Origin of the sequence: Achromobacter pestifer (assembly GCF_902859625.1) — a bacterium.
Taxonomy (GTDB): domain Bacteria; phylum Pseudomonadota; class Gammaproteobacteria; order Burkholderiales; family Burkholderiaceae_B; genus Achromobacter; species Achromobacter pestifer.
Window position 1 is genome coordinate 1 of sequence record NZ_CADIJX010000009.1, and the last position, 56,531, is coordinate 56,531.

Here is a 56,531-nt window from a genome sequence, read left to right on the forward strand (position 1 = left end):
ATCAGGCGATTGAGCGGATTGGTGGCTAACGATGGGTTGCGCGCGATGGGCGTTTTCGCCCTGTTCTTGAATATCTCGCGCTTCACCCATCCTACGGGTGCAACGCCGCCCTAGCAGACCCGCGATTTCGTAGGATAGGTGCAACGCCGCCCGATCAGATCCGCGCAGTCGTGGGATGGGTGAAACGCCACGCGATCAGATCCACGATTTCGTAGGATGGGTGAAGCGCGAGAATGTGCTTGCGAATGAACAAGCGCCGGCCGCGCGCAACCCATCACTCAGCCTTCGCCACGAACGCCATCATCGCCCGCTCCACATCTTCCACGTTTGGCAACCCGGCCTCATTGCCCAAATGCTGAATCTTGTGGGCAGACGCTGCCCGCGCGAACGTGAAATGCTCCACCCACGGCAGCTCTGGCCGGTTCAGATAGGACCACACGTAGGCGCCGTGGAACACGTCGCCCGCCCCTGACGTATCCACGATGCGATCGCCCGGCACGTCAAGCGAGGGCAAGGTGTCGACCCGCCCCGTCTCGTCATACCAGAGCATGCCGCGTTCGCCCATCGTGACGGCGCCGATGCGGCAGCCGCGCGCGCGAAGCAAGTCCAACAAGCCTTCCGGCGTCAGGCCGAGCTGTTCGCACATGCGCTCGGCGCACACCGCCACGTCGATGTACCGCAGCAACTCATCGGTGTTCTCGCGCACGCCGCCTCCGTCCAGCGACGTCAGCACGCCCGCCTGGCGGCAGGCTCGCGCATAGTGCAGCGCGGCGTCGGGCTGGTGGCCGTCCAGGTGCAGGGCACGATAGCCGCTGATGTCCAGGCGGGGAAAATCGTTCAGGTAGTCCACGTCGCGCGCCCGCACGATGGCGCGCTTGCCGTGGTTGGGCATGATGAAGGACAGCGACGACCGGCGCACATGACGCGCATGCAGCGTCACGCCATGCGCAGCCGCCATGTCCGTGTACATGTGCCCCAGCCAGTCGGGCGCCAAGGAGCAGATCAGGTCGGGCGGCGTGCCCAGACGTCCGCACGCGAACGCCGCCGTGACGGCATTGCCGCCGAAGGACACCGCGTAGTCCCGTGCCACGCTCTTCTCGTCGCCGGTGGGCCATTCGTCGGCCAGCACGGTGACGTCGATATAGGTGTGTCCGATGAAGAGCGCATCGCTCATGGTGAAGCCTGTGAAGAAAAGAAGGGAACCGCGAGGATAGGCGATCTGCCCGGGCTACGCGGCCGCGGGTTCCCCGGCTTGCGCCAGTACCAGCCGCGCACGCGCGATGACGGGCGCATCGACCATCTTGCCTTCCAGCATGAACGTGCCCGCCGCGGTCTCGCGATGCGCGGCGACGACGCGACGCGCCCATTCGAGTTCTTCCCGCGCCGGCACGAAGGCCGCGTGGATCACCGCCACCTGCGTGGGGTGGATGCACAACATGCCGCCAAACCCCATCTGCTGGGCGCGGCCCGCCGCATGCGATAGCCCCGCCTGGTCGCTCACCCCCGGAAACACGCCGTCCAACGCGGGGGCCAGCCCCGCCGAACGGGTATGCAGCAACACCTGCACCCGCGCGTGATCCAGCACCGTCTCCGCCCCCGGGGTATCCGGGGTCAGCCCCATGTCCAGGCCGTAGTCCAGGCTGCCGAAGGCCAGACGCGCCACCCCAGGGGTGGCCGCGACCTCTGCCGCGTTCAACAGGCCTCGGGCGGTTTCAATGATGGGGATGACGGGCAGGCCGGTCTGCGCCACATGCCGCACCTGCGCCAGGCTCTCTGCCTTGGGCAGCAGGATGCCGGCAACGCCGGGCTGGCCCCGGCAGGCTTTCAAATCGTCGTCATGCCAGGACGTGGACGCATCGTTGATGCGCACCCACAGGCGTGCCTGACGATGCGTCCCCAGGAAGTCGCACAAGGCCTCGCGGGCGCTCGCCTTGGCCAGATGCTCGACCGCGTCTTCCAGGTCAACGATGACCGCGTCCGCGCCGGCAACCAGCGCTTTGGGAATGCGCTCGGCGCGCGAGGCCGGCACAAACAGGGCGCTACGAACGACGGGATGCGTCACACGACCTCCGAGGCATGGAATTGCGCCACCTGATCCGGCGCGTATCCCAATGATGCTAGCACCGCATCCGTGTTTTGGCCCACCGAGGGCACCGCGGCCATGCGCGGCGCGAAGGCATTGCTGCTGGCCGGCGGCAGCAGCGCCGGCAGCACGCCGGCCGGGCTGTCCACCTGGCTCCAGCGAGCCCGTGCCTGCAACTGGGGGTGCGCCCAGACGCCGGCCATGTCATTGACGCGCGCGTTCGCGATCTGCGCGTCTTCCAGCCGCTGCGTGACCTGCGCCACGGACAGATCGGCAAAGGCGGCAACTATCAAGTCGCGCAAGGCGTCGCGATTGGCGGTGCGCTGCGAATTCGACAGGAAACGCGGATCTTCGGCCAAATCGGCCTGGCGCAGCACCTGGGCGCAGAACACGCGCCATTCGCGCTCGTTTTGCAGGCCCAGCATGATGGTGGAACCGTCACCCACCGGGAACGGCCCGTAGGGATAGATCGAGGCATGGGCAGCCCCGGCACGCACGGGCGGCGCCGCGCCCTCGAATGCGTAATACATGGGAAAGCCCATCCACTCGACCATGCTTTCCAGCATGGACACGTCCAGGCGACTGCCCAGTCCGGTCTTCTGGCGCAGCAGCAAGGCATTCAAGATGGCGGAATAGGCGTACATGCCCGCCGAGATATCGGCGATCGAGCACCCGGCCTTGACCGGATCGTCCTTGGTGCCGGTGACCGACAGAAAGCCGCTTTCGCTTTGGATCAACAGGTCATAGGCCTTCTTGTCCTGATAAGGGCCGCCTTCGCCATAACCCGAGATGTCGCACACGATCAGGCGCGGAAATTTCTCATGCAGGGCGTCAAACGACAGCCCCAGCCGCGCTGCGGCACCAGGCGCCAGGTTCTGCACCAGCACGTCGGCCGACGCCAGCAGACGCTCCATGACGTCGCTGGCTTCGTCCCGTTTCAGGTCCAGGGTCAGGCTTTCCTTGGACCGGTTGGTCCAGACGAAATGCGAGGACAGGCCGCGCACGCGCTCGTCGTAGCCCCGGGCGAAGTCGCCACTGCCCGGCCGTTCGATCTTGATGACGCGCGCGCCCATGTCCGCCAGTTGGCGCGTGCAAAAAGGCGCGGCGATCGCGTGCTCAAGACTGACGACGGTAATGCCGTCCAAGGGGCGGGTTGCCTGCGTGCTCATTCGGTAAACCTCAGTTCAGCTTGGTGGGCCAGCGTGCCGTCCTGCTCGGCCCATAGCTGGGCCATGCCCGGCTCGGTCAAGCGGCCGGCCACCTGGAAGGGCGTAGGCGAAATCAGCGGACGCAAGCCGCGATACGACAAATGCGTCAAGCGCGCCTTGGGATGGGCGCGGGTAAAGGCGGCCACCATTTCGGTGGCGATCAACGGGCCATGGACCACCAGGCCGGGATAGCCCTCGGTGCCCGTCACGTAGGGATGGTCGTAGTGAATGCGGTGGCCGTTGAAGGTCACCGCCGAATAACGGAACAACAGCACGGAAGACGGATCAACCGTGTCGCGCCATTGCGCCTCGGGCGCGGGTTCGCTGCCCACGAGCTTGGGCGGCGACGGCTGGCGATAGACGATGTCCTGCTCTTCCTGGATGACGATCTCGCCCGCCTGATGGTATTCGTGACGCACGGTCACGAACAGCAGCGCGCCGGTGCGGCCGGTCTTTTCCTTGACCTCGGCGACCGTGGACACGCGCTCGGCCGGCACACCCACCTTCAACGGCTGACGGAATTCCACCCGGCCGCCCGCCCACATGCGGTTGCGGTCCTGGGCGGGCGGCAGGAAACCGCCACGCGAGGGATGGCCATCTGTCCCCAATCCGTCCATGCCCACCGTGCTGATGAAAAACGCCCATTGCCACAGGGGCGGCAAGGCCTCGCCCTGCCCCGGCGCGGGACTGCCCAGGGTTGCCGCGATGCGCGCGGCATGGCCGGGGTCCATCGCGTCTGCCTTGCGTTCACCGCTGCCGATCCAGGCTGCAGGATCTGTAGAAGTCATGCCGATATCCTTTGGTGGGGGGTTCTCAGCCTCCAGCATGCCCGCAAGCCGTCCCCGTTGTGAATTCGTTTTTCCTCAAGGCGGGGTTTGTGGCGCCTGAATCGACGGCCCATGCCCAGCCCCGGCGCCGCGCGCCGTAATATATGCCCCATGCACTTCGACCTTGCCGACCTACGCCTGTTCATCCACATCGCGGAATCCCCCAGCCTGACCCAGGCGGCCAAACGGGCGCATCTGTCCCTGGCTGCGGTCAGCGTGCGGATCAAAGCGCTGGAGAACCAGCTGAATACCCGCTTGCTGTACCGCGATAGCCGTGGCGTGGAAATCACCCCCGCAGGCCAGAAGCTGCTACAGCACGCCCGCGTCATCATGCGGCAGGTGGACCACCTGAAGCATGACTTCCAGGAGCAATCGGATGGCGACGCCGGCCATATCCGGATCTTCGCCAACACCACGGCCGTCACCGAATTCATGCCGGACATCCTGGCGCAGTTCCTGTCGGTCCACCCGGGCGTCACGGTGGACCTGCAAGAGCGGCTGACGCGCGACATCGTGCGCGGCGTGCTGGATGGAACCACCGACCTGGGCATCGTGGCCGGTCCCGTGGACGCCCCCGAATTGCAGACCATCCACTTCAGCACCGACCGGCTGGTGTTGGTGGTGCCCAACGGCCATCCCCTGCAAGACCAGGAAAAGGTCAAGCTGGTGGACGCCGTGCGCTATCCGTTCATCACCATGCACGAAGGCTCCACGCTGGTCGCCTTCCTGCGCGACCAACTGGAACGGGTCAGCCAACGCTTGCCGCAGCGCATCCAGCTCTACAGCTTCGATTCGATCTGCCGCATGGTGCAGGCCGGCGTCGGCATCGCGGTCATCCCCGATTCCGCCGCCCGCCGATACGGCGCCGACACCAAGCTGCGCGTGGTGGAACTGGATGAGCCGTGGGTTGTGCGAGAACGCAAGCTGCTGGTACGCGACGTTGATGCCTTGCCCGGCTGCGCGCGTGAACTCATCGAACAGATCCAGGTGCCCCGGGCGCCTTGATGCACGGGCCGCGAAGGCCAACCGGCACCGTCACGTGCCCGTGAACGCAGGCGGCCGCTTTTCAGCGAACGCGCGCATGCCTTCCAGGTAATCGTCGGTGTAGCCGAGTTCACGCTGGAGTTGGCATTCCAGGTCGAACTGTTGCGCCAGCGTGTTGCCGCTGGATGCATGCAGCGCCGCCTTGGTGGCCGCGTAGGCCCGGGTGGGGCCGGCTGCCAGCGTGGCCGTGACCTCGGACAAGGTATCCGCCAGCGCCGCATCCGGTACCGCGCGCCAGATCAAGCCCCAGGCTTCCGCCTGCCGGGCGCTGACCGATTCACCAAACAGCGTGGCCCCCATCGCGCGGGCCGAGCCCACCAGGCGCGGCAGAAACCACGTGCCGCCCGCATCGGGCAACAGGCCGATCTTGCTGAAGGCCTGAATGAAGCGCGCCGACTCCACGGCAAACACCACGTCACACGCCAACACCAGACTGGCGCCCGCGCCCGCCGCGACGCCGTTCATCACGCACACCACCGGCACCGGCAAGGCGCGCAAGCGGTTGATCAAGGGTCGATAGCATTTCTCAAGGATCTGGCTCAGGTCGCGACGCGAGCCATCTTCGGCGGGCTTGCGTTCGCCCAGGTCCTGGCCGGCACAAAAACCTCGGCCGGCGCCGGTGATGACCAGGCCGCGCAGGCCCGCGTCGGACTCCATGGTGTCCAGCGCGCGCGCCAACTCGGCATGCATGACTTCGGTGAAGCTGTTCAGGCGGTCGGGGCGGTTGAGCGTGATGACGCCCACGCCCTGCTCCAGGGTGAATTGGATCTGGGTATAGCCGCCGCCGTCAGACGGATGAAGCGATGCCGCGCTCATGCCAGCTCCTCCAGCACGGCCAATTGTTCGGCCGTATCGCCCAGCAATTGGTCCACGACGGTCAAACGCTTGAAGTAGTCGCCCACGTCCAGCTCGTCCGTCATGCCCATGCCGCCGTGCAGTTGCACCGCCATTTGCGCCACCTGGCGTCCCGCCCGCGCGGCTTCCAGCTTGGCCGACGCGATCATGCGGCGACGCTGCGCGGCATCCGGCTCGGTCAGCGCGGCCACCGCCACATAGGCCATCGACAAGGCCAATTCCTTGGCGACCAGCATCTCGGCCAGCCGATGCTGCAAGGCTTGGAACGAGGCCAGCGGCTGGCCAAACTGCTTGCGGGTCTTCAGGTAATCAACCGTGATTTCCAGCAGACGTTCCATCGCGCCCGCCGCATGCGCGCACAGCGCTGCCGTGCCCCATTGCAAGGCCTGCGCCAGCGCCTCGTCGGCCGCGGCTCCTTCAGCCAGCAAAGCGTCAGCCGGCAAGCCCACGGCGTCCAGGTCCAGCCGCGCGCAGCGTGCCCCGTCCAGCGTGGGTGTATCGGTGACCCGCACCCCGGCCACGTCTGCCGGCACGGCCAGCAGCAAGGTCTGGCCATCAGCGCCCTGTGCGCTGACCAGCCACGCCGAGGCAGCGGCGCCGTGCCACACCAGATGCTTGGCGCCATCCAGCCGCCAGCCTTCGGCCGTCTTCGCGGCGCGGCAGTCCTGCGGGTTCGTGTCGTAGCGATGGCCCGGTTCCTGGTAGGCCACGCTGACGATGGCCTCGCCCGACGCAATGGCGGGCAGCCAGCGGCCGCGCACGGCATCGCCACAAGCGTCCAGCAGCGCGGCGCCCATCACCGCGCTGGGGATGACCGGTTCAGACACCAGGCCGCGTCCCAGTTCCACATGCACCGGCAGCAGGCTGGCGGGGACTTCGCCGAAACCGCCAAAGTCCTGCGAAATGGTCAAGCCCAGCACGCCAAGTTCGGCCAGCGCGCCCCATGCCTTGGGGTCCAGCTTGCCAGCCGCCTGCCGGGCGCGGCGCTGGGGATACGTCCATGCCTGGTCAACCAGGCGGCGCAGGCTGTCGGCCAGCATGCGCTGTTCTTCGGTATAGATGAAATCCATGCGAGTCTTCCTGTCGGATTGCGCGTGACCGGGCCTACAGGCCCAGCACCAGGCGGGCGATGATGCCCTTCTGCACTTCGGTCGTGCCGCCATAGATCGAGGTCTTGCGCATATCGGCATAGCCCGCGCCCGAGGCGGCTGCCATCTCGGGGCCGGGGCCATGGAAATCGCCGCCCGCCTGCAACCAATCGGGGTCGTAAGGCCACGCATCCGGCCCGGCGACTTCCATCTGAAGCATGGCCAGATCCTGCTGGATCTCGGACCCGCGGATCTTCAGCACCGAGGCCTCGGGGCCTGGCGTGCCGTCGTTGCTGGAGGCCACGCGCAACAGCAGCATTTCCAGCGCCATGATGTCCACCTCGATCCGCGAAATGCGGTCGCGGATGCGGCTGTCGGCAAGCAGCGGCTTGCCGTGCGACTGCGCCTGAGCGGCCATCTGCTTCAAGATGCCCAGTTCACGGTGGCAATGGCCCAGCCCGGCAATGCCGGTGCGTTCGTGGCCCAGCAGATATTTGGCGTAAGTCCAGCCCTGATTCTCTTCGCCCACCAGATTGCCGACCGGCACCCGCACGTTCTCCAGCCAGACCTCGTTCACGTCGTGGCCGCCGTCCAGCGTGCGGATGGGGCGCACCGTCACGCCCGGGCTTCGCATGTCCAGCAGCAACATCGAGATGCCGCGCTGCGCGCGCGCGTCGGGGTCGGTGCGCACCAGGCAGAACATCCAGTCGGCGTACTGGGCCAGCGTCGTCCAGGTCTTCTGACCATTGACGACGTAGTCGTCGCCGTCCCGCACCGCCCGGGTCTTGAGCGAGGCCAGATCGGAACCGGAACCCGGCTCGGAATAGCCCTGGCACCACCAATCCTCCACGCGCAACATGCGCGGCAACAGGCGCGCTTGCTGTTCGGCGCTGCCGTACTTCATCAACACGGGGCCGATCATCGACAGGCCAAAAGGCAGCAGACGCGGCGCACCGGCCTTGAAGCATTCGACTTCAAAGATCAGGCGTTGCAACGCATTCCAACCCGTGCCGCCGTGTTCCACGGGCCAATTGGGAGCGCCCCAGCCGTGATCGGCCAGGATGTTGTGCCAGCGCACGTAGTCCTCGCGTTCCAGCCGTTGATGCCGCACCACCTTGTCGCGGATATCGGCCGGCAGGTTGGCGACGGCGAACGTGCGCACCTCTTCGCGAAATTGGCGCTCTTGCGGCGTCCAGGTCAGGTTCATGGTCTACCTCCTTTGCCCGGTATCTAGCCATGACCCGGGCCGACCGGCAATCTGCCTCTTCCGAAGACCGGCTTCGCGCAGGGTGTAGGGCGCCATCCCACTACAGGTCCGCAAAAGGCCTGCTTCAGCAATGAAGAATGGTCGAAGCCGGCGCCAGTACCGAAACTAGCAGCCGTCATCCACTGGAATCCCATCGCACCATGACTGTTCCCGATCACAAGGAAAGCGTGTCGCAGGGCGTCGAGGCGCAATACCGCCAGGCGCTCGACCAGGGCCGTTTTCTTATCCAGCATTGCGCCGGCTGCGACCGCGCGGTGTTCTATCCCCGAATGATCTGTCCGCATTGCGGCGCGGACAAGCTGGCCTGGGCCACGCCCGACGGGCGCGGCACCGTCTATTCCACCACCGTGGTGCGGCGCAAGCCCGAGGCGGGCGGCGACTACAACGTGGCGCTGATCGACCTGCATGAAGGCGTCCGTTTGATGAGCCGCGTGGAAGGCGTCGCGCCGGCCGATGTGCAGATCGGCATGCCGGTGCGCGCCCAGGTGGCGCAGCAGGACGGCCACGGGCTCGTGGTCTTCGTACCCAACAAGGAGGCGCCATGACGCTGAACGATTTGCGCGGCGCCGTCGCCGTGGCGGGCGTGGGCCACGCGGGCCTGGGGCAGGCCACGGGCTTTACCGAAATGGAGATTCTGGTGCAGGCGGCGCAACGCGCCGTGGCGGACGCCGGCCTGACGATGCGCGACATCGACGGCATCTGCACCGCCAGCGTCGCAGCGCCCATGTGGGCCATGCCGGTGATCGAACACCTGGGCATCCGCCCGACGTTCATCGACAGCACGATGCTGGGCGGCTCCAGCTTCGTGGCGCACTTGATGCCCGCCTTGCATGCGTTGGCCTCGGGCCAGTGCAACGCGGTGCTGGTCTGCTACGGCAGCACGCAGCGCACGTCCACCCTGAACCGGGCGGAAGTCGGCCGGGTCCGCAAGCAATTCGACCCCCAGCCCTATGAAACCCCCTACGATCCGCTAAGCCCGCTGTCGTCCTATGCGCTGGCGGCCGCGCGCCACATGCATCAGTACGGCACGCGCCGCGAACACCTGGCGCAAGTGGCGTTGGCAGCCAATCAGTGGGCGCAGTTGAACCCCGAAGCGCAACTGCGCGACCCCACCACGCTGGACCAGATCCTGTCAGCCCGCATGGTGTCCGATCCGTTGAGCGTGCGCGACTGCTGCCTGGTGACGGACGGGGCAGGCGCCTATGTCCTGGTGCGTGCCGACCGCGCACGCGACCTGCCACGTCCGCCCGTCTACGTGCTGGGCAACGCCACCGCGGTCTGGAACCGGCAGATCTCGTCCATGGAAGACCTGACCGTGACGGCCGCCGCCGAATCCGGCAAGCGCGCCTTCGACATGGCGGGCGTGACGCAGAAAGACATCGATGTGGTCGAGCTCTACGACGCCTTCACCATCAACACCCTGCTCTTCCTGGAAGACCTGGGCTTCTGCGGCAAGGGCGAAAGCAAGGACTTCATCGCAAACGGCGCCATCGCGCCGGGCGGCACCCTGCCCGTCAACACCAACGGCGGCGGACTCTGCTGCGTGCATCCCGGCATGTACGGCGTCTTCATCATGATCGAAGCCGTCCGGCAACTGCGCGGTGAATGCGGCGCACGCCAGATCGCCGACGCGCAACTGGCGTTGGTGCACGGCAACGGCGGCACGCTGTCCAGCCAATCCACCGCCATCCTGGGCACCCAGGCCACCCTTTGATCCGCACGGCAACATCGATGTCCCACGCAGAACCCGTCACCCGCATCCACCACGTCCTGGCGCAGCAAGCGCGCCAGCAGCCCGACGCCATCTGTCTGTACGAAGAAGGCGGCGGCACGCTGACCTATGCGCAGCTGTGGCAGCGCGTGCAGGCGGTGGCCGGCTGGCTGCACGACCAGGGCGTGCGCCCGGGCCACCGGGTGTTGATGGTGGGAGAGAACTGCGCGGCGATGATCGCGGCGTTGTTCGGCTGCGGCGTGGCGGGGGCCTGGCCGGTCGGCGTGAACGCCCGGCTGTCCGCCCGCGAAATCGACAACATCCGTCAGCATGCGCAACCTGAGTTGCTGCTCTACACCACGGGCATCTCGTCCGCCGCCGCGTCCCATGCGGGTGCCGCCGACGCGGTGGACGCGGACCCGGCCGTCTGGGGGTCGGGAGTGCAGGTGGCGCGCGCGGCCAGCCCCACGCAAGCCGAAACCGGCGAACAGGCTGCGGAAGTCGCCACCGTGATCTATACATCGGGCACCACCGGAGCGCCCAAGGGCGTGATGGTGCCGCATCGCGGGCTACTGCATTTTGCCCGGGTGTCCGCGGCATCGCGCCGCCTGACGCCGCACGACATCGGCTATGCGGCCTTGCCCATGTCGCATATCTTCGGCATCGCCACCGTGCTGATGGCCTCCGTGCACGCGGGCGCAAGCCTGGTGCTGCGCAGCCGCTTCGACGCTGACGACGCCTTCAAGGCGCTGGCCCACCCGGGCGTCAGCATCTTGCAGGGCGTGCCCACCATGTTCAGCCGCATGATGGCCGCGGCGCCACCGCGCGCGGATCTGCGGGCCCCTGCCCTGCGCTATCTGTACACCGGCGGCGCAGCGCTGGATCCGACGCTCAAGCGCGACGCCGAACGTTACTTCGGCGTGCCGATGCATCATGGCTACGGCATCACGGAATACGCAGGGTCGATGTTCATCACCCGGATCGACGCGCCACGCGAAGACTGCTCGGCGGGCTACGCGGTGGACGGTGTCGACCTGCGCATCGGCAACCCCGATGGCGGCACACCGGTGCCCGGCGAGCGCGGCGACATCCTGATCCGTGGCCCCGGCGTCATGCTGGGCTACTACCGCAGCCCTGAACAAACCGCGCAGGCGCTTTTGCCCGGCGGCTGGCTCAACACGGGCGACATCGGTTTCGTGGACCACAGCGGCGCGCTGTTCATCGCCGGCCGCTCCAAGGACCTGATTATCCGATCCGGCTTCAACGTCTATCCCATCGAAGTCGAATCGGTCATCAACGCCTTCCCGGGCGTGCGGCTATCGGCAGTGGTGGGCCGCAGTACCGCCGACCAGAACGAAGAAGTCATCGCCTTTGTCGAGCCCCTGCCCGGCGCCACGATCGACACCAACCTGCTGATGCTGCATTTGCGCGCCCAGCTGGCGCCCTACAAGCGGCCGGCGCAGATCATTCCCATCGAAGCCATTCCCACGACCGTCAGCGGAAAAATCCTGAAGCAACCGCTGAAAGAAAGGCTGGCGTAGGCGCGGACTCGCTGTTCCGCTCCACGACCGGCCACTTATACACAAGGAGACAACAGCGTGAACATCAAAACCCTGTTCGCCGCGGCCACCGCCGTGGCGGCGCTAGCCACGGCAACATCCGCCCATGCGGACGGCTACCCCGAACGCCCCATCCGCCTGCTGGTGGGCTATGCCCCTGGCGGCCCCGTGGACACCACGGCCCGCGTCTTCGCCAAATACCTGGGCGACAAGCTGGGCCAGACCGTCGTGGTGGAAAACCGCGCGGGCGCCAGTGGCATGATTGCCTCGGATGCCACCGCCAAGGCCGCGCCCGACGGCTACATGCTGGGTTTTGCCGCCAGCCCCACGCTGACCATGTCGCCCCTGGTCCAGCGCAGCACGCTGTTCGATCCGCGCAAGGACTTCTCGTTGATCGGGCTGGTGGTCGACTACGCCAACGTGCTGCTGATCGGCCCGCAGATTCCCGCCAAGAACGTCGGCGAACTGGTCAACTACGCTCGCGCGCATCCTGATGCCGTGTCGTTCGGATCCGCCGGCATCGGCGCCTCCAACCACCTGTCGGCCGAACTGCTGAAGAAGCAGGCCGACGCCCCGATGCTGCATGTCCCCTATCGCGGCAACTCGCCGGCCATGATGGACGTGATCAGCGGCAAAGTGACGTTCATGTTCGACATCACCAGCACTGCCATCCCGTTCATCAAGAGCGGCAAGGCCCGCGCGCTGGCGGTCACGTCCAAGACGCGCAATCCGGAACTGCCTGACGTGCCCACAATGATCGAAGCCGGCATGAAGGACTACGAAGTCGTTGGCTGGTATGCGCTGGTCGGCCCGAAGAAGCTGCCCGACGCCGTGTCGGCCCGCCTGACCCGCGCGCTGAACGAGGTTTCCAAAGACCCCGCCTTCCGCCAGTCCATGACCGAAGGCGGCTACACCATCAACGCCGGCGATTCCAAGGCGTTGCAATCCCGTATCGACCGCGAGTACGCCTTGTGGTCGGACGTTATCCAAAGCGCCAACATCCAGGCGAATTGACTCTCTCCGGAGCCCCAGATGCACCCTCCGCTTGCGCTACACGCCCAGACTCGCTTGCCGATCATCGGCGCCCCCATGTTCCTGGTCTCCGGGCCTGAACTGGTGGTGGCGCAATGCGCGGCGGGGATCATTGGCACGTTCCCGTCGTTGAACGCCCGCCCGCAGGAACAGCTGCATGAGTGGATCACCCGCATCGAGGAAGGCCTGGCCGCCAGGCGCCAGGCCAACCCGAGCGCCCGTGTCGCACCGTATGGCGTGAACCTGATCGTCCATCCCAGCAACCCGCGCTGGCAGGGCGATCTGGCCATCTGCGCTGAACGGCGCGTGCCGCTCATCATCACGTCGCTGCACGCGCCGGAAGCCGTGGTGAAGGCGGTGCACCCCTACGGCGGGCTGGTCTATCACGATGTCACGAACGTGCGTCACGCCAAGCGTGCGCTGGACGCCGGGGTCGATGGCCTGATCCTGGTGGCCGCAGGCGCCGGCGGCCACGCGGGCCAGATCAACCCCATCGCGCTGGTCAACGAAATCCGCGCGTTCTACGACGGCCCTCTGGCGCTGTCGGGCTGTATCAGCCACGGCAAGGACATCCTGGCCGCCCAGATCCTGGGCTGCGACTTCGCCTACATGGGCACCCGCTTCATTGCCACGCAGGAATCGCTGGCGGGGGAAGCCTATCGAGAAATGGTGTTGCAGGCGCAGGCGGCCGACGTGACCTACACCCCGTATTTTTCCGGTGTGCCCGCGAACTACCTGTCCGCCAGTATTCAAGCTGCCGGGCTGGATCCGGCGATCCTGGCGAAACACGGCGAAGCGCCGCCCGCCAACATGGACAAGAATTCCCGGCCCAAGGCATGGAAGGATGTCTGGAGCGCAGGCCAGGGCGTGGGCGCCGCGCAAGAGATCCTGCCAATCGCGACGCTGGTGGACCAACTGGAGGCGGAGTACCGCAACGCCAGGAACGCCTTGATGGCGGCGTGATACCCAACGGATAGTCAACACGAACGGGCCTGATGCCAGACATCAGGCCCGCGACGTGCTGGCCCGGCCCGGCCCGGCTACTCCAGCTTGATGTTCGCCGTCTTGATCAAATCCCGCCATTTCACGATCTCGTCGCGCAGGAAATCACCGAATTGCTCCGGCGTGCCGGGCTTGGGCTCGGCTCCTGCCGCGATCATGCCCTTGGCCGTGGCGGGGTCCGACAGCACCTTCACCATATCCGCGTTCATGCGCTTCACGATGTCCGGCGGCGTGCCCTTGGGCGCCATCACACCGCTCCAGGAATAGGCCTCGTACCCGGGCAGGCCGGATTCCGCAATGGTGGGCACGTCAGGCAACATGCTGGACCGCGTGGGGTTGCCCACGCCCAACGCGCGCACCTTGCCGCCTTTCAGATGCGGCACGGCGGAAGGGCCATCCGCGAACATCACCTGCACCTGTCCACCCAGCAGATCCTGCATGGCGGGCGCGCTGCCGCGATACGGGATGTGCTGGATCCGCACGCCCGCCATCGCGTTGAAGAGTTCACCCGCCAGATGCGTGCCGCCGCCGGTGCCGGACGAGCTGAACGACAGCTTGCCCGGATTGTCCTTGGCATAGGCGATCAGTTCACTGACCGTGTTCACGGGCAAGGACGCATTCACCACCAGCACGATGGGAAAGACCGCCGCCATGCCCACTGGCACGAAGTCGCGGCTGATGTCGTAGCTGAGGTTGTCGCGCAGGCTGGGCAGCACCGCGTGGTGGATGGAGGCAAAGAAGAAGTTGTAGCCATCGGGTTCGGCCTTGGCCGCGAACTGCGCGCCGACGATGCCGCCCGCCCCTGATTTGTTGTCCACCACGGTAGGCACCGACCACAGCTGCCCGAGCGGCTGCGTGGTGAAGCGCGCGGTGGTGTCCACCGGGCCGCCTGCGGGAAAGGGCACGATGAAGGTCACGGCATGGCCCGGCCACGTGGCGGCACGCGCGGCCAAGGGGTATAGCGAAGGCAGTACGGCGGCGGCGCATGCGGCGCCCAGCCCCGCAGCGACGCGGCGGCGTTGAAGATCAATCAAGGCAGTCTCCTGAGTCTTGGTGTTATTCACGGTCAAGCTTCAAGAACTGCTGCCCGCCGCTCTTATTTATTATTTTCCGTGCGCCCGGAATCGCCGCTACACATTTTCAAAAGCCCCTCTTTCGCGCGGGGTGGAAAGTTCGATCAGCGGACACGAATTGCACCTGAGCGATGCGTGAATGCCACAGAAGGCCTAGGACAAACGTAGCGGACGGCCGCCACGAGCCAACTATTGCCCGCGCGCGGCACGCTGCACGTGTTCAATGAAGCACTCGGCAAAGCTGGGCAGGTCACGGCCGCGTTGACGGCACAACAGGCGGTCGCGCAACGCCCAGGGGTCTTCCAGCTTCAGCACGTGCAACGCATCGGGGCGGCTATAGCGTGCCGCGCAGGCACGCGGCACGACGGCAATGCCCGCCCCCGCCTCGACCATGCGGCACACCGCCTCAAAGCTGCCCACGTGCACACGCTGGCAAATGCGCTTGCCCAGGCCGCTGGCAATGTCTTCCAGGAAGGTCTGAATGGCGCTGTCGGGGTGAATGCCGACGAACTGGTAGGCATCAACCAGGTCCGAGAAATGCGCGGACTTCGAGGCCGCCAACGGGTGATCCAACGCGGTCACCACGGTGAGTTCGTCGCGGAACAGCGGCGTGACGTCCAATCCTTCCACGTCGATATTGCCCGCCACCAGCCCCAGGTCGCCGGCGCCTGCGCGAATCGCAATCACGATGTCCCCGGATATCTTCTCTTCAAGCTCCACGTCCACGTCAGGGTTTTCCGCAAGGAACGTGGACAAGGCATCGGCCAGGAAGGAGTTGGTCGCCGTGGTGTTGGCCAGCAGTCTCAAGCGTCCCTTTAATCCGCTGGCATAGGGCTGAAGGTCGGCGTTCAGGCATTCCAGCTGCCGGAAGACGGCATTGGCGTGCTTCAGCAGCACCTCGCCAGCCGGCGTCAGCGCCACGCCAGTGGCCAGGCGCACCAGCAACCGCGCCTTGAAGGCCTCTTCCATGTGCTTGACCCGCGCGCTTGCCGCCGGCAAGGACAGGAAGGTGCGTTCCGCAGCCCGGGTCAGATTGAGTGTTTCGCCTACGTTCAGAAACAAACGCAGGTCCGTCAAATCATGTCTCATGTTCCACCACGCAGAAGGGGGGCATTTCTAATTTTGAATTCTTGGAATGCCGGGTCGAATCTACCATGCAGTAAACGCGCTAACCAGACGGGTTGATGCGGAACTGTTTTCCAACGACGGCGTGCGCGCCGCAGCACAGGAGTCAGATTCAATGAGCGGCATGGTTTCCGGAAAGGTAGTGATCGTCACGGGCGCAGGCGGCGGCATCGGGCGCAGCATTGCGCTGGCGATGGCGCAAGCGGGCGCCAAGGTGGTCGTGAACGACATTGGCGTATCGCTGACGGGCGAAGGCGGCGCGGAAGGTCCGGCGCAAGCGGTCGTGAAAGAAATCATCTCGGCGGGCGGCCAGGCCGTGGCCAACACGGACAGCGTGGCTGCGTACGACAGCGCCAGCCGCGTGGTGCAGACCGCGATCGACGCATTCGGGCGCATTGACGCGGTGATCAACAACGCGGGCAATTTGCGCGACCGTGTTTTCCACAAGATGAGCGAAGAGGAATGGCGTCAGGTGATCGACGTGCATCTGAACGGCTCGTTCTTCATGAGCCGCGCCGCGGCCCCCTATTTCCGCGAACAGGAATCGGGCGCGTTCGTGCACATGACGTCCACCTCTGGCCTGATTGGCAACTTCGGCCAGGCGAACTACGCGGCCGCGAAACTGGGCATCGTGGCGCTGTCCAAGTCCATCGCGCTGGACATGGCGCGCTACAACGTGCGCTCCAACTGCATCGCGCCCTTCGCGTGGAGCCGCATGACCAGTTCCATCCCGGCGGAGACGGACGAAGAGAAAGCGCGCGTCGAAAAGCTCAAGAAGATGGAAGCGGGCAAGGTCGCGCCGATGGCCGTCTATCTGGCCAGCGACGCCGCGCGCGAAATCACCGCGCAGATCTTCGCGGTGCGCGCCAATGAAATCATGCTGATGAGCCAGCCGCGCCCCTTGCGCACGGTGCACAACAGCGAAGGCTGGACGCCCGAGCGCATCGCCGAGATTGCCGTGCCCGCCATGCGCAAGCACTTCTATGCGCTGGAGCGTTCGCCCGACGTGATCGACTGGGACCCCATCTGAGACCGCCATGCCCCTGGATTACGCAACCGTGAAGGACTGGCGTTTTGACGACGTACGTCAACGCTACGAACAGAAAGACACCATGCTTTATGCGCTGGGCATCGGCCTGGGCCAAGACCCCGAGGACGCCGGCCAGTTGCGCTATGTGTACGAAAAAAACTTGCAGGCGTTTCCCACGATGAGCGTGGTGTTGGGCTACCCCGGGTTCTGGGTGCAGGACCCGCGTGCCGGCATCGACTGGGTGAAAGTCGTGCATGGCGAACAGCGCTTGACGGTGCATGCGCCGTTGCCGGTGTCGGGCGTGGTCATCGGCAAGAGCCGCAACACGCATGTGATCGACAAGGGCGCGGACAAGGGCGCCATCATCATCACCGAGCGCACGCTGCATGACGAAGCGGGCGCCTGCCTGGCCACGTTGCGGCAAAGCACCTTCTGCCGGGGAGACGGCGGATTCGGCCAGGGCGACGCCAGCCCCGAGGCCTTGCCCGCCGTGCCCGGCGGCGAACCGGACGTGCGTTGTGAACTGCGCGTGCCGCCCAGCGCCGCCTTGTTGTATCGCCTGAGCGCCGACCGCAATCCCCTGCACGCCGACCCCGACGTTGCGCGTCAAGCGGGTTATCCCCGGCCCATCCTGCATGGCCTGTGCTCGTATGGCGTCGCCGCGCACGCCATCGTGAAAAGCTGCTGCGGCTACGACGCATCGCGGCTGACCAGCTTGAACGCGCGCTTTTCAGCGCCGGTGTATCCGGGCGAGGCGCTGCAATGCGACATGTGGCGCATGCCGGACGGGCAGATCCGCTTCCAGGTGCGGGCAAGCGAACGTGATGTCGTCGTCATGAGCCACGGCACCGCGACGGTGCAATCATGACGCGGCCGCCGGCGCTTGACGGCATCCGCGTGCTGGACCTGTCGCGCATCCTGGCCGGCCCCTGGTGCACGCAGAACCTGGCCGACCTGGGCGCGGACGTCATCAAGATCGAACGCCCGCACGTGGGCGACGACACACGCGCCTGGGGGCCGCCGTACCTGAAGGACGGCGACGGCCAGGACACCAACGAATCCGCGTATTACCTTAGCGCCAACCGCAACAAGCGCTCGGTCGAAGCGGACATGGCCGCGCCCGAAGGCGCGGCGTTGATCCGCGAACTGGCGGCCGCCAGCGACATCCTGGTCGAGAACTTCAAGGTGGGCGGCCTGGCCAAGTACGGCCTGGACTACGACAGCCTCAAGGCCATCAATCCGCGCCTGATCTATTGCTCGGTCACGGGCTTCGGACAGGACGGTCCCTTCGCGCAGCGCCCCGGTTATGACTTCATGATCCAGGGCATGGGCGGCTTGATGAGCATCACCGGCGAACGCGACGACCTTCCGGGCGGCGGCCCGCAGAAGGCCGGCGTGGCGGTGACGGACATCGTCACCGGCATGTACGCCACCGTCGCGATTCTGGCGGCCTTGCAAGAGCGGCACCGCAGTGGCCTGGGACAGCATCTGGACATCGCCTTGCTGGACAGCCACGTGGCGCTGCTGGCGAACCAGAACTCCAACTACTTCAATTCCGGCGTTGCGCCGACCCGCGCCGGCAACGCGCATCAGAACGTCGTGCCGTATCAAGTGTTCGCCGCCAGCGACGGCCATCTGATCGTCGCCACGGGCAACGAATCGCAGTACCGCGCCTATTGCCGCGCCATCGGCGTGCCGGAACTGGGCGACGACCCGCGCTTTGCCACCAATCGGCTGCGCGTCACGAACCGCGAATTGCTGATCGGCATGCTGACGGCGATCATGCAGGAAGGCCGCCGCGACGATTGGATTGCCAAGCTGGAAGCCGTGGGCGTGCCGTGTGGCCCCATCAACAACATCGCGCAGGCGTTCGCGCATCCGCAGGCGCAGGCCCGGCAGTTGCGCCGTGACCTGCCACATCCGGCGGGTGGCGTGGCCCCCGTCACCGCCAGCCCGTTGCGGTTTTCTGCGTCGCCCGTCGTTTACCGCCGTGCGCCGCCGCTACTGGGCGAACACACCGAAGAAGTATTGCGCGATGTGCTGGGGAAATCGGCCGAGGCGATTGCGGCGTTCAAGACTGCAACCGCGAAGACGGCATAGCACGGCGGGCGCGCTACGGATGCCATTGCGTGCGCACCGGCGCGTGGCGTTGCGCGCCTCCACTGAGCACATAGGAAAGCCGATTGGCCTTCTGGTTGATCAGCGTGGCGAACTTCTGTAGTTTTTCGCGCGGCAGACGGCCTGCGGGCCCGGACACGCTCAGCGCACCCAGCAAGCGCCAGTTGGCGCCGAACACGGGCGCCGACACACTGGCGATTTCGGGCTCGCGTTCGCCGACCGAAATATAGAAGCCGTCACGGCGGATGCTCTCGTAGGGCTCGCCGGGTTCGCCCGAGAACGCCATCAGCACGCGCCCTGGCGATCCTTTTTCAAGCGGCAGCACTTCTCCCATCCGGATGTGATGGCGGATCGCCTTGGGGCCTTCGACCCGGACGAGGCAGGTGCGGATATCGCCTTCGCGCACGAAGAACGACGCGCTTTCGCCGGTCTCGCGCGTGAGCTCGCGCAAGGTCGGTTCGATCTCGTTGTTCAAGTCGAACGACGCCTGATAGCGCGCCCCCAGCCATCCCGAGGCCGGCCCCAGGCGCCACGCGCCGTCTTCTTCACGCTGCACCAGGTAACGCGCCCCGGCCAGCGTGCGAGCAATGCGCAGCGTGGTCGTCTTGTGCATGCCGGCCCGGCGGCTCAATTCAGCCAGCGACAAGAAGGCGTCGTCCACCTGGAACGCTTCCAGCAGACGCATCGCTCGTGCCACGGCAATGACGCCTCCCGACTCGCGCACGCCATCGCCCTGCTCGGCCTCTCCCGGCTCTGCGGGTTCGGTGGCCTGAGCGAATTCCGCCGACACGGCAGGCTTCTTTTTCATGCTGCTTCCGTTTCGCGGTACGCACCGCGTTTTGCTAGATGAAACACCATTGTATAGAGCGGAACGCATTTCTATAGTGGACCCCGCCACCAGACCCGCATTCGACGGATCGGTGCCATGAAGTCCCCCCATAAGACTGGAGACAAGAATGAAACTGCTTTCCCAAGCGGCCGCGCTGATTGGCGGCCTTGTGATCGGTGCTGGCGCGTTGGCGCAGTCCTTTCCTGACCGCCCCATTCGCCTGATCGTTCCGTTCCCGCCCGGTGGCGGCACCGACATCATTGCCCGCGAACTGGGCGTGGCCTTGAACAAGACCTCGGGCTGGAATCTGGTTGCCGAGAACCGCCCTGGCGCGGGCGGCAACCTGGGTGTGGAAACCGCCGTGAAATCCGCGCCGGACGGCTACACACTGGTGCTGGGCCAGACCAGCAACCTGGCCATCAATCCGTCGCTGTACGCCAAGCTGTCCTACGACCCGGCCCGCGATCTGGCCCCCGTCGCCTTGGTGGCCACGGCGCCGCTGGTGCTGGTGGTGGCAGCCAATTCCCGCTACCAGACGCTGGCCGACGTCATCACGCAGGCCAAGGCCCACCCCGGCGAACTGAACTTCGCATCACCCGGCAACGGCACCGTCGCGCACCTGACCGCAGAGCTGCTCCAGCAGTCGGCCGGCATCAAGCTGCAACACATTCCCTACAAGGGCGCCAACCAGGCGCTGAACGACTTGTTCGGGGGCCAGGTGCAATTGTTCATGTCGTCCATTCCCACGGCGCTGGGTCAGATCCGCACGGGCAAGCTGCGGGCCTTGGCCGTCACGTCGGCCAAGCGCGTCGCGGAATTGCCCAACGTGCCGACGGTCAGCGAAGCCGGCTACTCGGGCTTTGACGCCAACACCTGGTTCGGCCTGATGGTGCCCGCAGGCACGCCGCCAGACGTGATTCAGACCCTGAACGCGGCCGCCAACAAAGCGATGGCCAGCGCCGAGTATCAGCAGAAGATCCGCGCAGAAGGCGGAGAAGTCCTGGGTGGCACGCCCGAGGCATTCAGCGAACGCCTGCGCCGCGACCACGCGCTGTGGGCGGGCATCGTGAAGCAGTCCGGCGCCCGTATCGACTGACCCATCCCCCTCTTTCCCATTCTGAAGACAAGACTGCCATCATGAGCGAAAAATCCTTGCCCGCCATCCGCCGCGACATCCAGCGCGTCAGCCCCGATCTGGTCCGTGCCGCCAGCCAATTCCAGGCCGCGATCCTGGCAGACGTGGGCGGCCGCCGCGGCGCGCTGGGCGGCCGCATCGCCCCGCTGTCGCCCCGAATGAAAGTCGCCGGCCCGGCCTTCACGGTTGAACTGCGTCCCGGCGACAACCTGATGTTCCACGCCGCGCTGGCCCTGGCGCAGCCCGGCGACGTCATCGTCGTCGAAGGCAAAGGCGACCGCAGCGCCGCGCTATGCGGCACCATCATGACGACCCAGGCGCAGGCCAGTGGACTGGCCGGCTTCGTGGTCGACGCGGCCGTGCGCGACTCCGATGAAATCATCGAAAGCGGCTTCCCCGTGTTCTCCGTCGGCACCAATCCCAATGGGCCGACCAAGGGCCTGCCCGGCCGCGTCAACTGGCCGGTATCGTTGGCCGGTGTCACGGTGAATCCCGGCGACCTGATCGTCGGCGACGCCGATGGCGTGGTGGTGGTTCCGCGCGAGAACGTTGCCGACGTCCTGGTGCTGGCACAACAGAAAGTGGATGCCGAAGCGCGCCGCATCGCGGAGATCAAGGCAGGCAAGCTCGGGGCGCCCTGGCTTGCGGACGCGCTGCGCGCGGCGGGAGTCCTGCAAGCTGGGGAATCGCTATGACACCCGGCGCCAAACCCGTCGTGCTGGTCACCGGGGCCGACCTGGCGGACGAGGCCGTGCATGTGCTTCAGGACTATCACCTGGTCTATGCGGGCGCGCGCCCGACCGAGGACGATCTGCTGTCGCTCGTGCGTCAGCACGACCCCATCGCCATGATCGTGCGCTACGGCAAGATCAGCGCATCGCTGATCGACGCCGCCCGGTCCCTGCGGGTGATCTCCAAGCACGGCAGCGGCATCGACACCATTGACAGCGCGGCGGCAAGCGCGCGCGGCATCGCGGTCAAGGCCGCCTCGGGAGCCAACGCCGCAGCCGTTGCCGAGCACGCCATCGCGCTGCTGCTGGCTTGCGCCAAATCCGTGGTGCCGCTGGATGCGCGCATGCATGCAGGCCATTGGGACAAGGCCACACACAAGAGCATTGAACTGGCGGGCCGCTGCCTCGGGTTGGTGGGGCTGGGCGCCATCGGTCTGCGGGTGGCGACCGTGGCGCGCGCGCTCGACATGCGGGTGATCGGCCACGATCCCTATGCCAGGGACATTCCGCCCTGGGTCGAAGTGGTTGATCTGCCCCAGCTATGGGCCGAGTCCGACGCAATCTCGCTGCATTGCCCCTTGACCGGGGCCAACCGCGAATTGATCAACGCCGCCACGCTGGCGCAATGCCGCGATGGCATCTTGCTGGTCAACACCGCGCGCGGCGGGCTGATCAACGAGGCCGACCTGCTTGCCGCCGTGCACAGCGGCAAGGTGGCCTGCGCCGGCCTGGACAGCTTTCAGCAGGAGCCTCCGCCCGCCGCACATTGCTTCCAGGGTCAGCAGCGGCTGATCCTGAGCCCCCACGTGGGCGGCGTCACGCACGACGCCTATGTGAAGATGGGCGTGGGCGCGGCGCGCAACGTCTTGCAGATCCTGCAAGCGGGTTAAGCCCGCGAACAAGCGCTTGTCCCGAAAAAAATGGCCGCTGAAATATCAGCGGCCATTTTCACGTCAGGTCAGCTTATGCCACGGCGACGGGGATCTTGCCGATCTTGGCCTGCCATTCCTTCGGGCCAGTCGTATGGACCGAGGTGCCCTGAGCGTCCACCGCCACGGTCACCGGCATGTCCTTCACGTCGAACTCGTAGATGGCTTCCATGCCCAGGTCGGCAAAGCCCAGCACCTTGGCGCCACGGATGGCCTTGGATACCAGGTAGGCCGCGCCGCCCACGGCCATCAGGTAGGCCGAACCGTGCTTCTTGATGGCTTCAATGGCGACCGGGCCGCGCTCCGACTTGCCGATCATGGAGATCAGGCCGGTCTGCTCCAGCATCATGTCGGTGAACTTGTCCATGCGCGTGGCGGTCGTGGGGCCGGCGGGGCCGACCACTTCGTCGCCCACCGGGTCCACCGGGCCCACGTAATAGATCACGCGGTTGGTGAAGTCCACCGGCAGCGGCTCGCCCTTTGCCAGCATGTCCTGAATACGCTTGTGCGCGGCATCGCGGCCGGTCAGCATCTTGCCCGACAGCAGCAGGGTCTGGCCCGGCTTCCAGCTGGCGACTTCTTCCTTCGTCAGCGTGTTCAGGTCCACCTGCTTGGACTTGTTGTAGTCCGGGGCCCAATGCACTTCCGGCCATTCCGACAGCGACGGCGGATCCAGGCGCGCGGGGCCCGAACCGTCCAGCTCGAAGTGAGCATGGCGGGTGGCCGCGCAGTTCGGAATCATCGCCACGGGCTTGGAAGCCGCGTGCGTCGGGAAGGTGCTGATCTTGACGTCCAGCACGGTCGTCAGGCCGCCCAGGCCCTGCGCGCCAATGCCCAGCGCATTGACCTTTTCGTACAGTTCGATGCGCAGTTCTTCCAGCTTGTTCTGCGGGCCGCGGGCCAGCAGTTCGTACATATCGATGTCTTCCATCAACGACTGCTTGGCCATCAACATGGCTTTTTCAGCCGTGCCGCCAACGCCAATGCCCAACATGCCCGGCGGGCACCAGCCAGCGCCCATCGTCGGGACGGTCTTCAACACCCAATCCACCAGCGAATCGCTGGGATTCAGCATGGCAAACTTGGACTTGTTTTCCGAACCACCGCCCTTGGAAGCGAGTTGCACGTCAACCTTGTCGCCCTGGACAAGTTCGACGTGCAGGATACAGGGGGTGTTGTCGCGCGTGTTCTTGCGGGCAAACAGCGGATCGTCCAGCACCGAGGCGCGCAAAGGATTGTCCGGATTCAGGTAGCCACGGCGCACGCCTTCGTCACAGAGTTCTTGCAGGGTGCGCTTGGTATCGAAGCGCACGCTCATGCCGATCTTCAGGAAGACGTTGACGATGCCGGTGTCTTGGCACAGCGGACGCTTGCCTTCGGCGCACATGCGCGAATTCGTCAGGATCTGCGCCATCGCGTCACGCGCGGCGGGGCTTTCCTCGCGCTCGTAAGCGCGCGCCAGATGGCGGATGTAGTCAACGGGGTGGTAATAGCTGATGAACTGAATGCCATCGGCTATCGACTGGATGAAGTCTTCTTCTTTAATGATGACGGACATGGCGATATACGAGCTTGGAGAAAAAATGTGAGAACGCGGCCGACGGAGCCGGCCGCGCGCGATTGAGTACAGCCTATTTTATTTACTTGCCTTGCCACACGGGTTTGCGCTTCTCGGCGAATGCGGTGGCGCCTTCCTTCGCGTCGGCCGACGAGAAAATGTGCGCGATCAGCGGGCGCTGGCGGTCGAACATGCCTTCCTGTTCCCAGTCGCCGGACTGCGCCACGATGCTCTTGGCGGTCTGCACGGCCAGCGGGCCGTTCTCGACGATGGCGCGAGCCAATTCCAACGCGCCAGCCAGCGCGCCGCCCGGCTCGGTCAGGCGGTTGACCAGGCCGAACGAATAGGCGCGTTCGGCGCTTAGCATTTCACCCGTCAGGATCACTTCCATGGCGATGTGGTACGGCAGGCGGCGCGGCAGGCGCAGCATGCCGCCGGCGCCGGCCACCAAGCCGCGCTTGACTTCCGGCAGACCGAACTTGGCGTTGCTGGCAGCCACGATCAGGTCAGAGGCCAGGGCCATTTCGCAACCACCGGCCAGGGCGTAGCCTTCAACCGCGGCGATCAACGGCTTCTTGGGCGGCTTTTCGTTCAGGCCGGCAAAACCACGGCCTTCGACGTAAGGACGTTGCCCCGATTTGGCAAAGGCCTTCAGATCCATGCCCGACGAGAACGTGCCGCCGCCGCCCGTCAGAATGCCGATGCGGATGTCATCGCGGCTGTCCAACTGGTCCAGCGCCGCGGCCATGGCCTGGGCGGTTTCCAGATTGATGGCGTTCTTGGCTTCAGGGCGGTTGATCGTGATGATCTGGATGCCATCGGTGACTTCCACCGAGATCAGGTCTGACATGGGGCTGCTCCTTTTTCGGGAATTCCCGGAATCAGGTTCCGGTTTTATATAAGACTCGAGACTCAACCTTCAATCATACGACCATTGGTTTGCAGGCGCAGCCCACGCCCCGCCCAGTGTCCACCCGGGCGCACGAGATTGCCCTCGGGACGCGGGAAAGGCATAGATGTAACCGCCCACCGGGCCTTCGAGAACAGGACCGGCCCAGGCCAGTTAAAATGCCGGGTTTCCCACGCCCAAGGCAAGCCTTGCCCGGCGACCGAATTCCAAGAATCCTATGCTCACCTTTCAGCAAATCATCCTTACGCTCCAGGAATACTGGGACAAGCAGGGTTGCGCCCTGCTGCAACCCTACGACATGGAAGTCGGCGCCGGCACCTCGCACACGGCCACATTCCTGCGCGCGATCGGCCCGGAGCCCTGGCGTGCCGCCTATGTGCAACCGTCCCGCCGGCCCAAGGATGGCCGCTACGGCGAAAACCCCAATCGCCTTCAGCACTATTACCAATACCAGGTCGTGCTGAAGCCGGCGCCCCCGGAAATCCTGGACCTGTATATCGGTTCACTGAAGGCGCTGGGCATCGACCCGACGCAGCACGACATCCGTTTCGTCGAGGACGATTGGGAAAACCCGACGCTGGGCGCCTGGGGCCTGGGCTGGGAAGTCTGGCTGAACGGCATGGAAGTCACGCAGTTCACCTACTTCCAGCAAGTGGGCGGCCTGGACTGCACGCCGACCACGGGTGAAATCACCTACGGTCTGGAGCGCCTGGCCATGTACCTGCAAGACGTGGAAAGCGTGTACGACCTGGTCTGGACCGAGGGCGCCAACGGCAACCGCGTGCTGTACCGCGACGTGTTCCACCAGAACGAAGTCGAGCAATCCACGTACAACTTCGAGCACTCGTCGGCCGACATGCTGTTCGCGCACTTCAACGATTACGAAACCGAAGCCAAGCGGCTGATGGACGTGCCGCTGGCGCTGCCCGCCTACGAGGCCGCGCTGAAGGCCGCGCACACGTTCAACATGCTGGACGCACGGGGCGCGATCAGCGTCACCGAGCGCGCCGCCTACATCGGCCGCATCCGCAACCTGTCGCGCGCCGTCGCCCAGGCCTATTACGAATCCCGCGAACGACTGGGCTTTCCCATGCTGGGCCGCAACCAGTCCGCCGGGGAGACTGCATAAATGACGACGAACATCCGCCCGCTGCTGGTCGAACTGCTGACCGAAGAACTTCCGCCCAAGGCCCTGCAAAAGCTGGGCCAGGCCTACGCCGAAGGCGTGCGCGCCACGCTGGAACGCCACGGCCTCCTGGCTGACGGCTGCGCCGTCACGGCGTATTCCACCCCGCGCCGCCTGGCCGTGCACCTGTCCGCCGTGCTGGCGCAGGCGCCGGACCAGCCCTATGCCGAAAAGCTGATGCCGGTGAAAATCGGCCTGACCGAAGACGGCAAGGCCAGCCCCGCGCTGCAAAAGAAGCTGGCCGCCAAGGGCCTGGAGAACATCGACCTGGCCACGCTGGACCGCGAGTCCGATGGCAAGCAGGACTATCTGGTCGCACGCGGCACCGCCGCCGGCGCCCAGTTGGCGGCCGGTTTGCAGGAAGGCATCGACACGGCGCTGAACAATCTGCCGATCCCCAAGGTCATGCGTTACCAATTGGCCGACGGCGTCACCACCGTCAAGTTCGTGCGCCCGGCGCATGGTCTGGTCGCCCTGTTCGGGGCCGACGTGGTGCCGGTGTCCGCGCTGGGCTTGCAGGCTGGCCGCGACACCCTGGGCCACCGCTTCATGAGCACCGGCCCGGTCTCGTTCACCGATGCCGATTCCTACGCCGCCACCCTGGCTGACAAGGGCCGCGTCGTGGCTTCCTTTGAGGGCCGCCGCGACGAGATCCAGCGCCAGTTGCTGGACCACGCGGGCCGCCTGTCGGCCACGCTGGGCGACGACCCGGAAGTGGCCGCGCTGCTGGACGAAGTGACGGCGCTGGTTGAACACCCCACCGTATACGTGGGCCAGTTTGAAGAGCAGTTCCTGCAAGTGCCGCAGGAATGCCTGATCCTGACCATGCGGCTGAACCAGAAGTACTTTCCGCTGTTCGACCCGGCCACCGGCCGCCTGACGCACCGCTTCCTGATCGTGAGCAACATGCACACGGACAAGCCGGCGAACATCGTCGAAGGCAACCAGCGCGTGGTTCGCCCGCGCCTGGCCGACGCCCAGTTCTTCTTTGAAACCGACCGCAAGACGCCGCTGGCCGCGCGCGTCGAACAATTGGGGTCCATCGTCTATCACAACAAGCTGGGCACCCAGCTTGAGCGCGTGGAGCGCGTGCGCGCCATCGCCCGTGGCGTGGCCGAGCAACTGGGCGGCGACGTCTCCGCCGCCGACCGCGCCGCCATGCTGGCCAAGGCCGACCTGGGTTCCAACATGGTGGGCGAATTCCCCGAGCTGCAAGGCATCATGGGCGCGTACTACGCCGCCGGCGACGGCGAGCCCGACAGCGTCGTGCAAGCGCTGCGCACCCAGTACCGCAACCGCTACGACTCGCCGGTCACCCAAGACACGCTGACCGCCGCCACCCTGTTCATCGCCGAGCGCGTGGAAACGCTGACCGGCATCTGGGCCATCGGCCTGGCCCCCACCGGCGAACGCGACCCCTTCGGCCTGCGCCGCGCGGCGCTGGGCCTGATCAGCGCGTTTGAACAACTGGCCGCTGGCGGCTGGCTGAAGATCAGCGAAGACGGCCCGTTGTCCCTGGACGGTCTGCTGTCCTTGGCCGCAGGCACGTTCCCGGCCGGCAAGATCCCGGCCGACACGCTGGCTGAAGTCCGCACCTTCATCTACGAGCGCTATCGCAACCAGCTGATCAACGACTTCGACCGCAACGCGGTGGAAGCCGTGATCGCGCTGACGCCGCCGCTGCACCAGGTGGCCGAGCGCGTGCGCGCCGCCGCCGCCTTCGCGCAGTTGCCCGCCGCCGCCAGCCTGGCCGCCGCCAACAAGCGCATCGGCAATCTGCTGAAGAAGGCCGAAGGCGAGATCGGCGCGGTCAACGATGCCGCGTTGGTGGAACCCGCCGAGAAAGCCTTGGCCGCTGCGGTCGCTACCCTGCGCCCGCAGGCCGAAGCCCAGCTTGCCGCTGGTGACTTCGCAGGCAGCCTCTCCACGCTGGCCCAGGCCCGCGAACCCGTGGATGCCTTCTTTGCCGACGTCATGGTCATGGCCGAAGACCCGGCCGTGCGCGCCAACCGGTTGGCTCTGCTGAGCCAGCTGCATGGCCTGATGAACCAAGTGGCGGACATTTCCAGGCTGGCACAGTGAAACTGATCATCCTTGACCGCGACGGCGTCATCAATCAGGACAGCGATGCGTTCGTCAAGAATCCCGACGAATGGATTGCCCTGCCGGGCAGCCTGCAAGCCATCGCCCGGCTGACCCAGGCGGATTGGAAGGTGGTGGTTGCCACCAACCAATCCGGGCTGGCGCGCGGCCTGTTCGACATGGACACGCTGACGGCCATCCACACGAAGATGCGGCGCGAACTGGCCGCCGTGGGCGGCAGCATCGATGCCGTGTTCCTGTGTCCGCACGGCCCGGACGACAACTGCACCTGCCGCAAGCCGCGTCCGGGCATGTTCGAGCAGATCGGCCACCGCTACGACATCGACCTGACCGGCGTGCCGGCCGTGGGCGATTCGCTGCGCGACCTGCAAGCCTCCTCGGCCGTGGGTTGCTCGCCCTGGCTGGTGCAGACGGGTAACGGCAAGAAGACGCTGGCCAAGGGCGGCCTGCCCGACAACACGCGCGTATGCGAAGACCTGTCGGCCCTGGCCGATGCCTTGCTTCAGGACAATTGATTCGATGGCCCGGCTACGCTCGCTGCTGTACTTCCTGTTCCTGGCCGTCACGGTCATCCCCTATGCCTTCGCCTGCATCCTGTGGGCGCCGCTGCCGCTGCGCTGGCGCTACAAGCTGACCGTGGGTTGGCCGCGCCTGGCCATCTGGGGGGCCAAGGTGTTCTGTGGCATCCGCTGGCAGGTCAAGGGCTGGGAGAACCTGCCCGACGGCCCTGCCGTGATCCTGTCCAAGCACCAGTCGGCCTGGGAAACCCTGTTCTTCCCGGCCCATATGCCGCGCGAGGTCTGCTTCGTCTACAAGAAAGAACTGCACATGGTGCCGTTCTTCGGCTGGGGCCTGGCGCTGCTGCGCATGATCGCCATTGATCGCTCGAAAGGCCGCGACGCCTTTGATCAGGTGGTTAAACAGGGCCAGACCCGGATGGACGAAGGCCGTTGGCCGCTGCTGTTTCCGGAAGGCACCCGCGTGCCGCCGGGCAAGACCGCGCGCTTCAAGATGGGCGGCGCGCTGCTTGCCTCGCGTACCGGCGCGGTCGTCATTCCCGTGGCGCATAACGCAGGCGAGTGCTGGCGGCGCAACGCTTTCGTCAAATATCCCGGCATGGTCACCCTATCGATCGGTCCCGCGATAGAATCCAAGGGACTCTCCCCCGACGAACTGAACCAGAAGGTTCAGGCGTGGATCGAAGGGGAAATGCGGCGTCTCAATCCTGAAAGGTATGCCCAGCACTGATCAGCTCGAACTCCTGTTCGACGCGCAAGAAAACGACGCGCCCCGGAGCGCGTCGCCACTGATCGCCACGCCGAAGGCGCCGCCCGCGCCTCGGCCCACGGCGCCCAAGGTCGCGCCCCCGCAACCTGTCACGCCCAAGACACTCTTTCCCGACGCGCAAACAGACGCCGCCCCCACGGGCGATCCGCTGCTGACGCTGTCTCCCAACGCTTCGTCCCGCGTTCCCACGCCCTGCCCCGACCCGCTGCCGCCCGGCGCGCGCTGGCGCGAGGTGCCGACGGAACACCAGCCCATCGGCTTCGTGCTGCTGCGCTCGCGCCGCCGCAGCATCGGCTTCGTCATCACCGATGACGGCCTGCGCGTCACCGCGCCCAGCTGGGTCACGCTGGGACAGGTTGACGACGCCGTGCGTGAAAAAGCGCGCTGGATCCTTGCCAAGCTGCGCGAATGGCACGCCCGCAAGCAGCAGTTGGCCATGGCGCATACGCGCTGGCAGCCGGGCGGAGAATTGCCCTATCTGGGCAAGCGCATCTTGATCGGCGTGGGCGGCGACAGCCGCCAGGCACGCCTGTCCGGCGACGCGGAAGCCCCGCAAGACCGCGACACCCTTTGGCTGGCGCTACCGTCCAACGCCGACCAGGGCCGCATCCGCGATTCGGCGCAAGCCTGGCTGCAACAGCGGGCTGGCGCCTGGTTCGGCGCGCGGCTGGCGCACTTCCTGCAAATCAGCGGCCTGAAGATCAGCCGCTGGCGGCTGTCGTCCGCCGCCACGCGCTGGGGCTCCTGCACCAGCGACGGCAACATCATGCTGAACTGGCGCCTGATCCACTTCGCGCCCGCCATCATCGATTACGTGATCGCGCATGAGCTTGCTCATCTGCGCGAGATGAATCACAGTCAAGACTTCTGGCACGAAGTCGGCCAGATCCTGCCGGACTTTGAGGACGCCAAGAACATCCTGCGGCGTCACGACCCTGCTTCTTTGCCTCAATTCTGAGGTTCCTTGGAGACAAAAATGTTGCTGCTGATTCCGGGCCCGGTTACGACCGACGCGCGGGTGAAGGCCGCCATGGCGCAGGATTACGCGCCGTGGGACAACGATTTCCGCGAGACCTATCGGCAGGTCTGCGCAGGCGTGCTGCGCGCAGCGCAGGCATCTCCCGACGAGCACGCCGCGCTGGCGCTGCCCGGCTGCGGCCACTTCGCGGTGGAAGCCGCCGTACGCACCTTCGTGCCGCCGGGCGGCCGCCTGCTGGCGCCCTCCACCGGCGCCTATGCCGGCCGCTTGCAGAAGCTGGCGGGCGACGCGGGCCGGGTTGCCGTGCCCCTGCACGTGGGCGCGACCGAGCGCGTGGACCCGGTGGCCGTGGCCGCCGCTTTGGAGCGCGATCCCACCCTGACGCACCTGGCGCTGGTCTACAGCGAAACCGGCAGCGGCATCTGCCATGACGTGCCCGAACTGGCGCGCATCGCCCAGGCGATGGGCCGCCGCGTCATCATCGACGCAGTGTCCGCCTTTGGCGCGCTGCCGTTGGACCTGGCCGCCCTGCCCGCGGTGGATGCCGTCGTGCTGACCGCCAACAAATGCCTGGAAGGCCTGCCCGGCGCCGCCTTCGTGGTGGCACGCCGCGACCGCCTGGAAGCGGCACGCGGTAACGCAGGCAGTTGGTCGCTGGACCTGGCTGACATTTATCAGCACACCCTGGCCCCCAATGCGGGTCCCCGCTTCACTCCGCCCGCGCCCACGCTGGCGGCGCTGACCGTGGCCCTGGATCTGTACTGGCAGGAAGGCCGGGAAGGCCGCCTGGCGCGCTACACAGCGAACATGCGCACGCTATATGATGGCGTCAGCGAGCTAGGCCTGACGCCCTACCTGCCGCGCGATCTGCAAGGTCCCATCGTCGTCAACGTCTGCGCACCAGACGCCCCGACCTGGAACCTGCAACTGTTCGTCGACGCCCTCAAGACGCGCGGCTACGTACTCAGCAATTTCAGCAATACCGAACAACCCACGTTCCGGGTCGGCTGCATCGGCGCCTTTGGCCCCGACCAGATGCGGCTGGCGGTCGACGCCATGGGCGGCGCACTGCGCGACATCGGCATCACTCAGGCAAGCGCCGGAATTCCGCAGCGCCTGCCCCAACCCCTCATCGCTTAAGGAAGATATCCATGCGTATGCTCCACACCATGCTGCGAGTCGGCAACCTCGACAAGTCCATCGATTTCTACACCAACGTGCTCGGCATGCGCGTTCTGCGCCGCAACGACTACCCGGAAGGCAAGTTCACGCTGGCCTTCGTGGGCTACCAGGACGAAACCGAAGGCGCCGTCATCGAACTGACCCACAACTGGGACACCGAGAAGTACGACCTGGGCAATGGCTATGGCCACATCGCCCTGGAAGTCGACAATGCCTACGAAGCCTGTGACAAGGTCAAGGAACGCGGCGGCAAGGTCACCCGCGAAGCCGGCCCGATGAAGCATGGCAAGACGGTGATTGCGTTCGTCGAAGATCCCGATGGCTACAAGATCGAATTCATCCAGAAGAAAGGCCGTCAGGACTGACCCGCCCCCCGCGCCGCAGACCCTGCGCGCGCTTTTGACAACGTGACGACCATGATCCACACCATTCTCAAGATGGGCGACCCGCGCTTGCTGCGCGTGGCGCCCCCGGTGGAGCGTTTTGACACGCCCGAGCTGCACGCCCTGATCGACGACATGTTTGAAACCATGGCCGCCGCGCAAGGGGTGGGCCTAGCCGCGCCGCAGATCGGCGTGGACCTGCAATTGGTGATCTTCGGCTTCGATCGCAACGAGCGCTATCCCGATGCGCCCGCCGTGCCGCAGACCATCCTGTGCAATCCCGTCATCACGCCGCTGTCAGACGACATGGAAGATGGCTGGGAAGGCTGCCTGTCGGTGCCGGGCCTGCGCGGCCTGGTGCCGCGTTACCGCCACATCCGCTACAGCGGTCGCGACCCCTACGGCCAGTTGATCGAGCGCGAAGCCGATGGCTTTCACGCCCGCGTGGTGCAGCATGAATGCGACCACCTGATCGGCCGGCTCTACCCGTCGCGCATCCAGGATTTCTCGAAGTTCGGCTTCACTGAAATCCTGTTCCCGGGCATGGACCCGAACGCGGACGACTGATCAAGCGTCCGGGTTCGCCGCAGCGGCATGCGCCGCTTGCGGCGAGAGCTCCTCGGGCGCGAAATCATCCACCTGCAAGACCTTGGACACGATGGCCTCCGCCGCTTCCAGTTGCGCGGCCTGTGTGTCGGTGATCGCGCCACGCTTGTGTGCGTCGCGCCAGTCCCGCACGCCGGATTGCCGCAAGCGGTCACGAATGGGCTGCACGGCATCAACCAGCGCAAAGGCGCGGGTCAGGTCGCCCAGCGGGTCACCGCCCTGCCGGCCGCCGCCAAGCAGTACGCCACCCGACGACGCATTGCTGGGCTCGCGGTGCAGATCGGCCGCCAGCCGCACGTGCGTGGGCGATGGTTTCAACAGCAGGTCCGCACACTCGCGCGTCAGGGCATCGTTCGGCCCCTTGGCCAGACGCAGCGGCAAGATGGCCGCGCGCAGTCCCCAGGCCAGCACGCGGCCCGGCAAATTGCGCAACACCTGATCCATGCTTTTTTCGATGCTGGCGTAGCCTTGCGCCATGCACCAGTGCACCAGCGGCAGGTCATCGTGCTTGTGGCCTTCGTCTTCCCAGCGCTTGAGCACCGCGGACAGCAAATAAAGCTCGGACAGGATGTCGCCCAGCCTTGCCGAGATCATTTCACGCCGCTTCAGGCCGCCGCCCAACTGCGCCAGCGTGGCATCCGCCAACAGCGCAAAGCCAGAGGAGTAGCGGCCCAGCCGCCGGTAGTGCCCGGCAGTGGGACCTGATGCGGGCGCAGGCGCCAGCACGCCCCCCGTCCAGGCACGGCCGATCGCGCGCAACGTGTTCTTGCCCGCATGGCGCAGATGGCGCCAGAACACATCGTGGAAGACCTCGATGCCGCGTTCTTCGTCCGGATTGGCCAGGGCCAGCATTTCCGGCATCAGATAGGGATGGGCGCGAATGGCGCCCTGCCCGAAGATGATCAGGTTGCGCGTCAGGATATTGGCGCCTTCAACCGTGATGGCGATAGGCACCGCACGGTACAAGGCCCCCAGATAATTGCTGGGCCCATCGATGACGGCACGCCCGGCATGCACGTCCATCGCGGCATTGACCGAGCCGCGCATGCGTTCAGTGGCATGGTATTTCATGATGCCCGACACGACAGCCGGCTTCACGTCCTGGTTCAGCGCAGCGCAGGTCAGGCGCCGGGCGGCTTCCACCATATAGGCATTGCCCGCCAGATTGGCCAGTTGTTCCTGCACCCCTTCAAATTTGCCGATCGGAATGCCGAACTGCTCGCGCACCCGGGAATACATGCCCGTGGTATGCGCGCACATGACCGCAGCGGCGGCCGACAACGAGGGCAGCGAAATGCCGCGCCCGGCGGCCAACGCGCTCATCAGCATCTTCCAGCCCTGCCCCGCGCGTTCCTCACCGCCAATCAATGCGTCCAGCGGCACGAACACGTCGCGCCCGAAGTTCGGCCCATTCTGGAACACCTGCATGGCGGGCAGGTGACGCCGCCCGATCTCGACCCCCGGCGCCTCGGTGGGCACCAGCGCCACCGAAATGCCGATGTCCACGGGGCCGCCCAGGATGCCATCGGGGTCCGACATCTTGAACGCCAGTCCCAGCACGGTGGCCACGGGCCCCAACGTGATGTAGCGCTTGTGCCAGTTCAGCCGGATGCCAATCAGTTCACGGCCGTCCACCACTTGGCGGCACACAATGCCGGTATCCACCATGGACGCCGCGTCCGAACCTGCTTCCGGGCTGGTCAGGCCAAAGCACGGCACTTCACGGCCATCAGCCAGGCGTGGCAGCCAGTAATCGCGCTGCGCCGGCGTGCCGAACTGCATCAGCAATTCGCCCGGCCCCAATGAATTCGGCACCATCACCGTCACGCCCGCCGTGATGGAATAGGCTGAAATACGTCGCACGACTTCGGAATGTGCGTAGGGCGAAAAGCCCAGCCCGCCGTAGCGGCGCGGAATGATCATGCCGAAAAAACGCTGCGCTTTCAGGAATGCCCAGACTTCCGGCGGCAGATCGCGCCGGTTCCAGGTGATGTCCCATTCGTCCAGCATGGCGCACAGTTGGGCCACCGGGCCGTCAATGAAGGCTTGCTCTTCGCGGGTCAACGTGGCGGCAGGCACGTCCAGCAGCTTGCGCCAGTCGGGGTTGCCCGTGAACAGGTCCGCATCCCACCAGGTATCTCCGGCCTCAATGGCCTCGCGCTCGGTGGCCGACATGGGCGGCAACGCTTTGCGCGCCCAGCGGTATGCGGGTTCCGAGATACGGCGCCGGCGCCAGGCATTGAAATCCATGAGTGTCCCTCACTGTTATGGCCCTAGGGCGTATCAGCCCAAAGTACCAGAATTGGCGGCCAGCGGCCAAGCCGCCGTGGTCTGACTCTGCGACAATGGGCGTCGCCGCGCTGGTGCGCAACCAACCGCTAACCGGGCACATTTCGCATGCTGAACAAACTCTGGCTGGGCTTTTTCCTGACCGCCACAGCCGCCGCCCTGTACCGCTGGCTGGCCATCGGAGACGCCGACGTCTTCCGGCAGATGGTGGCCAGCCTGTTCGACATGGCCCGCGTGTCCGTGGAAGTCATGGTGCTGCTGTTCGGCACGCTGACGCTATGGCTGGGCTTTCTGCGCATCGCCGAAAGCGCCGGCCTGGTTGAAAAGCTGGCACGCCTGCTGGGGCCACTGTTCGCGCGCCTGATGCCGGAGGTGCCACGCAACCACCCCGCGATCGGCCTGATCACCCTGAACTTCGCCGCCAACGGGCTGGGCCTGGACAATGCCGCCACGCCCATCGGCCTGCGCGCCATGCGCGAGCTGCAATCGCTGAATCCCACGCCCGAGACCGCCAGCAACGCGCAAATATTGTTCCTGGTGCTCAATGCGTCGTCGCTGACCCTGCTGCCCGTCACGCTGTTCATGTTCCGCGCGCAACAGGGCGCGGCCGACCCCACGCTGGTGTTCCTGCCCATTCTGTTGGCCACCAGCGCATCCACCCTGGCGGGCCTGTTGGCGGTCGCCGCGTGCCAGCGGCTCCGCCTGATAGACCCGATCGTGATGTTGTGGCTAGGCACCGCCGCGCTGCTTCTGGGCGGCTTCATGGCGCTGTTGGCCAGCATGTCCGTCGCCGCCATCGCCACACTGTCGTCCCTGCTGGGCAACCTGACGCTGTTCGGCATCCTGCTGGCGTTCTTGATCGCAGGCGCCTGGAAGAAGGTGCCGGTCTACGAGACCTTCATCGAAGGCGCCAAGGAGGGTTTCGACATCGCCAAGAGCCTGCTGCCCTATCTGGTGGCGATGCTGTGCGCCGTAGGGGTGCTGCGGGCCTCTGGCGCGTTGGACTTCCTGCTGGATGGCATACGCTGGCTGGCGCATTACGCGGGTTGGGACACGCGATTCGTCGATGCCCTGCCCACGGCGTTGGTCAAACCGTTTTCGGGCAGCGCGGCGCGCGCCATGATGCTGGAAACCATGACGCACTACGGCGTGGACAGCTTCCCTGCGCTGCTGGCTGCCGTGATGCAAGGCAGCACGGAAACCACCTTCTACGTGCTGGCGGTGTACTTCGGATCCGTGGGAATCTTGCGAGCGCGCCATGCCGTCGGTTGCGCGCTGATCGCCGATCTGGCCGGTGTGCTGGCCGCTATCGGCGTGTGCTACTGGTTCTTCGGCTGAACGCCAGGGCGGTGTCTGGCCTGTGCGCGGCAAGCGCCCCGCACAGGCCGGCGCGTCAATCCACCAACAGGATCTTCATGCCGTTGGTGCCACCGCTGTCGCGGTAGAAATCACCCTTCGTCAGGACCACCCAGTCACCGGTCTTCACCAGGTTGCGCTTGCGCAATTCGTCGATGGCGGCGTTGCTCAAGTCCGCCGGCTCGTAGTCGGAAGGCGCGAACGGCACGGTGTAGACGCCGCGGAACATGGCCACGCGATTCTGCGTGAGGCTATGCGGGCTGTAGCAATAGATCGGCACGCCGGAACGAATGCGCGACATGATCAGCGGCGTGTGCCCGCTTTCCGTCAACGCGATGACGGCCTTCACGCCCGGGAAGTGGTTAGCCGCATACATCGCCGCCAAGGCGATGGTTTCGTCACAGCGCGTGAAGGTCTCGCCCACCCGATGATGCGACTTCGTGGTGGTGGGGTGCTTCTCGGCGCCCAGGCACACCCGTGCCATGGCTTGCACGGCTTCCACCGGGTATTGCCCGGATGCGCTTTCGGCCGACAACATCACGGCATCGGTGTAGTCCAGCACCGCATTGGCCACGTCCGACACCTCGGCGCGCGTGGGCATGGGGCTGGAGATCATCGACTCCATCATCTGCGTCGCGGTAATCACGACCTTGTTCAAGGTGCGTGCATGCTGAATGATGCGCTTCTGGATGCCCACGAGTTCTGCATCACCCACTTCCACACCCAGGTCGCCGCGCGCCACCATCACGCCGTCGCTGGCGCGGATCAGCGCATCCAGCGCTTCGTCGTCCGCCACGGCTTCGGCGCGTTCGATCTTCGCGATGATCCAGGCCTGGCTGCCGGCCTCGGCCAGCAAGGTGCGGGCCTCGTCGATATCGCTGCCGTAGCGCGGGAACGACACGGCCACATAATCCAGTTCCATTTCGGCGGCCAGCTTGATGTCGACGCGATCCTTATCGGTCAGGCTGGGCGCGGACAAGCCACCGCCTCGGCGGTTGATGCCCTTGTTGTTCGACAACGGCCCGCCCACGGTCACCGTGGTGTGGACCTCATCGCCTTCGACACGGTCCACCACCAGCACGACGCGGCCGTCATCCAACAGCAGCTCATCGCCCACGCGGCAGTCCGTCACCAGTTCGGGGTAGTCGATGCCCACGATGCTGGCGGTACCCGCATCCTTGGGGTGCACGCGCGACAGCGTGAACGGCTGGCCAACCTGCAATTGCACCAGCTTGTCGGTGAAACGCGCGATACGGATCTTGGGGCCTTGCAAGTCACCCATGACGGCGACGAAGCGCCCTTGCCGCGCGGCCGTTTCGCGCACCAGGCGAGCACGCTCGCGGTGATCGTCCGCGCTGCCGTGCGAGAAGTTCAGACGGGCCACATCCAGGCCCGCGCGGATCAACGCATCAATACGTTCGGGCGACGAAGTCGAAGGCCCAAGGGTGGCGACGATTTTGGTGCGGCGCAATACAGGCATGACGGTCCACTCTCGCAAAAGCAACAAAAGCGTTATGGTACGCCGGCTGCGTTCGCACGGGTATCATGGGCTTCAATCCGACCCACTACTCATGCATCCGAATCCGTGAAAATCGTCATCGCTCCTGACTCTTTCAAAGAAAGCGTTTCCGCGCCCGATGCGGCGGCGGCCATTGCACGAGGCGTCAAAGCCGCCTGCCCCGGTGCTCACACGATATGCGTGCCGATGGCCGACGGCGGTGAAGGCACCGTCGAAGCCGTGCTGGCTGCCACCGGCGGCAAGGAACAGCAACTGACCGTCAACGACGCATTGGGCTATAAGGTCGATGCCGTCTGGGGCTTGCTTGAAGACGGCACCGCCGTCATCGAAATGGCCGCAGCGGCGGGCCTGGAATTGATCGCCCCGTCCAAGCGAGACCCGATGCGCGCCAGCAGCCACGGCGTCGGCGAACTGATGCTTGCCGCCGTCAACGCGGGCGCCACGCGCATCATCCTGGGGCTGGGCGGCTCGGCCACCAACGACGCCGGCGCCGGCATGTTGACGGCATTGGGCGTGCGCCTGCTGGACGCGGATGGCCATAGCCTGCCGCCTGGTGGCGGCGCGCTGGGCAAGCTGGCCAGCATCGACACCCATGGGCTCGACCCGCGTCTGGCCAGCATTCGGATCGACATCGCATCCGACGTGGACAATCCCCTGTGCGGCCCGCAAGGCGCCTCGCACATATTCGGGCCACAAAAGGGCGCCACGCCTGAACAGGTTCTGGCACTGGATCAGATGCTGACGAATTTCGCCGACGTCTGCGCGCGCCACTTGAAAACGGATTACCGCGACGAGCCCGGCGCCGGCGCCGCCGGCGGCCTGGGGTTCGCCGCCAAGGCGTTCCTGCAAGCGCATTTCCGTCCCGGCGTGGAGATCGTTGCGGAACTGGGCGGCCTGGCGCAAGCCATCGAGGGGGCCACCTTGGTGTTCACCGGCGAAGGCCGCATGGATGCGCAGACACTGCGCGGCAAGACGCCCGCAGGCGTGGCCCGGATCGCGCAGCAGGCCGGCGTGCCGGTCGTCGCGCTGGCGGGATCGCTGGGTGACGGCTACGAAGCGCTGCATGCCTGCGGCATCAGTGCGGCGTTCAGCCTTGCCCCAGGACCGATCACGCTGCAACAGGCGCTGGCGGATGCGGAAAAATTGCTGGCCGATCGCGCGCGCGATGTGATGCAGCTATGGATGGCGGCGCAAAAGCGCATGCTGTGAATACTGCCTGTCTGCCAATGACAAAGCCCGCGTCAGCGGGCTTTGTCTCAAGCGGCCATGCCTCAGCGGAAGGGGTCAGCTGGATTGCAGCAAGCCCGCTTCGACCAAGGCATCCGACAAGCGGATATACCGGTCCACCGAGATGTCTTCGGCACGTGCGGTGGGGGCAATGTCCAGGGCTTCCCAGGGCACTTGCGGCGCCCAGTCAGCCAATACCCGGCGCAACATCTTGCGACGCTGCGAGAAGGCGCGCGCCACCACCGTTTCAAAGGCGCGCACGCTGACCGGACGCAGGCGATCCGCAGGCAGCGGCACCATGCGCACGATGGCGGACACCACCTTGGGCGGCGGATCGAAGGCTTCCGGCGGCACGTCGAACAATTTGTGCATGCGGTAGCGCGATTGCAGCATCACGGACAGGCGGCTGAAATCGCCCGAACCCGGTTGCGCCACCATGCGGTCGATCACTTCGCGCTGCAACATGAAGTGCTGGTCGCGGATGTGGTCGGCCCACGTCATCAGATGGAACAGCAACGGGCTGGAAATGTTGTAGGGCAGGTTGCCCACGACACGCAGCGCGCTACCGAACTGCGAGAAATCCACCGTCAGCGCGTCAGCTTCGACCACGGTCAGGCGGCTTGCCTCGAACTGCTTGCGCAGACGGGCGGCCAGATCGCGGTCAATTTCGACGGCGGTCAGGTGGTCCAGACGCTCTAGCAGCGGCCGGGTAAGCGCAGACAAACCCGGGCCGATCTCGACCACGGCATCGTCACGGGCGGGTGCAACCGCCCGGACGATGGACTCGACGACGCTTTCGTCGGTCAGGAAGTTCTGGCCAAAGCGCTTGCGCGCCTGGTGTTGAGACATGAAAAGCCCGTAATGCGTTTAGCGGTTGTTCTGCTGGATCTTCTGCTGCTTTTCAAGACGGTTGTCGACGTACGCTTGAGCGCGCAGTTGGTCGAGCCAATCTTCAAAGGCAGGTTGAGCACGGCGTTCAAACAGGATCTGACGCGCCTTCATGCGGGCCAGTTCGTCGGTAACGTCATGCTGGCGGCGCTCTTCAACCTGGATCAAGTGCCAACCGAAAGGCGACTGGATCGGGGGGCTGATTTCGCCCGGCTTCAAGGCGTTCATGGCGGCCTCGAACGGCGGCACGGTTTCGCCCGGGTTCAACCACCCCAGTTCGCCGCCTTGCGGGGCGTTCGAATCCTGCGAATACTGACGCGCCATGTCTTCAAACTTCGCGTCGCCGGCCACCAGACGCTGGCGCACCTGTTCCAGGCGCTGACGCGCGGTTTCGTCGCTCATGACGGTGGACGTCTTGATCAGGATATGGCGCGCACGGGTCTGCATGACTTCCGTGGGGCCTTGCTGGGCGGGCGCGGGTTGCGGACGCGCAGCAGGTTGCGGAGCCTGCGCGGGCGCGGGCGCGCGGGCGGTACGCCCCGGAGCCGGTTGCGCCATGCCGCGGTCCATCACCTTGATGATGTGGAAACCGTTGCCGCTCTGAATCAGGTTCGTCACTTCGCCCTTCTGCAGATTGCCGATGGCCTTGACGAACAAATCGGGCCAGCCGTCCAGCGGACGCACGCCCATGACACCGCCTTGCAAGGCTTCTGGGCCATCCGAGGCTGCGGCCGCCAAGCTGGCGAAATCATCGCCGCGCTTGGCGCGCGCCAGGATGCCTTCCGCTTTCTTGCGCAAGGCGGACAGTTGTTCGGGTGAAGAACCTTCCGGCACGCGCACCAGAATCTGTGCCAATGCGTAGAGCATGGGGCCCGACGGCGCCGCCGCCTGTTCGGGCGCGGGTTCCGGTTGGGCCTGCGGCTGGGGCGCCGCTTGGGGCGACGCGCCAAACGCCGGATTGCGGCGCTGGTCCTTCAGGAAAGCATCCACTTCGGTGTCGGAAATGACAATGGTGGAATCCACGGCGCGCTGGCGCAGGCGATCCGTGCGGATCTCATCGCGCAGCGATTTGCGATAGGCATCCCACGTCGTGCCCGACTTTTCAATTTCACTGCGCAGTTGCGCCACGCTGATCTTGTTGCGCCCCGAAATGGTCTGGATGGCCTGATCGACCTGGGCGTCATCCACACGGATACCAAGGCGGTCGGCCTCATGGCGCTGCACGCGCTCCATGATCAGGCGCTGCAAGACCTGGTGTTGCAAGGTCTGGTCGTCGGGCACCTGGATGCCGCGCGACTTCAGTTCGGCGGAAATGCGAAGCGACGCATCACGCAATTCGCGCAGCGTGATCACATCTTTGTCGACCACGGCCGCGATACCGTCAACAAACTGCTCGCCCTTGGCGGCGGGCGCCGCAGCAGCGGGTGCGGCCTTGGCGCCATTATTCGCGGCCCGGCCTGTCTGCTCGGCCGCGTGCACGGCGGGCAGGCTGGCGCAAAGGGCCAACAACAGCGCGCTGCCGGACAGGCGGCGCAAAGAGTGCAACCTACGCATCATTCATACCTTTCAAATGTGGTCCCAGCCGGCACGGGCGGTGTAATGCTGGTGTAGCCGGGGATACTTCTGTTCAGCAGGTTCATCGGATCGGTTCCCAGGGAACCCAGACCGGTCAGCTCAAGCTGGAAGAACACTGCGGAGTTGGCGTCCGTAGCCGATACGGCATAGCGCTGATAGACCACACGGCCCACCCAGCAGCAATCGCCTTTGTACTCCAGGCCGGCAATGGCCTGCGTGACGCGGGGGGATTCCGTCGTGTTGGCCACCGTGCTGGACGGCCCCGAACGCAAGGAATAATCCACCCGGCCAACGCCGTACCAACGCTTGGAGAATGGCCACTGTAGCGCCAGGCTGACCTGGTTCTGGCCTTGCGGCTGATACTGAACCCCGGTTTGGGGGTCGCGTTGATAACGGTAGGACACCGCCACCGTCGTCAGACGTTGCGGCGACCAGCGCGCGCTGATCAATCCACGCGACCACTGGTTGTCGTACGGATTGTATTGCGCCGCCACCTCGGTGCTGAGCGTGTCGGTCAGCGCGGCGCTGGCGCCCACCAGGAAGTCGGAGCGCACGTTTTCACGCGGGGTTTCGCCGGGCAAGGTCACTTGCTGGTCCGCGAAATACAGGCGCTGCGCCACGGCCAGCGACAAGCGCTCGAAACCGGTGTTGGCATCCAGCCAGCGCGTCGTCAACGCCGCCGTCAACTGGTTCGCATTGGAGATGCGGTCCCAGCCCCCGGTGTAGATATTCTCTTCAAAGGCCTGCGAGAAGCTGAAATCCGCCAGCGACGTGTCAAAGACCGGCAGTTTGGATTGATCCCGGTACGGCACGCGCAGGTAGTACAGGCGCGGCTCCAGGGTCTGCGTGGAGGCCTTGCCGAACAGCGAGGTATCGCGTTCAAAGATCAAGCCGGCATCCAGGGACATGATCGGCACCGTGCGCGATTGCGTCGCCGGATAGCCGAAAGACGTGCCTGCGTTGGCGGTCCCCGAATTAAGGCCCAGCCAATCGCTGCCATACCAATTGGTCTGGTACTGCGTGTAGTTCACGCCCGCCTTCGGGATGATGAACCAGCCCGGCCGCACGATCGGATAGGACACCGTCGGGTAGGACTGCAAGCGGTCGCCTTCGGGGCCGCTGCGTTTGCCGGCCACCATGGGAATCTGGAAGCGCACGGCGGTCGACGTCCAGTCCACATCGAAACCGCCCCAGTCATACCGCGCACCGCGCAAGTAAAGCTCGGGCAACTTGTCGTAGGGGGGAATCAGCGGCGCATCCGGATCTTGCAGGGTCTGGTACTTATAAACCTGCGCGTACGTGCTCCAGTACGTCGAGGCCCAGCCCACGCGAGCGCGCTGCGGCAGGTAGGTCGTCGATGCCTGGTTCAACCCCAGTTGGGAAATGTCCCGGAAATAGTTGTCGTCCGATACCTTGGCGACGTCCCAGTCGGCGTAGAACCCATGCGAGAACGTCTGCTGATGACGCCACCAGTACATCCAGCGATCTTCGCTGGTGACGTTGTCGTTGGGCAGATAGGTGCCGTCCACGGTGCCCGTGTAACCCGCGCCCAGATAGCGAAATTCCGCACCCAACTGCAAGCCGCGCTTGGAGAAATAACGGGGCTGAATCGTCGCGTCATAGTTGGGCGCCAGATTCATGTAGTACGGCAGCGAGAAATCGAAGCCGCCTTGGCTGGTCGTGCCGTAGGTCGGCATCAGGAAGCCCGACTTGCGTTCTTTCTTGACCGGGAAGGTCATGTAGGGCGACGCCAGAATCGGCACGTCCTTGAAATACAGCACGCCATTGCGCGCCACGCCTTCGTTCTCGTCGAAATCGATATCGACGGTGTTGGCCTTGATATACCAGGATGGCGTCTCGCAGGAGCAGCCACTGTATGTCACGGTGTGCAGCCGCATCTGCGACTTGCTGAAGAGATCGGCGTGCTCGGCAACGGCGAAACCTCCGGTGGCGCCCATCCAGAAGTTGGGTTTTTCGATTTCGCCGGAGTACTTGTCCACGTTGAACTTGGCGCTCGGACCAGTCACCAGCGTGCCGTCGCGCATCATGCGTGCACTGCCCTGCACGTCGACTTCGCCGGTATCCTTGCGGTAATTGATGCGGTCGCCCTTGATCACACCGTCGATGCGGCGCACTTGCGCGCTGCCGGTCAGGGTCAGGTCGGACTCAGGATCGCCCTCGATGCTGTCCGCTTCCATATAGGCGGGGATGCTGCCATCTGGCAGCCGATGCACCCGCAAACCGGGAGACGTGCGCAGCGTGGGCGCTGCGGGCGACGCGGTAGCGGACGATGCGGCGGGAGCCGGATCCTGGCTGCCTTGAGCCTGAACGGCCCCGGCGGCGACGCTGACAGCAGAGAGGATCAACCACCGAACCTTGCGCACGAGTGAAAACAGCCCTTTTTGACGATGGGAGAACCAGGCACCGGCGCCTGCGGAGGGCCAATGCGAACGGAAACGAGCCGGTATTATAGAGAAGCCGCGCCATACGCCCAGCCTTATGTGCGCCGAACGTAATTTTCAGCAATATTGCCTTTCTGACACGGATTTTCCTTGAAAAACGATCACGACTCCCGCCTGACGCTGATCCGCAATTGGCTGGAAGGCCTGCCCGCCGACCTGAATCTGGCCGTGGACACGCTGCGCCCGGCCTCCGCGGACGCCAGTTTCCGCCGGTATTTCAGGTTGGACGCCGGCGAGCGCACCTTGATTGTCATGGACGCGCCCCCCGCCCATGAAGACTGCCGCCCCTTCCTGCATGTCGGACAGTTGCTGGCGGACGCCGGCCTGAATGTGCCCAAGGTGCTGGCCCAGGACCTGGACCAAGGCCTGCTGCTGCTGTCCGACCTGGGCGAGCAGACCTATTACCAGCGCATCCAGGCCGGGCTGCCCGACAGCCAGCTTCAGACGATGTATCGCGAAGCGCTGGCCGCCCTGGTCCAGTTGCAACAGGCGTCCACCACCGGGTTGGCGACGTACGACACCGCCCGCCTGGCCGATGAGCTCAAGTTGTTCCCCGAGTGGTACGTGCAAAAGCATCACGGCATGGCGCTGGACGACAAGACCTCAAATGCGCTTGAGAAGATCTTCGCGCTGCTGTCGGCCAGCAATGGCGGGCAGGCGCAGGTGCTGGTGCACCGCGACTTCCACTCGCCCAACCTGATGGTCTGCGATCAGCCGCAATATGGCCCCAATCCCGGCATCATTGATTTCCAGGATGCGCTGGCCGGCCCGATCACCTATGACCTGGCGTCTTTGGTCACCGATGCCCGCACCACCTGGGAAGAGCCGCAACAATTGGATTGGGCAATTCGCTACTGGGAAATGGCACGTGCCGCCGGCCTGCCGGTAGATGCCGACTTCGCCGATTTCCACCGCGCCTACGAATGGATGGGACTACAGCGCAACCTGCGCATCCTGGGCGTATTCGCGCGACTGAACCACCGCGACGGCAAGACGCATTACCTGGCCCACATGCCCCGGGTGAACGCCTATGTGCGCCAGGTTGCCCAGCGCTACGGCGTCTTCACGCCGCTGCTGCGGCTGCTGGACAAGCTGGACGACCGTCAGGTCAGCGTCGGATACACCTTCTGATGCAGGCCATGATTCTTGCCGCAGGCCGCGGCGAACGCATGCGCCCGCTGACCGACAGCCTGCCCAAACCCCTGCTGGTGGTCGGCGGCAAGCCGTTGATCGTCTGGCACCTGGAGCGCCTGGCCGCAGCCGGCATCCGCGATGTCGTCATCAACCACGCCTGGCTGGGGCACGAGATCGAACGCGCGCTGGGCGACGGCAGCGCGTTCGACGTGCGTATCCGCTATTCAGCGGAAGGCACCGCGCTGGAAACCGCCGGCGGCATCGCCCAAGCGCTGCCGCTACTGGGGGACGCGCCCTTTCTCGTGATGAACGGTGACGTCTGGTGTGACTGGAACCCCTCGGCCGCCCCCGATCTTGCCGCCAGCCTGCCTGACGGCGGCGCCTGGTTGCTGATGGTGGACAACCCCGTCCAGCATCCCAACGGCGATTTCCGGCTGGCGCCCGACGGCCATCTGCACCCCCTGGGGGAACCTCGTTTGACCTACGCAGGGATCGCCGTCTACCATCCCTCGTTGTTTGCGGACGTCCCGCGCGGCGAGGCAATGCCCATGCTGCCCCTTTTCCGGCAAGCGATGGCCAAGCACCTGGCGCGCGGCACGCACCATACCGGTCGCTGGACCGATGTCGGCACCCCGCAACGGCTTGCCGACCTGGACGCCGAGCTTCACGCCGCGGCGCGCTGATGCTCACATATTTCACAATATCAAGGTGCGCAACCAGGATTTTCCGCGCACCCAACGCCCCCGGGTAACGGGGTATTCTCTGACGCTTTGGCACGTGCGGACACCGTACGGACGAGCAACACACAGGAAGTTTTCTAGGAATGGGGATGTTTGGAAGATCGCAACGGGCTGTATTCAAGCCGTCTGTATACCAACCCGGTCAACGCACTCGGCGCCTGCCGCGCTGGCTCGTCCTGCTTCTGGTGGGGATTGCCCTGGGTGCGGGCGGCGTGCTCTTCCTGCAAACCAACTACGGCCCGCAACGCCTGACCGTAGAGCAGTCCGAGTCGCTGCACAGCGAACTTAGCGCTTCCAACCTGGAGCGCCAACGCCTCCAGACCCAGCTAGACGAAGCCACTCAGCAGCGCGACGCCAACAAGTCCGGCCATGAAAAGCTGACGACCGACCTGACGGAGGCGCGTGCCAAGATCGAGACGCTGAACAAGGAACTGGTCCTGTTCCAGGACGCCATGCCTGCCGATCCGCGCGGCGGCAACCTGGGCATCCGCTCGGCCACCTTCAAGCGGGCCCCCGGCCAATTGGACTACCAGGTACTGGTCATGCGCGAAGAGCGCACCGGCGCCCCCTTCAAGGGCACGCTCACGTTCTCCGTTGATGGCACCTACCCGAACGGTCGCGCCGCCACCGTCACGCCTGAAGGCCCGACGCTGAATGTGGACCGCTACGACTACGCGCTGGGCCAGATGAAGCTGCCCGACGGCTTCACCCCCAAGGTGGTGGTGCTGCGCGTGATGGATGGCGGCCAGAAGCAGCAGGCGATGCGCATCTATTACGTGCGCAACTGATATCCACAGGTAGTACATGGAAAATCCGCCAGATCTGGCGGATTTTTTTTGTCTACGCAAAATAGTTGCGCGCGCAACTTTTCAAGAATATAGTTGCGCAAACAACCATATCTCAGAGACAAGATGCCGCTCCCCTCGCACGTTCCCGTTCTGATTGCCGGCGGAGGCCCGGTCGGCCTGACGCTTGCCGCTTTATTGGCCGAATACGGCATCGCCTCGCTGACCGTGGAGGCCGATGAGGGCTACTGCACCGGTAGCCGCGCCATTTGCATTTCGCGTCGATCACAGGAAATCCTGGGGTGGGCCGGCGCGGACCAGCCGCTGCTGGCCACCGGATTGGCCTGGACCGGCGGACGCAGCTATTACCGCGACCGCGAAGTCCTGCACTTCGAAATGCCGCATGATCCGCTGCAACGCTATGCGCCGATGGTCAACATCCAGCAATACTCGGTTGAGGAATACGCGCATCAGGCCATGCAGCGCCATCCTGGGCTGGCCACGCTGCAATGGTCGGCCCGCCTGGCCGGACTGCGCGCGGACGCCAACGGCGTCACCGTTGACGTCGATGCCGACGGCCAGCGCCAGACCGTGCGCGCCGACTGGCTGATCGCGTGCGACGGCGGTCGCAGCACGGTGCGCGAGTCCATGGGCCTGAAGCTGGAAGGCATGCAATACGACGGCCGCTACGTCATCGTTGACATCGAACAAGCCTCTGACCGCCCCGTCGAACGGCTGGCCTGGTTTGACCCGCCATCCAATCCCGGCTCGACGCTGTTGATGCACCGGCAACCGGGCAACGTATGGCGGGTGGACTATCAGATCCGCGACGACGAAGATCCCGACGAAGCCGTCAAGCCTGAAAACGTGCTGCCTCGCGTGCAAAGCCATCTGGACATGATCGGCGAGACCGCGCCCTGGAAGCCGTTGTGGATTTCCATCTACAACGCCAAATGCCTGACGCTGGACCAGTACCGCCACGGCCGCGTGCTGTTCGCGGGCGACGCCGGCCACCTGGTGCCGATCTTCGGCGTGCGCGGCCTGAACTCCGGCCTGGACGACGCCGGCAACCTGGCCTGGAAACTGGCTTGGGTGCTGAAAGGCCAGGCGCCCGACACGCTGCTGGACAGCTACAGTGTTGAACGTGTCCACGCCACCCGCCAGAACCTGGCCTACGGCGCCAAGAGCACCGAATTCATGGCTCCGCCGGACTTCGGCTTCCGGTTGATGCGAGAAGCCGCGCTACGCCTGGCGCTGGCGGACGACTCCGTGCGGTCCTTGATCAACCCGCGCCAATCCGCGCCGATCTCATACGACACCTCGCCGCTGAATCTGCATGACGGCGCGCCCCTGGCCGGCCCCGCCGCCGCACCCGGCCAACCGGCCCCCGACGCGCTGCTGCAAGACGGAGAAACGCCACGCTATCTGAGCGAGTGCTTCGGTGGCGGTTTCGTGGCGCTGGCCGTATCGCCCACCGACGCCCAGGCGGCGGATCTGGACACGCTGGCAGCGGCTACGCAAGGCTTGCCGCATCCCTTGCGCGTCGTGCGAACAGGCGCGGGCCCCCGTGACTGGAACGACGCCCACGGCCAACTGCAACAACGCTATGGTTCAGCAGCCGGCACCGTTTATCTGCTGCGGCCCGACGGCTATGTGCTGGGCCGCTGGACGGCGCCCGACGCCGCCCGTCTGCGCGCCGCCCTCGCCCCCTATTACCCCTCGATTGCCCTACCCGCTCAACAGGAAGGCCAAGCATGAACCCCGACGAATTGGACCAGGTCTATACCGGCATGGCGCAGGCGCTGACGCGCGTGGGCGAATCTCAAGCGACGCTCTTCCTGTCGATTCTGGGGTTGTCGCTGCTAAGCCGGCAGCCGGATGCCACGACCGCGCTGGCGCTGCTGGCGCAGGCCGAAAGCGCCTGCCTCGGTGAAGAGCCTGTGGCAAACTATCCCGCCGCCACTCCTGCCCGTCCGACGTGAAACCGCCCGCCCTGGAACGATTCCTGACGTATCGCCTGCACGTGCTCAACAAGATCACGGATCGCGACACGAATCGCGCCTATCTGGCCGACTGCGGCATCCCTTTGGGCGAAGCGCGCTGCCTGGCAGCAATCGGCCGCTACGCGCCACTATCCGTCAACGACCTGGCCCGATCCGCCAACCTGAACAAGGGCCAGGCCAGCCGCTCCGCGCAAGCGCTGGTTGAACGCGGTCTGGTCGAAAAGACACTATCCGCTTCTGACGGACGTGGCGTGGTACTGACGCCAACCGAGGCGGGCATCGCCCAATACGAACGCATCATTGCCTTGATCGCGCAACGCAATGACGAGATCTTCGGCTGCCTGGATGCCGGCGAACAGCGCATCCTGGGCGACATGCTCGATCGCTTGATCGAGCATCTGCAAAGCCGCGAAGACCACGCCGAAGACGACTAGGCGTCCGATTTCGGCGCGGTTGCGCCCATCTGCGCGGCGGCCTCGTCCATGAACTGCGCCATGCGCACATCCAGTTCGGTCACGCCGCCCGCATCATGGGTGGTCAGCGTCACGTCCACCCGGTTGTAGACGTTGGTCCACTCCGGGTGGTGGTTCAGCTTTTCCGCGAACATGGCCACCCGCGCCATGAAGCCAAACGCGGCGTTGAAGTTCGGAAAGCGAAAGCGCTTCTCGATGGCGTCGCGCGACGCCACGGCCTGCCAGCCGGACAACGCGGCCACGGCGATATCAGTGCCAATACGGGCGGGTGGGAACATGCTCATGACAGACCTTATTGCTTGACCGCGTATAGATAGATTTCCACGCGCCGGTTCAGCGCGCGCCCTTCGGCGGTCGCATTATCGCCGATGGGATCATTGGGGCCACGCCCCTCCACCGCCATGCGTCCGGCCGCCACGCCCTGCTTGCCCAGATAGTCCGTCACGCTCTTGGCGCGGTTGACCGACAAGGTCTGGTTATGCGCAAGCGCACCCGTGCTGTCCGTATGGCCAACCACCTTGGTGCGTAGTTCCGGGTGTTGATTGAGCGAACGCGCCACGCTGTCCAACACCGGCAACAACGCCGGCTTCAGCTGCGTCTTGTCCGTGTCGAAGGAGACGCCGCTGGGAATATTCACCTTCAGGCTGCCATCCGGCATTTCCACGACGTCGATCCCCAAGGAGGATGCGCCCGACTGCTGCACATCCTCTTTCACGACCTTCCAGTTGTAGCCCACCAGACCACCCGCCACCGCGCCGATACCCGCGCCGATCGCGGCTCCCGTGCCGTGCCCGATCAAGGCGCCGATGCCGGCGCCAACCGCCGCGCCCGCCCCCGTGCCCACCGCCGTGTTCGTCTGCTGCTGCGTGGCGCATCCCGCCAACAACGCGCCCGCCGCCGCGACCACCGCGATCCGGTTGAACATTGTTCTTGAGTTCATGGCAACCTCCACTATCCCGTCGGTACGCCGGATCATTCCGGCGTAAACCATGCTAGCAAGTGGATGACGGGCGACCAGCAACATTTTGTGTTGCCCAAACCGCGAAACGGAGCCTCAACCCCGCTTGAAACACCGATCAACCGGCATGGAACCGGGCCAGCCAGGGCTGCGCCTCCTCCAAGCGGGGCGATACCCGCTCCGGCTGCGGTGCGCCTTCCGGCAATGACAGCCCCACCCGGTTGTGCCAATACGTGCGCATTCCGACCTTGCTGGTGCCAAACAGGTCATAGCCAGAACCGGCGACAAACGCGGCATCTGCCGGCGCCACCTGCAAACGCGCCAGCGCCAACGCATAGGGGCGCGGATCAGGCTTGTAGAAGCCGGCTTCCTCGGACGTCACCACCACATCCCAGTCCACGCCCAACAGGCCGGCGGCACGGTGCCCCAAACGGGCCGAACAGTTGGTAACCACGCCCAGCAGGCAATGCGGGCGCAAGGCCTGCAACAATTCGCGCGCTCCGTCCCACGCGGGCAATTCGTCCCAGTGCGCTTCCAGCGCCGCCGGCGCGCTGGCAGGGAGCCCCACGGCCGCCGCGGCCTCTTCCACCAATTGCTCGTAGGGCTGATACGCGCCGCAGCCATAAGTGCGGCGCAGGTACTCCGCACGCCAGGCGCGGCCCTTGGCCTCGGTGCCCGCAGCGCGGTTCCAGACCGTCCACGAATCCAGCAAGGCGGTCAGCAGATCAAACAGCACCGCGCGCGGGTAGCCGGAAGGAACGGGGGTAGCAGGGAAATCGGGCATGCGGGTGCTCCTTGGATGGCATGACAGCCACTATAAAGAGCCCCGCGTGCGCTGTGATTTAGTCAGGGTTCACTCACCGTTAAGCCCAGGCTTAATACTCAGCTACCATCTATAGGTCGCCGTAGCCAGTACCGTGCGCAGCTCGCCATAGCGGCAATCGCCTTGGCTGCAATTGCTCAGATAGGCCTTGTTGGTCACATTGCGCACGTTCAGCGCCAGATTCCAGCGTTGGATCTGGTAGCCGATCATGGCGTCGAACAAGGTGTAGGACGGCAATTTGGCGGACGCCGATTCCGCATAGCCCTGATTTGGCCCGGTGTAACGCGCGCCCGCGCCCACCTTGATGCCTGACTGAAAGCGGTAGTCGGTCCACAATGCGAATTGGTTGCGCGACACCGCCTGCATCTGCTTGCCGACCTCGCTGGGCGTACTGCTGGCCGTGACGTCGGCTTTCGGCGTGTACGTGTACGCAGCCACGACATTCATTTGCGGCACGGGGCGGAACGACGCCTCGAACTCCAGTCCGCGTACCTGTACTTCGCCCGTCTGTTTGGGCAGAAAATCCTGCGTATAAGTGATGTAGTTGCGGCGCCGCAGATCAAAAGCCGCAACGCTGTAGCGGCTGGTTCCGCCGGGCGGCTCATAACGGATACCCACTTCGTACTGCCGACCCGTCTCGGGCCTCATAGGGTTGTTGGTGACTGGGTCGATCGTTGCGGTGGGCGAGAACGATTCCGCGTAACTAAAATAAGGCGCGATACCGCTCGGATGCAGGTAAACCAAACCGCCCCGGCCGCTGAAGTTGTGCTCGGAGACTTTAGTCCGGGAACCGTCGATATTGCTGTTGACGTCGGCCGACGCACGGTCATACCGACCGCCCAGGGTCGCTACCCAATTACCCCACTTAATCTGGTCTTGCAGATACAGGCCGGTCTGCGCCAGCTTGGTGGTGCCGTCGAACCACGGTTCGGCGGTCACCACGGAACTGCCGTGCACAGGCGAATAGCCATCGATCGGATCGACCGCGCCATCGTTATAGGTGGCTTGGTAATTGCGTGAATGCTGGTAATCCAGCCCCACAAGCAAGGTGTGCTGCCAGTCGCCCAGCCGTACCTTGGCCTGGGCCTGGTTATCGAGGGTGAAGAGCCGTGCGTTCTCGTTGCTGCCGAAGGGATAACGGCTCAACAGGCGAAAATTGGCGGGGTCGTCGGGCGTATCGGCGTGCACGGTCTCGAACCCGCGCACATAGACTTGCCGATAATCCACGCTGGTATAGCCGTAACGAGCGTTCTGGCGGACTGTCCAGGTGTCATTGAAGCGATGCTCCAACAGGTAGCCGACCATCCATTGCTCCTGGTGGAAGCGATCGAAATCGGGTTCGCCCACATAGGTCTTGGGCGAGAACTTGCCATTGGGGTTGGACCGCAGGGTGCCCGCTTCGGGGAAGCTGCCGTACGAACTACCGTCGCGTACTCTCAGGTAGTGAGACAACAGGGTCAACGTGGTGTCACTCGACGGCTTGATCGTCAGCGCCGGCGCAATGAAAAAGCGGTCATTCGGCAGGCCACTGGCGGGCAATTCCGCATCGCGCGCCAATCCCGTCACACGGTAAAGCACCTTGCCATCCTCATCGACGGGGCCGGAAAAATCCGCAGCAACCACACGTCGGGCGTTGCTGCCGAGCTGAATTTCCATTTCGTGTAGCGGTTCGTCAGTGGGACGTTTGCTGACGACATTGATCATGCCTCCCGCGCCGTTCTGCCCGTACAGTACCGAGGTCGGCCCGCGCAGCACTTCGATTCGCTCCGCCCCGTAGACCTCGGTCTGCCAAACCGCCCAACTGTTGTTGTTGCGTAGCTGTAAACCGTCCAGGTAGTAGCCCGGCGTCTGCGCGTCGAAGCCCCGAATGATCGTCCAGTCAAACCGCGAATCCGCTCCCCAAGGCGCCGTATTGATCCCCGGCGTGTACGACAGGCTTTCCTTCAAGCGTGAAGCGCCGATTTCCTTAATGAAGTCCGCGGACACCACCGAGATCGATTGCGGAGTTTCCAGGATGGAACTGTCGGTCTTGGTACCGGTGGCGCTGCGCTTGGCAAGATAACCATCCACCGGCCCGGTGGCCGATTCCGCGCTTCCCGTCACTGTCACGGCAGGCAGCGTGGTGGCGCCACGCGAATCGACGGCATCGGAAGCCGGCGCCAGACGCAGGGAATAGGCGCCTCCCCCGCCTTGCACTATGCGCATTCCCTGCCCGCGCAGCAGCTCGGCAAAGCCGTCCTGCACACCATAGCGGCCATGTAGACCCGCCGACGTCTTGCCCTGGATCAGCGCAGCATCCACCGACAACTCCACACCCGCCTCGCTGGCGTACTGGTTGAGCGTACGATCCAGCGGGCCAGCGGGAATGTTGTAGCTCCGCAGGGAGTTGCTCGGGGCAGGACGGACGGATTGAGCTTGCGCGGCCGGCATGGCAAGCAGCGGTGATCCCAGCATTGCTCCCAGGAGGCACGCGCGTAACGCAAAGACAGCGCCCGCAGAGGCATGGGCCGGCGGGGAACGAAGGGGAATCAGGTCAAGGGTACGGCGGCGTGCCATCGGTCGGTTCCAGAAAGTACGGAAGAAAGGGGCCTATGACGTCTTCCGAACGAACCGGCGAATTCCTCAATGCCTGGCGAAAAAAAATTGCAGCAACACAGGAGCAGCCCGCTATGCGGGCCGCTTGGCATGCACCGTGACCCAATATGGCGTGCGATAGGTCACTGCTAGCGGAAGACCCAGCGTCAGGTTCCGCAAGGCCCGGTCGGTATCCAGCAACGAAAACACGCCCGTTACCCTCCAATCCGAGACGGCAGGATCGCAACGCAGGAAACCAGTCCGGTAACGTCCCAACTCCTCCAGGAAATCTGATACCCGCATACTTTCCGCCACCAACGTGCCGCGCGACCACGCCGTCTCGGTTTCACGCGCGGCCACGGGCAGCTCCGCCCGTTCCGCCGAAAATGTCGTGCGTTCGCCGCTGTTGACACGGACGACGCCTCCCGGCGCTCCGGCCGCCTGCGCGGGATAGACGTCAACCGCACCTTCAAAAACTGCCACGCGGGACAGATGAGCATTCTGGCGCAATAAGAAACTCGTACCCAGCGCCTGCACCATGCCGTGACGGCTTTGCGCCCGAAAGGGACGATGCACCGACGCCGTGTCAGGCGAGGTCGTCACCAGGATCTCGCCGCTCTTGACGATCACGCGGCGCTCGGTGGCATCGAAGCGCAAGTCGATCGCCGTTCGAGTATTCAACATAACGCTCGTGCCGTCAGGCAGGAACACCTCGCGAATTTCTCCTGTGCCGGTGTGATAATCCGCCAGCGCCGCCTGCCAACTATCGGCCTCGCGCAGCACCAGCGCCGTGCCCCCTGCCGCCACGGCCAAGCCCAGGGCCTGTAGTGCCCGACGCCGGCCCTTGGATGGCGTCTCGAGCAAGACTCGGCCGGCCCCCGGACTGGCGGCAAGGCCAAGCTTGGCCTCCATGATCTGCAAGCGAGACCAGGCGCGATCGTGGTCGGGGTGCTCGGCACGCCACCGGGCACAGGCCTGCAAATCCGCTTCCGACGCGGTGCCGGACCACAGCCGCGCCATCCATTCCGATGCCTGCCGGACAGTCGCGGGATCGATCGGCCCGCTGGTCCGCGCCGCCTCAGCCCGCGTCATCGTAAAGCGCCTGATAGCAAGCCAGCAGCGCGGCCGCCACATACTTTTCCACCGACGACACCGACACATTCAGCCGTTTGGCAATCTCTTGATAGCCCAACCCGTCCAACTTGCAAAGCAGTAGCGCCATGCGCACCTTGGCAGGCAGCTTATGCAGAATGGTGTCGATTTCCACCAACGCCTCCAGCACGAGCGCACGAGCCTCTTCTGATGGCGATTGCGCCTCCGGCAGCAAGGCGACGGCCTCCAGGTAGGCGGCTTCGATCTTGCGGCGGCGGTACAGGTCGATAAGCAGGCCATTGGCCACCTGGGTCAGGTAGCGGCGCGACTGTTCGGGTTGCGGCGTCGTGCCTGATGCGATGATGCGCACATAGGTGTCATGCGCCAGATCGGCGGCGTCAAATGAATTACCCAGCTTCTTGCGCAACCAGCCGCGCAGCCAGCCATGATGGTCGCCATAAAGATTTTCGATAACTTGGGCAGGAGCCCCGGGCACAGACATGATGGGCAGGCTTGGCAATTGACGTCGAGGCAACAGGGCCGAGGCAGCGCCCGAAATAAATGCGAATTATTCTTAATATTAATTTATTCGCGATTCGTTCCGCAAGACACAACGTGTGGACCTGACTGGCGTCAATGTATTGCCTCCGTGGAGGCGCATCGCAGGGTGCATCTGAACGTCAGGGCCGTTTGCCCATCAACAGCGCCAGCCCGAACAACGCGCACAAGCCGCCGACAACCGCCAGCGAGAACGACGGTTCGCGCAGGTTCAACGCCATGACGGCCGACCCGACGGCCAGGACGGTGATCAACGCGCCCACCAGACGCCCACCGGTGGAGCCATAGAAAAAAGTGCGGCGCGCTGGTTCCGTCGCAGCCGGCTGCCGTTTCTGCCAAGCCTCCAGAGCGCTCTGGAATTCCCGCAGCAAGCGCTGGCGGTTAGGCAGGTCAAGCGGGCTCACCAGCAGCGTGGGATACCCACGGCGAACCAGCTTGAGATAATCGTCGGTGCCCCAGGAGGTCAAATCCCCAAAGGCCACCGGAGGACGGCGCGAGAAGGTCAGTCCATCCGCGGTCACCCGGATTTGATTGCGGGTTGGAAAGCCCCTGAAGGCCACGATCGGCGGCGTCAACAGCCCCAGCAGGGCAAGCGCGATAGCCCACCCGAACGGGCCGCGGTTGAACACCACCAGCATGAAGCATCCTGCGGACAGTACGAAGGCCAAGGGCACCGCAAGCTGATGCCAACGGGTGTAGACCGCAGCCTGGATGCCGTCGTTGTTGTTCATGCCTGGGCTCCCTTGCTGGCGGCCTGGATACTCCAGGGCACATTGCCGCGGAAGACGCATTTTTACCCCAGACAATGCAAAAAGCCCACCGTGACCGGTGGGCTTTTTGAATCTTACTAGCTTGGCACTACGACTTCAGAGGTACTGCCAAAAAATTCTGGTGGGCTGTGAGTGGCTCGAACACTCGACCTACGGATTAAGAGTCCGTTTTAAGGGTGTTTTGCCAGGGGCAGGCCAACATGAATATCTAGAAAAATCACGAGCTTAGCTTACCGGAACTTACCGCGACATAACGCACTTTACTGCGGTCAGTGCGTTAAAAGTGCGGTCAATTTCGATGGCGCCGACGCGGATTGTACGACCTACCGGAGGGTACTGATAGCCGGCCATGGCTACCCTTGCCTGTCTATACTTTTTGCTGGCATGTGCCAGTGCCCTCGCGAAAGTAAAGATGGACAAACTGCTTACCTCCGATCAACTAGCCGCCGTCCTGGGCGTGTCTGT

General features: G+C 65.0%; 53 protein-coding genes (1 of these 53 running past the window's edge). 29 read left to right on the forward strand and 24 right to left on the reverse strand.

The window, feature by feature from the left end:
* Positions 1-274: 274 nt before the first annotated feature.
* From HV753_RS25700 to HV753_RS25715, 4 genes are read right to left on the reverse strand one after another with little or no spacing between them, the layout of a single operon-like run.
* Positions 275-1,174 (reverse strand): sugar kinase, encoded by a 900-nt coding sequence (locus HV753_RS25700; protein ID WP_175177415.1) that lies wholly within the window; start codon positions 1,172-1,174, stop codon positions 275-277.
* A 54-nt stretch (positions 1,175-1,228) separates the two neighbouring features.
* Positions 1,229-2,062 carry an HpcH/HpaI aldolase/citrate lyase family protein gene (locus tag HV753_RS25705; RefSeq protein ID WP_175177416.1) on the reverse strand — a complete coding sequence of 278 codons (834 nt, stop codon included), beginning with the start codon at positions 2,060-2,062 and terminating at the stop codon, positions 1,229-1,231.
* The gene (locus HV753_RS25710; protein ID WP_175177417.1) at positions 2,059-3,252 is read right to left on the reverse strand and encodes a CaiB/BaiF CoA transferase family protein; all 1,194 of its coding nucleotides are present in this window, start codon (positions 3,250-3,252) and stop codon (positions 2,059-2,061) included. The genes HV753_RS25705 and HV753_RS25710 overlap by 4 nt, the downstream gene beginning before the upstream one ends.
* Positions 3,249-4,079, reverse strand: coding sequence for an HTD2 family dehydratase (locus HV753_RS25715; RefSeq protein WP_175177418.1), 831 nt, complete (start codon positions 4,077-4,079; stop codon positions 3,249-3,251). Before HV753_RS25715 ends, HV753_RS25710 begins: the two co-directional genes overlap by 4 nt.
* 150 nt (positions 4,080-4,229) lie before the next feature.
* On the opposite strand from HV753_RS25715, the gene HV753_RS25720 reads away from it, so the two are divergent.
* Positions 4,230-5,123 carry a LysR family transcriptional regulator gene (locus tag HV753_RS25720; protein WP_175177419.1) on the forward strand — a complete coding sequence of 298 codons (894 nt, stop codon included), beginning with the start codon at positions 4,230-4,232 and terminating at the stop codon, positions 5,121-5,123.
* A gap of 30 nt (positions 5,124-5,153) precedes the next feature.
* On the opposite strand, the gene paaG is transcribed toward HV753_RS25720, so the two are convergent.
* From paaG to HV753_RS25735, 3 genes are read right to left on the reverse strand one after another with little or no spacing between them, the layout of a single operon-like run.
* Positions 5,154-5,978, reverse strand: a complete 825-nt coding sequence (gene paaG, locus HV753_RS25725) for a 2-(1,2-epoxy-1,2-dihydrophenyl)acetyl-CoA isomerase PaaG (RefSeq protein ID WP_175177420.1) — start codon at positions 5,976-5,978, stop codon at positions 5,154-5,156.
* Positions 5,975-7,087 (reverse strand): acyl-CoA dehydrogenase family protein, encoded by a 1,113-nt coding sequence (locus HV753_RS25730; protein WP_175177421.1) that lies wholly within the window; start codon positions 7,085-7,087, stop codon positions 5,975-5,977. Before HV753_RS25730 ends, paaG begins: the two co-directional genes overlap by 4 nt.
* Positions 7,088-7,121: 34 nt before the next feature.
* Positions 7,122-8,312: an acyl-CoA dehydrogenase family protein gene (locus HV753_RS25735; protein WP_175177422.1), complete on the reverse strand. Its 1,191-nt coding sequence runs from the start codon at positions 8,310-8,312 to the stop codon at positions 7,122-7,124.
* 200 nt (positions 8,313-8,512) lie between these two features.
* Here HV753_RS25735 and HV753_RS25740 point away from each other — a divergent pair, with 200 nt between their 5' ends.
* From HV753_RS25740 to HV753_RS25760, 5 genes are read left to right on the forward strand one after another with little or no spacing between them, the layout of a single operon-like run.
* Positions 8,513-8,917 carry a Zn-ribbon domain-containing OB-fold protein gene (locus HV753_RS25740; RefSeq protein WP_175177423.1) on the forward strand — a complete coding sequence of 135 codons (405 nt, stop codon included), beginning with the start codon at positions 8,513-8,515 and terminating at the stop codon, positions 8,915-8,917.
* A complete protein-coding gene (locus HV753_RS25745) occupies positions 8,914-10,086 on the forward strand; it encodes a thiolase (RefSeq protein WP_175177424.1) in 1,173 nt (390 codons plus the stop codon). Before HV753_RS25740 ends, HV753_RS25745 begins: the two co-directional genes overlap by 4 nt.
* A 17-nt stretch (positions 10,087-10,103) precedes the next feature.
* Positions 10,104-11,624, forward strand: coding sequence for a class I adenylate-forming enzyme family protein (locus tag HV753_RS25750; RefSeq protein WP_175177425.1), 1,521 nt, complete (start codon positions 10,104-10,106; stop codon positions 11,622-11,624).
* A gap of 57 nt (positions 11,625-11,681) precedes the next feature.
* Positions 11,682-12,656 (forward strand): Bug family tripartite tricarboxylate transporter substrate binding protein, encoded by a 975-nt coding sequence (locus HV753_RS25755; protein WP_175177426.1) that lies wholly within the window; start codon positions 11,682-11,684, stop codon positions 12,654-12,656.
* Positions 12,657-12,674: 18 nt separating this feature from the next.
* Complete coding sequence (locus HV753_RS25760; protein ID WP_175177427.1) at positions 12,675-13,637, forward strand: NAD(P)H-dependent flavin oxidoreductase; 963 nt, start codon at positions 12,675-12,677, stop codon at positions 13,635-13,637.
* A 77-nt stretch (positions 13,638-13,714) separates the two neighbouring features.
* Here HV753_RS25760 and HV753_RS25765 read toward each other — a convergent pair whose 3' ends face one another.
* A complete protein-coding gene (locus tag HV753_RS25765) occupies positions 13,715-14,710 on the reverse strand; it encodes a Bug family tripartite tricarboxylate transporter substrate binding protein (protein WP_175177428.1) in 996 nt (331 codons plus the stop codon).
* 228 nt (positions 14,711-14,938) lie between these two features.
* A complete protein-coding gene (locus HV753_RS25770; protein WP_175177429.1) occupies positions 14,939-15,838 on the reverse strand; it encodes a LysR substrate-binding domain-containing protein in 900 nt (299 codons plus the stop codon).
* A 151-nt stretch (positions 15,839-15,989) separates the two neighbouring features.
* Between HV753_RS25770 and HV753_RS25775 the strand changes: the two genes are divergently transcribed.
* From HV753_RS25775 to HV753_RS25785, 3 genes are read left to right on the forward strand one after another with little or no spacing between them, the layout of a single operon-like run.
* On the forward strand, positions 15,990-16,904 hold the full coding sequence (locus HV753_RS25775; protein WP_175177430.1) for an SDR family NAD(P)-dependent oxidoreductase: 915 nt from the start codon (positions 15,990-15,992) through the stop codon (positions 16,902-16,904).
* 7 nt (positions 16,905-16,911) lie between these two features.
* Positions 16,912-17,772, forward strand: a complete 861-nt coding sequence (locus tag HV753_RS25780) for a MaoC/PaaZ C-terminal domain-containing protein (RefSeq protein WP_175177431.1) — start codon at positions 16,912-16,914, stop codon at positions 17,770-17,772.
* Complete coding sequence (locus HV753_RS25785; protein ID WP_175177432.1) at positions 17,769-19,004, forward strand: CaiB/BaiF CoA transferase family protein; 1,236 nt, start codon at positions 17,769-17,771, stop codon at positions 19,002-19,004. The genes HV753_RS25780 and HV753_RS25785 overlap by 4 nt, the downstream gene beginning before the upstream one ends.
* A gap of 13 nt (positions 19,005-19,017) precedes the next feature.
* Here the strand turns inward: HV753_RS25785 and HV753_RS25790 are convergent, their stop codons facing one another.
* Positions 19,018-19,830 carry an IclR family transcriptional regulator gene (locus HV753_RS25790; RefSeq protein WP_175177433.1) on the reverse strand — a complete coding sequence of 271 codons (813 nt, stop codon included), beginning with the start codon at positions 19,828-19,830 and terminating at the stop codon, positions 19,018-19,020.
* Between the two features lie 148 nt (positions 19,831-19,978).
* Here HV753_RS25790 and HV753_RS25795 point away from each other — a divergent pair, with 148 nt between their 5' ends.
* The 3 genes from HV753_RS25795 to HV753_RS25805 are packed head-to-tail and all read left to right on the forward strand — an operon-like array spanning position 19,979 to position 22,607.
* Entirely contained in the window at positions 19,979-20,947 is a 969-nt protein-coding gene (locus HV753_RS25795) for a Bug family tripartite tricarboxylate transporter substrate binding protein (protein ID WP_175177434.1), read from the forward strand.
* A 41-nt stretch (positions 20,948-20,988) separates the two neighbouring features.
* Complete coding sequence (locus HV753_RS25800; RefSeq protein WP_175177435.1) at positions 20,989-21,681, forward strand: RraA family protein; 693 nt, start codon at positions 20,989-20,991, stop codon at positions 21,679-21,681.
* On the forward strand, positions 21,678-22,607 hold the full coding sequence (locus HV753_RS25805; protein ID WP_175177436.1) for an NAD(P)-dependent oxidoreductase: 930 nt from the start codon (positions 21,678-21,680) through the stop codon (positions 22,605-22,607). The genes HV753_RS25800 and HV753_RS25805 overlap by 4 nt, the downstream gene beginning before the upstream one ends.
* A gap of 73 nt (positions 22,608-22,680) precedes the next feature.
* Here HV753_RS25805 and HV753_RS25810 read toward each other — a convergent pair whose 3' ends face one another.
* Positions 22,681-24,204, reverse strand: coding sequence for a fumarate hydratase (locus HV753_RS25810; RefSeq protein WP_175177437.1), 1,524 nt, complete (start codon positions 24,202-24,204; stop codon positions 22,681-22,683).
* An 82-nt stretch (positions 24,205-24,286) separates the two neighbouring features.
* Positions 24,287-25,054, reverse strand: a complete 768-nt coding sequence (locus HV753_RS25815) for a crotonase/enoyl-CoA hydratase family protein (RefSeq protein WP_175177438.1) — start codon at positions 25,052-25,054, stop codon at positions 24,287-24,289.
* A 277-nt stretch (positions 25,055-25,331) separates the two neighbouring features.
* Here HV753_RS25815 and glyQ point away from each other — a divergent pair, with 277 nt between their 5' ends.
* Genes glyQ through def form a run of 8 tightly spaced genes read left to right on the forward strand, consistent with a single transcriptional unit; the run spans position 25,332 to position 32,801 of the window.
* Complete coding sequence (gene glyQ / locus HV753_RS25820) at positions 25,332-26,243, forward strand: glycine--tRNA ligase subunit alpha (protein ID WP_175177439.1); 912 nt, start codon at positions 25,332-25,334, stop codon at positions 26,241-26,243.
* Complete coding sequence (gene glyS, locus HV753_RS25825; RefSeq protein WP_175177440.1) at positions 26,244-28,382, forward strand: glycine--tRNA ligase subunit beta; 2,139 nt, start codon at positions 26,244-26,246, stop codon at positions 28,380-28,382.
* Positions 28,379-28,918, forward strand: a complete 540-nt coding sequence (gene gmhB, locus HV753_RS25830) for a D-glycero-beta-D-manno-heptose 1,7-bisphosphate 7-phosphatase (protein ID WP_175177441.1) — start codon at positions 28,379-28,381, stop codon at positions 28,916-28,918. The genes glyS and gmhB overlap by 4 nt, the downstream gene beginning before the upstream one ends.
* A 4-nt stretch (positions 28,919-28,922) precedes the next feature.
* Positions 28,923-29,651, forward strand: a complete 729-nt coding sequence (locus HV753_RS25835; RefSeq protein WP_175177442.1) for a lysophospholipid acyltransferase family protein — start codon at positions 28,923-28,925, stop codon at positions 29,649-29,651.
* Complete coding sequence (locus HV753_RS25840; protein WP_175177443.1) at positions 29,638-30,648, forward strand: M48 family metallopeptidase; 1,011 nt, start codon at positions 29,638-29,640, stop codon at positions 30,646-30,648. Before HV753_RS25835 ends, HV753_RS25840 begins: the two co-directional genes overlap by 14 nt.
* A gap of 18 nt (positions 30,649-30,666) precedes the next feature.
* A complete protein-coding gene (locus HV753_RS25845; RefSeq protein ID WP_175177444.1) occupies positions 30,667-31,809 on the forward strand; it encodes a 2-aminoethylphosphonate--pyruvate transaminase in 1,143 nt (380 codons plus the stop codon).
* A gap of 11 nt (positions 31,810-31,820) precedes the next feature.
* Positions 31,821-32,216, forward strand: coding sequence for a lactoylglutathione lyase (gloA, locus tag HV753_RS25850; RefSeq protein ID WP_006226333.1), 396 nt, complete (start codon positions 31,821-31,823; stop codon positions 32,214-32,216).
* 51 nt (positions 32,217-32,267) lie between these two features.
* A complete protein-coding gene (def, locus tag HV753_RS25855) occupies positions 32,268-32,801 on the forward strand; it encodes a peptide deformylase (protein WP_175177445.1) in 534 nt (177 codons plus the stop codon).
* On the opposite strand, the gene HV753_RS25860 is transcribed toward def, so the two are convergent.
* Entirely contained in the window at positions 32,802-35,090 is a 2,289-nt protein-coding gene (locus tag HV753_RS25860; protein ID WP_175177446.1) for an acyl-CoA dehydrogenase, read from the reverse strand.
* Between the two features lie 147 nt (positions 35,091-35,237).
* Between HV753_RS25860 and HV753_RS25865 the strand changes: the two genes are divergently transcribed.
* Complete coding sequence (locus tag HV753_RS25865) at positions 35,238-36,467, forward strand: nucleoside recognition domain-containing protein (RefSeq protein WP_175177447.1); 1,230 nt, start codon at positions 35,238-35,240, stop codon at positions 36,465-36,467.
* Between the two features lie 55 nt (positions 36,468-36,522).
* Here the strand turns inward: HV753_RS25865 and pyk are convergent, their stop codons facing one another.
* Positions 36,523-37,965 (reverse strand): pyruvate kinase, encoded by a 1,443-nt coding sequence (pyk, locus tag HV753_RS25870; protein ID WP_175177448.1) that lies wholly within the window; start codon positions 37,963-37,965, stop codon positions 36,523-36,525.
* A 105-nt stretch (positions 37,966-38,070) separates the two neighbouring features.
* Here pyk and HV753_RS25875 point away from each other — a divergent pair, with 105 nt between their 5' ends.
* Positions 38,071-39,213 (forward strand): glycerate kinase, encoded by a 1,143-nt coding sequence (locus tag HV753_RS25875; RefSeq protein ID WP_175177449.1) that lies wholly within the window; start codon positions 38,071-38,073, stop codon positions 39,211-39,213.
* 75 nt (positions 39,214-39,288) lie between these two features.
* Here the strand turns inward: HV753_RS25875 and rsmA are convergent, their stop codons facing one another.
* From rsmA to HV753_RS25890, 3 genes are read right to left on the reverse strand one after another with little or no spacing between them, the layout of a single operon-like run.
* A complete protein-coding gene (rsmA, locus tag HV753_RS25880; protein WP_175177450.1) occupies positions 39,289-40,080 on the reverse strand; it encodes a 16S rRNA (adenine(1518)-N(6)/adenine(1519)-N(6))-dimethyltransferase RsmA in 792 nt (263 codons plus the stop codon).
* An 18-nt stretch (positions 40,081-40,098) separates the two neighbouring features.
* Entirely contained in the window at positions 40,099-41,676 is a 1,578-nt protein-coding gene (locus tag HV753_RS25885) for a peptidylprolyl isomerase (protein WP_175177451.1), read from the reverse strand.
* Positions 41,673-44,078 (reverse strand): LPS-assembly protein LptD, encoded by a 2,406-nt coding sequence (locus HV753_RS25890; protein ID WP_175177452.1) that lies wholly within the window; start codon positions 44,076-44,078, stop codon positions 41,673-41,675. Before HV753_RS25890 ends, HV753_RS25885 begins: the two co-directional genes overlap by 4 nt.
* Positions 44,079-44,246: 168 nt before the next feature.
* Between HV753_RS25890 and HV753_RS25895 the strand changes: the two genes are divergently transcribed.
* The 6 genes from HV753_RS25895 to HV753_RS25920 all read left to right on the forward strand — a co-directional run bounded on the left by HV753_RS25895 (position 44,247) and on the right by HV753_RS25920 (position 49,252).
* Positions 44,247-45,287, forward strand: a complete 1,041-nt coding sequence (locus tag HV753_RS25895; RefSeq protein WP_175177453.1) for an aminoglycoside phosphotransferase family protein — start codon at positions 44,247-44,249, stop codon at positions 45,285-45,287.
* Positions 45,287-45,973 carry an N-acetylmuramate alpha-1-phosphate uridylyltransferase MurU gene (gene murU / locus HV753_RS25900; protein WP_175177454.1) on the forward strand — a complete coding sequence of 229 codons (687 nt, stop codon included), beginning with the start codon at positions 45,287-45,289 and terminating at the stop codon, positions 45,971-45,973. Before HV753_RS25895 ends, murU begins: the two co-directional genes overlap by 1 nt.
* 146 nt (positions 45,974-46,119) lie before the next feature.
* Positions 46,120-46,818 (forward strand): DUF6776 family protein, encoded by a 699-nt coding sequence (locus tag HV753_RS25905; RefSeq protein ID WP_175177455.1) that lies wholly within the window; start codon positions 46,120-46,122, stop codon positions 46,816-46,818.
* A gap of 123 nt (positions 46,819-46,941) precedes the next feature.
* Positions 46,942-48,573 carry an FAD-dependent monooxygenase gene (locus HV753_RS25910; protein WP_175177456.1) on the forward strand — a complete coding sequence of 544 codons (1,632 nt, stop codon included), beginning with the start codon at positions 46,942-46,944 and terminating at the stop codon, positions 48,571-48,573.
* Positions 48,570-48,797: a hypothetical protein gene (locus HV753_RS25915; RefSeq protein ID WP_175177457.1), complete on the forward strand. Its 228-nt coding sequence runs from the start codon at positions 48,570-48,572 to the stop codon at positions 48,795-48,797. The genes HV753_RS25910 and HV753_RS25915 overlap by 4 nt, the downstream gene beginning before the upstream one ends.
* Positions 48,794-49,252: a MarR family winged helix-turn-helix transcriptional regulator gene (locus HV753_RS25920; protein ID WP_175177458.1), complete on the forward strand. Its 459-nt coding sequence runs from the start codon at positions 48,794-48,796 to the stop codon at positions 49,250-49,252. Before HV753_RS25915 ends, HV753_RS25920 begins: the two co-directional genes overlap by 4 nt.
* On the opposite strand, the gene HV753_RS25925 is transcribed toward HV753_RS25920, so the two are convergent.
* From HV753_RS25925 to HV753_RS25955, 7 genes are all read right to left on the reverse strand, one after another.
* Positions 49,249-49,575, reverse strand: coding sequence for a 4a-hydroxytetrahydrobiopterin dehydratase (locus HV753_RS25925; RefSeq protein WP_175177459.1), 327 nt, complete (start codon positions 49,573-49,575; stop codon positions 49,249-49,251). The two genes, HV753_RS25920 and HV753_RS25925, sit on opposite strands and share 4 nt — an antisense overlap.
* Positions 49,576-49,583: 8 nt before the next feature.
* The gene (locus HV753_RS25930) at positions 49,584-50,231 is read right to left on the reverse strand and encodes a YiaD family glycine zipper/OmpA-like lipoprotein (RefSeq protein WP_175177460.1); all 648 of its coding nucleotides are present in this window, start codon (positions 50,229-50,231) and stop codon (positions 49,584-49,586) included.
* 136 nt (positions 50,232-50,367) lie between these two features.
* A complete protein-coding gene (locus tag HV753_RS25935; protein WP_175177461.1) occupies positions 50,368-51,033 on the reverse strand; it encodes an HAD family hydrolase in 666 nt (221 codons plus the stop codon).
* A 102-nt stretch (positions 51,034-51,135) separates the two neighbouring features.
* The gene (locus tag HV753_RS25940; RefSeq protein ID WP_175177462.1) at positions 51,136-53,526 is read right to left on the reverse strand and encodes a TonB-dependent siderophore receptor; all 2,391 of its coding nucleotides are present in this window, start codon (positions 53,524-53,526) and stop codon (positions 51,136-51,138) included.
* A gap of 213 nt (positions 53,527-53,739) precedes the next feature.
* The gene (locus HV753_RS25945) at positions 53,740-54,738 is read right to left on the reverse strand and encodes a FecR domain-containing protein (RefSeq protein ID WP_175177463.1); all 999 of its coding nucleotides are present in this window, start codon (positions 54,736-54,738) and stop codon (positions 53,740-53,742) included.
* Positions 54,725-55,240 (reverse strand): sigma-70 family RNA polymerase sigma factor, encoded by a 516-nt coding sequence (locus HV753_RS25950; protein ID WP_175177464.1) that lies wholly within the window; start codon positions 55,238-55,240, stop codon positions 54,725-54,727. Before HV753_RS25950 ends, HV753_RS25945 begins: the two co-directional genes overlap by 14 nt.
* Positions 55,241-55,418: 178 nt before the next feature.
* A complete protein-coding gene (locus tag HV753_RS25955) occupies positions 55,419-56,027 on the reverse strand; it encodes a hypothetical protein (RefSeq protein WP_175177465.1) in 609 nt (202 codons plus the stop codon).
* Positions 56,028-56,478: 451 nt separating this feature from the next.
* Here HV753_RS25955 and HV753_RS31415 point away from each other — a divergent pair, with 451 nt between their 5' ends.
* Positions 56,479-56,531, forward strand: partial view of a helix-turn-helix transcriptional regulator gene (locus HV753_RS31415; protein ID WP_425485937.1) — the 5' end (the start) only. 247 nt of this gene lie beyond the right edge of the window; 53 of the gene's 300 nt are visible here — the first part of the coding sequence; it begins with the start codon at positions 56,479-56,481; the stop codon falls past the right edge of the window.

Excerpts from the sequence above, each read along its gene's own strand:
- HV753_RS25700 (WP_175177415.1), bottom strand. The coding sequence starts at position 1,174 with ATGAGCGATGCGCTCTTCATCGGACACACCTATATCGACGTCACCGTG.
- HV753_RS25710 (WP_175177417.1), bottom strand. The coding sequence starts at position 3,252 with ATGAGCACGCAGGCAACCCGCCCCTTGGACGGCATTACCGTCGTCAGT.
- HV753_RS25715 (WP_175177418.1), bottom strand. The coding sequence starts at position 4,079 with ATGACTTCTACAGATCCTGCAGCCTGGATCGGCAGCGGTGAACGCAAG.
- HV753_RS25720 (WP_175177419.1), top strand. The coding sequence starts at position 4,230 with ATGCACTTCGACCTTGCCGACCTACGCCTGTTCATCCACATCGCGGAA.
- paaG (WP_175177420.1), bottom strand. The coding sequence starts at position 5,978 with ATGAGCGCGGCATCGCTTCATCCGTCTGACGGCGGCGGCTATACCCAG.
- HV753_RS25730 (WP_175177421.1), bottom strand. The coding sequence starts at position 7,087 with ATGGATTTCATCTATACCGAAGAACAGCGCATGCTGGCCGACAGCCTG.
- HV753_RS25735 (WP_175177422.1), bottom strand. The coding sequence starts at position 8,312 with ATGAACCTGACCTGGACGCCGCAAGAGCGCCAATTTCGCGAAGAGGTG.
- HV753_RS25740 (WP_175177423.1), top strand. The coding sequence starts at position 8,513 with ATGACTGTTCCCGATCACAAGGAAAGCGTGTCGCAGGGCGTCGAGGCG.
- HV753_RS25745 (WP_175177424.1), top strand. The coding sequence starts at position 8,914 with ATGACGCTGAACGATTTGCGCGGCGCCGTCGCCGTGGCGGGCGTGGGC.
- HV753_RS25750 (WP_175177425.1), top strand. The coding sequence starts at position 10,104 with ATGTCCCACGCAGAACCCGTCACCCGCATCCACCACGTCCTGGCGCAG.
- HV753_RS25760 (WP_175177427.1), top strand. The coding sequence starts at position 12,675 with ATGCACCCTCCGCTTGCGCTACACGCCCAGACTCGCTTGCCGATCATC.
- HV753_RS25770 (WP_175177429.1), bottom strand. The coding sequence starts at position 15,838 with ATGAGACATGATTTGACGGACCTGCGTTTGTTTCTGAACGTAGGCGAA.
- HV753_RS25775 (WP_175177430.1), top strand. The coding sequence starts at position 15,990 with ATGAGCGGCATGGTTTCCGGAAAGGTAGTGATCGTCACGGGCGCAGGC.
- HV753_RS25780 (WP_175177431.1), top strand. The coding sequence starts at position 16,912 with ATGCCCCTGGATTACGCAACCGTGAAGGACTGGCGTTTTGACGACGTA.
- HV753_RS25785 (WP_175177432.1), top strand. The coding sequence starts at position 17,769 with ATGACGCGGCCGCCGGCGCTTGACGGCATCCGCGTGCTGGACCTGTCG.
- HV753_RS25790 (WP_175177433.1), bottom strand. The coding sequence starts at position 19,830 with ATGAAAAAGAAGCCTGCCGTGTCGGCGGAATTCGCTCAGGCCACCGAA.
- HV753_RS25795 (WP_175177434.1), top strand. The coding sequence starts at position 19,979 with ATGAAACTGCTTTCCCAAGCGGCCGCGCTGATTGGCGGCCTTGTGATC.
- HV753_RS25800 (WP_175177435.1), top strand. The coding sequence starts at position 20,989 with ATGAGCGAAAAATCCTTGCCCGCCATCCGCCGCGACATCCAGCGCGTC.
- HV753_RS25805 (WP_175177436.1), top strand. The coding sequence starts at position 21,678 with ATGACACCCGGCGCCAAACCCGTCGTGCTGGTCACCGGGGCCGACCTG.
- HV753_RS25810 (WP_175177437.1), bottom strand. The coding sequence starts at position 24,204 with ATGTCCGTCATCATTAAAGAAGAAGACTTCATCCAGTCGATAGCCGAT.
- HV753_RS25815 (WP_175177438.1), bottom strand. The coding sequence starts at position 25,054 with ATGTCAGACCTGATCTCGGTGGAAGTCACCGATGGCATCCAGATCATC.
- glyQ (WP_175177439.1), top strand. The coding sequence starts at position 25,332 with ATGCTCACCTTTCAGCAAATCATCCTTACGCTCCAGGAATACTGGGAC.
- glyS (WP_175177440.1), top strand. The coding sequence starts at position 26,244 with ATGACGACGAACATCCGCCCGCTGCTGGTCGAACTGCTGACCGAAGAA.
- HV753_RS25835 (WP_175177442.1), top strand. The coding sequence starts at position 28,923 with ATGGCCCGGCTACGCTCGCTGCTGTACTTCCTGTTCCTGGCCGTCACG.
- HV753_RS25840 (WP_175177443.1), top strand. The coding sequence starts at position 29,638 with ATGCCCAGCACTGATCAGCTCGAACTCCTGTTCGACGCGCAAGAAAAC.
- HV753_RS25845 (WP_175177444.1), top strand. The coding sequence starts at position 30,667 with ATGTTGCTGCTGATTCCGGGCCCGGTTACGACCGACGCGCGGGTGAAG.
- gloA (WP_006226333.1), top strand. The coding sequence starts at position 31,821 with ATGCGTATGCTCCACACCATGCTGCGAGTCGGCAACCTCGACAAGTCC.
- def (WP_175177445.1), top strand. The coding sequence starts at position 32,268 with ATGATCCACACCATTCTCAAGATGGGCGACCCGCGCTTGCTGCGCGTG.
- HV753_RS25860 (WP_175177446.1), bottom strand. The coding sequence starts at position 35,090 with ATGGATTTCAATGCCTGGCGCCGGCGCCGTATCTCGGAACCCGCATAC.
- HV753_RS25865 (WP_175177447.1), top strand. The coding sequence starts at position 35,238 with ATGCTGAACAAACTCTGGCTGGGCTTTTTCCTGACCGCCACAGCCGCC.
- pyk (WP_175177448.1), bottom strand. The coding sequence starts at position 37,965 with ATGCCTGTATTGCGCCGCACCAAAATCGTCGCCACCCTTGGGCCTTCG.
- rsmA (WP_175177450.1), bottom strand. The coding sequence starts at position 40,080 with ATGTCTCAACACCAGGCGCGCAAGCGCTTTGGCCAGAACTTCCTGACC.
- HV753_RS25885 (WP_175177451.1), bottom strand. The coding sequence starts at position 41,676 with ATGATGCGTAGGTTGCACTCTTTGCGCCGCCTGTCCGGCAGCGCGCTG.
- murU (WP_175177454.1), top strand. The coding sequence starts at position 45,287 with ATGCAGGCCATGATTCTTGCCGCAGGCCGCGGCGAACGCATGCGCCCG.
- HV753_RS25905 (WP_175177455.1), top strand. The coding sequence starts at position 46,120 with ATGTTTGGAAGATCGCAACGGGCTGTATTCAAGCCGTCTGTATACCAA.
- HV753_RS25910 (WP_175177456.1), top strand. The coding sequence starts at position 46,942 with ATGCCGCTCCCCTCGCACGTTCCCGTTCTGATTGCCGGCGGAGGCCCG.
- HV753_RS25915 (WP_175177457.1), top strand. The coding sequence starts at position 48,570 with ATGAACCCCGACGAATTGGACCAGGTCTATACCGGCATGGCGCAGGCG.
- HV753_RS25925 (WP_175177459.1), bottom strand. The coding sequence starts at position 49,575 with ATGAGCATGTTCCCACCCGCCCGTATTGGCACTGATATCGCCGTGGCC.
- HV753_RS25930 (WP_175177460.1), bottom strand. The coding sequence starts at position 50,231 with ATGAACTCAAGAACAATGTTCAACCGGATCGCGGTGGTCGCGGCGGCG.
- HV753_RS25935 (WP_175177461.1), bottom strand. The coding sequence starts at position 51,033 with ATGCCCGATTTCCCTGCTACCCCCGTTCCTTCCGGCTACCCGCGCGCG.
- HV753_RS25940 (WP_175177462.1), bottom strand. The coding sequence starts at position 53,526 with ATGCTGGGATCACCGCTGCTTGCCATGCCGGCCGCGCAAGCTCAATCC.
- HV753_RS25945 (WP_175177463.1), bottom strand. The coding sequence starts at position 54,738 with ATGACGCGGGCTGAGGCGGCGCGGACCAGCGGGCCGATCGATCCCGCG.
- HV753_RS25950 (WP_175177464.1), bottom strand. The coding sequence starts at position 55,240 with ATGTCTGTGCCCGGGGCTCCTGCCCAAGTTATCGAAAATCTTTATGGC.
- HV753_RS25955 (WP_175177465.1), bottom strand. The coding sequence starts at position 56,027 with ATGAACAACAACGACGGCATCCAGGCTGCGGTCTACACCCGTTGGCAT.